Here is a 54,243-nt window from a genome sequence, read left to right as displayed (position 1 = left end):
GGAGTTGCGGCCTGGTTCAGGGGGAGTGTGGGAGCCCGTATCAGGCGCCGATCACGCCTCCGTCGTCTTTGGTAACGATCACGGTGGCATCGCGGGGGCGATCCTCAGCCGCGTTTGGCCAGTTGCCGTCCGGGTGTTGGATGTTGACGAACATGGTTTTCACATCCGGGGTGGAGACAACGCCCGTCACCTCACAACCCTGGGGGCCGACGAAGAAACGCTTGATTTCGCGGGTCTCCGGGTTTGCCGCCAGCATCATGTCATTACCGAACGTCTCCTTCAGATAACCATTGTCAGTCTGGATCCACAAACGACCGTTATAATCGAACCAAAGACCATCGGGACTGCTGAACATGTTGTCTTCGGTCAGTGAAACGATCACCTGCCCGTCAACCACGGTTTCTGTGTTTTCATCTCCGGCGAAAACAAAGATGTCCCAGTCAAAGCTGGTGGCGGAGTGGTCGTTACCCTGTTCGGTCCAGCGAATGATGTGTCCTGTGGCGTTGTTGGCATTCGGGTTGGCCGCATTGACCTGGTCTTCAGTGCGCTGGGTGTTGTTGGTCAGGGTGAAGTATACCTCTCCAGTGTTCGGATCCACCGCGCCCCACTCCGGACGGTCCATCGGAGTTGCCCCGGCGATGTCGGCCGCCAGACGGGTGTTCAACAGCACATCAGCCTGGTTCTCAAAGCCATCGAACTGGATGTCGCCCACCATGGTGCCTTCGGCAGCGGCAACTTTGCTGGCGAAATCCGCGTCGTCCAGATCCAGCGCCAGCCAGTCACCGGAGCCGTCCTCGTTGAAGCGAGCCACGTACAGGGTTCCCTCGTCCAGCAGGTAACCACCAGCCGTCGCGGAGTAATAAGGCTGGGAAGACACAAACTTGTAGATGTATTCGAAGCGGGAATCGTCACCGGAGTAACACACCACCGGCTCGCCTTCCTTCGCCGGCGCAAAGATCACGCCTTCATGGCCGAAACGACCAAGGGCGGTGCGTTTCTGGGGCTTGCTTTCCGGGGTGAACGGATCAATTTCGACCATGTAGCCATAGGTGTTGGCTTCGTTGCGGTAATCATCGGTCGCAGAGGCTCCGGTCGGCGTGACATTGAAACGCACGTATTGGTCCGCGCCGCTGTCCGCCAGTTCCCAGTCATAGCGAGTGGCACTGCCAACACCATGACGTGTTTGCTCACGGGGTTGAGTTGTATCACCGTTGGCAAAGTAACCATGCCAGTTTTCTTCGGCCGCCAGGTAGGTGCCCCAGGGCGTTGGGCCCATCGCGCAGTTGTTCAGGGTGCCACGCGTCTCTGTCGCATCCGGGCTGTACTGGGTGATCAGCTTGCTATAGCTGCGAACCGGGCCCCGAATGTCCATTTCGGTGTTGCCGGTAATGCGACGATTAAAGGGGCTACCGAAAACGATGTCCCAGGTGCCGTTGGTGTCGCGCTTGATGTGAACAACCGATACGCCATGGGCGGCAATCTCCTTGCGAACCTCATCGGCCGGGCGGACGCCACCGTTATCACCGGCATTGGTCGGCCCGCTGGCATGAATTGCGTCCTGGTTGATGTACTCATGGTTCATCACCAGGAGGCCTTCGGTTGAGCTGTTGCCACCGGCCTTCTGGTCAATCGGGAAGAAATGGACACCGTCGTGGTGCATACCCATCTGCTGTTCCTGATCGGCACCCGTGTTAGTGCCGTCGGCTTGGTACTCGGGATAGGAACCGGTAATCGGGGTACCCCAGGCCAGGAACGCCAGGGATGAGTAGCCCTCTGGAACAACGACTTCGTTGGCGGTGGATACGGCAACCGCCTTGAACCCGAGATCCGTATTGGCGGGATCTCCCCCTGTGGAGGCGCCGTTGTCATCGTCGTCATCGCTGCCACAACCGGCCAGGCCCAAGCCCATCACGCTGGCCAGGGCGGCGCCCACGGTGCCTTTCATGACGGTACGGCGCTGCATACGGGCCGACAGAACTTGCTGGAAAGGTCTATTGCCGGAATGGTTAACTACGGGCTCGTAATTGGGATCCAGGTAATTGGGATCCAGATCATGCTTTGCCATGGTCCTGCTCTCTCTCGGGTGGTTTATAGGTTTTCGAGAGCACAGTGTCGATGGCTTAGGTGACAGATTGCAGACAACAAAAAGACAGTTTCTTTAACATTTCTTTACAGGGTACAAAAAAACCTGCCCCTCAGGAGCAGGTTTTCAGACGGTTTGGCACGTCTCCCAGAAGATCAGTTGTTCTGGGTAGCGTCGTCATAACCTTCTTCCATGGCATCGCCTGCTTCCTCGGCAGCCTCGCCCATTTCCTCACCGGCGTTTTCAACCGCTTCGCCGGTTTCCTCTGCGGCGTCACCGGCAGCATCCTTGGTTTCATCCCAGGCGCTGTCGTTCTGGCCAGTGGCGTCTTCGTAGGTTTCTTCGGCAGCATCTCCGGCGTCATCCGCCATTTCCTCTGCGTTGTCACCGGCTTCCTCGAAGTCTGCGCCTTCGTTGTCGTCCTGGCTGCAGGCTGCGAGGCCCAGCGTCATCAGCAGTGCCAGTGCGCTCAGTGTCAGCTTGTTCATAACGGTGTCCTTTCTTTCTTTGGCGTGTGAAAACAACAGCGACAAGTCTACGGCCATGACCAACACGGAACAATTACCTGCCAATTACGTTTTTGTTAGCAGTGACAACAAGTTAGAGAAAACAACAACCTGTCAGCATTCACCCGTAGCCGTCACGATTCTGCCGTCGAGCGTCAGTACGTGGTCCAGCCGGACCATATGCCCACGCCCCAGGAAAACAAACTCCTGGCCGGCACGGCTGAAAAGGTCACGAATGATGTCGTGGGTTGTGCGGATCTGTCCGGCATCGTCTCGGTAGACAATCTCGGCCAGTCTTGAAGAGGTGAGGTATTCCCGTAGCAGGCTATGAATTTCACAGCGTACCGGTCGATAGGCGTTGGAGGCATTTTCTGACTTCATGGTAGGCTCTTCCCTGTAGATACCGACAGGACAGAAAAATGCCCCGGAGCGCCAGACGCAACGTCAGGGCCGAGGCATACCTACAGTCTGGTTCAGAATGGTTCAGTCTGCCAGTTTCAGAACCATTCCGGCTTCATGTTCATGCAGGTATCGTCCTGATTCCTCAACAGCACCAAATCCTGAGCCACCGTTGGCAGTTCCCAGTGGAAGAAGTACTGCGCCGCCTGCAGTTTGCCCTGGTAGAAACTGCGCTCATCGTCACTGTTGGCAGAACCCAGCGCCTTGGCTGCTGCATTGGCCTGACGCAGCCACATCCAGGAAACGATGATATGGCCAAACAGGTGCAGGTAGCAGGAGGCGTTGGCCAGCACCCGGTCCGGGTCTTCGGACATCAGGGATTTACCCAGGCTCTGGGTCACTTTTACCGCCTGCTGCAGGGTTTCACTCAGGGACAGTGCCCACTGCTGGCAACGTTCGGTAGTGGCCGCTTCCAGGTCCACCTGCATTTCCTGCATCAGCAACTGCAAGCCGTGACTCTGGTCCTGCCAGATCTTACGGCCCAGCAGGTCCAGCGCCTGGATGCCGTTGGTGCCTTCGTGGATCGGGTTCAGGCGGTTATCCCGCCAGCACTGCTCTACCGGGTATTCACGGGTGTAACCGGCGCCACCATAAACCTGGATGGCCAGGTCGTTGGCCTTGGGCCCGTACTCGGATGGCCAGGCCTTGATGACCGGGGTCAGCAGATCCAGTAATTTGCCGGCTTCCATCCGCTTTTGCTCGTCCGGATGGGTATGCTGGTCGTCCATCAGGCGTGCGCCATACAGACACAGGGCCAGGCCACCTTCGCTGTAAGCCTTTTGGGCCAGCAGCATACGGCGAACATCTGCGTGTTCGATGATCGGCACCTGGGGGGCTTCCGGGTTCTTCTCGGACGGTTTGCGACCCTGCAGGCGGTCCTTGGCGTACTCCAGGCTGTGCATGTAGCCACGGTAACCGATCACGGCAGCGCCAAAGCCCACGCCCACCCGGGCTTCGTTCATCATCTGGAACATGTACTTCAGGCCCTGGTGGGGCTCGCCGACCAGGTAGCCATGGCAGGGGGCGTCGTCGCCAAAACTCAGGGCGGTGGAGGTGGTGCCACGATAACCCAGCTTGTGAATCAGGCCCGCCAGGTTCACGCCGTTGCGTTCTTTCGCGTTGCCTTCTTCATCGACAATGAACTTCGGCACAATAAACAGGGAGATGCCTTTCACACCCGCCGGTGCGCCTTTGATCTTGGCCAGCACCATGTGAACGATGTTTTCGGTGATGGACTGTTCGCCGCCGGAGATGTAGATCTTGGCGCCCTTGATCAGATAATGGCCTTCATCCGTTGGTGACGCGGATGTGCGGATGTCTGCCAGGGAAGAGCCGGCGTGGGGCTCGGTCAGGGCCATGGTGCCGGTGAAGCGGCCACTGAGCATGTGCGGCAGGAAGGTGTTTTTCTGCCGGTCGTTGCCGAACACACGGATCAGGTTGGCGGCAGCGGTGGTGAGGAACGGGTAGCCGGCGGTGCCCGGGTTGGCGGCGGTGAAGAAGCCGTTGCACGCTGCCATAACCGATTCCGGCAATTGCATGCCACCCAGTTCGTAGTCGTAGCGGCCGGCGATGAAACCGGCATCGGCGTAGGCGTCGAAGGCTTCCTTGACCTGGGGCAGCATTTCCACCTGGCCATCCACGAATTTTGGCTCGTCTTTGTCGGCGGCGCTGTTGTGGGTGGCGAATTTGTCGCGGGCGATTCTGTCGGCGGTTTCGATGACGGCGTCAAAGGTGTCGCGGCTGTGTTCGCTGAAGCGTTCGCGTTGGCTGAGGCTTTCGGTATCCAGTACTTCGTAGAGTTGGAACGCCAGGTCGCGGCGGTCGATCAGGGTGTCGGTCATTGGGGTAGTCTCCTGTTTATTGGGTATAGCCTCTCATACGGTTGTTTTTGTTGAAACCGGCGCTAATGACATAATCATGGCCGATATCGCCATTTTTCGGTTTCAGGCGGCCGGGCAATCACGAGGTGGACCTGCAACCGGATAAGTTGATTACGGTGGATGGACAAGTTGCCTGTGCCGGGGGTGGTATGGCTTGGTGGGATCTGGGCGTTTACCTGGTGGAGCGTTACGGTGCCCTGCAGGCGCGGCGCTACCATTCCGATGCGGCGGTTCTGAAGCTGCAGGACTGGCTGGATGCGAACTATGCCAAGCCGGTAACCCTGCAAACCCCTGCGGCGCTGGCCGGTTTAACGGAGCGGTCTTTGATTCGCCGGTTCAAGGGGGCAACGGGGGATACCCCCACGGGTTACCTCCAGGTTCTGAGAATTGAAGCGGCCAGGCAGCACCTGGAAAATTCTCGCGCGGCCGTGGAGGAGGTGACGCGGCTGGTGGGTTATGAGGATGTCAGTTCGTTCAGCCGTCTATTCAGGAAGCACACTGGCCTGGCCCCGGGCACCTATCGGGCACGCTTTGGCAGGTAACCCCCGCCCAAGCGCTTTTGGCCCGGGTTATGCTTAATTATTACTACAAGGCCAAAAGCCGAACCAAAACGTAAAAATTACTGACACAGGCTACTTCCTGTGGAGGGCAATACCATGAAAGCACCGCACAAGAATCAGCAATCCGCACTGCTCAATCGCCTTTACGATATGAAGCAGAAACAGTTGCTACAGGCCAGCCAGCAGGCCGATAGCCTTCGCTACCGGGTTCTCTCAGCCGAGGCGGACGCCATCAGCGAGGCCCTGAAAGCCATTCGATAAACGGTAGTCCGTCACACTGACAGTAACTGATTGTTATTACTGCAAGACTGATCAGAAAGATCACTTTGTGACCAATTTTGTCAAATCCGTCAGATCCTGGCAGCCACTTCTCGTCCCCTGCCGAATAGCACCTTTCGCATCCAGCTCTTCGGCCACGTCCGCGCCACCGATCAAGTGGGTCTGAATCCCCCAGTTTACCAAATCATCAAACAGAGCACGCGGTTGTTCAGTTCGGTGAAGCCCAGGTCCAGGGGGTTTGAGCAGGTTCGGGTAGCATGCTGTCTCTTTATCTCGTCTCGCGCGGGCGTTCTCATCAGGAGGCGACATGGTAGCATAGCGGCCTACGACTAACGTATGACACGGAACCGACGATATGAGCGCACGCGATTCTGACCGGGTACTGATCGATATTGAGGACGGCATTGCCATTGTGACCCTGAACCGGCCGGAGAAATACAATGGCCTGGACATGCCCATGTTCGAGGCCATTACCCGGGCCGCCAAAACCCTGAAGAAAGACCGCAGTGTGCGCGCCATTATCCTGCGGGGTGCCGGAGAGGCTTTCTGCTCCGGGCTGGATGTGAAAACCGTGTCGAAAAACCCGGTGAATTTCCTCAAGCTGCTGATCAAGCCGGGCCGCAAGATCAGCAACCTGGCCCAGGATGTGGGCTACCTGTGGCGGAACGTGCCGGCACCGGTGATTGCGGTCACCCACGGCTACTGTTTCGGCGGTGGCTTCCAGGTGGCGCTGGGCGCCGATTTCCGGTTTTCCACCGCCGACTGCGAGTTTTCCATCATGGAGTGTAAGTGGGGACTGATCCCGGACATGAGTCTGACCGTAACTCTTCGCGAACTGATTTCCATTGACCTGGCCAAGGAGCTAACCATGACAGCACGGCGTTTCGACGGTACGGAAGCAAAGGCAATGGGCCTGGTCAGCCGAGTGAGCGATGATCCCATGTCCGAGGCAATGGACTTCGCCCGGGAACTGGCCGACCGCTCGCCGGACGCTGTGGCGGCCAGCAAACTACTATTCAACCGTAGCTGGAATGCCAATGACAAGGTGGCACTGGACTGGGAAACCAGACTGCAAAAGAAAGTACTTGGCCGGGCCAACCAGCGTATCGCGGTCGCGCGGAATTCTGGCTCTCCGGACAGACCCTACCAGGATCGGCGGGATTTCTGAGCGAGGATAAATGGCCAGCACACTTGACCTTCGGAGACGGCCACGTATCATCACCCCGGGTAACTGATTATCGGAGCAACCATGACGACCGCAAGGTCCCTGGCCTACATACATCCCGGGTTTTCACCGGTCGCCGCCGATGCACAGAGGCACCGAGGCCGTCTGCCCTACTTCCCGGACCCACCCCGTCATTGCTGATATCCTGGCCACCGTTTAACTGGTTGCCCGTGCAAGCACGGACACCGGGGGCTAAACTCTGGCAACACTTGCTTCTCCATCCATAAAAGAAGAAAGCCAATAACGAGGTTGCGATGTCGCTACCGCTGGTCGTTTTACTGCCATTTCTGGGTGCCCTGGCGGCCCCACTGTTCGCCCAGGGCGGACGGACAGCCATTGCTGTCGTTTCCTGTGTTCCCGCCATCATTGGGCTGGCGGCACTCTACCCACACTGGGCAATTCTGGCCGATGGCGGCATCGTTCAGCACAGCTCTGAGTGGCTGCCAGCTCTCGGTCTGTCATTCAGTTTCCGCCTGGATGGCCTTTCGCTGCTTTTCGCCCTGCTGATTCTCATCATCGGGCTGCTGATCATCCTGTACGCCCGTTACTACCTGAAGCCCCATGAGAACGTGGGCAAGTTCTACGCGCTGCTGCTGTGCTTCAAGGGCTCCATGCTTGGCATCGTAATGTCAAGCAACCTGTTGCTGATGATGATTTTCTGGGAGTTGACCAGCCTGACATCGTTCTTGCTGATCAGCTTCTGGACCCACAAGCAGGACGCACGGCGTGGTGCGAGGATGGCACTGGCGGTAACTGGAGGCGGTGGCCTGGCGCTGCTGGCGGGCATCCTGCTGATTGGCAATATAGTGGGCAGTTACGAACTGGAAGACGTACTTGCGGCCGGTGACCTGATCAAGAACCACAGCATGTATCCGGTCGCGCTCACCCTGGTGCTGCTTGGCGCATTTACAAAGTCCGCGCAGTTCCCGTTCCACTTCTGGCTGCCCCATGCCATGCAGGCCCCCACACCGGTTTCCGCCTACCTGCATTCCGCAACCATGGTGAAGGCCGGTATATTTCTCATGGCCAGACTGTATCCGGCCCTCGCCGGCACTGAACAGTGGTTCTACATGGTCAGCTTCACCGGTATGGCAACGCTGCTGATTGGCGCCTATGTCGCCATGTTCAAGCACGACCTGAAAGGCCTCCTCGCTCATTCAACCGTCAGCCACCTTGGGCTTATCACCCTGTTGTTCGGCATGGGCACCCAACTGGCCGCTGTCGCTGCCGTGTTCCATGTCATAAACCACGCCATTTTCAAGGCCTCCCTGTTTATGGCAGCCGGCATCATCGACCACGAAACCGGTACCCGGGACATGCGCCGGATCAATGGTCTGTGGCGCTACATGCCCCATACCGCAACGCTGGCCATGGTGGCGGCGGCGTCCATGGCAGGGGTTCCCCTGCTCAACGGCTTCCTGAGCAAGGAAATGTTTTTCGCAGAGGCTCTCGAACTGAACCTGCCCGGACTGTGGGCCTATCTGCCTCCGCTGGTTGCGACCCTGGCGGGTATTTTTGCCGTGGCCTACTCGGCTCGATTCATCCACGATGTGTTTTTCAACGGTCGCCCGGTCAACCTGCCGATATTTCCGCCCCACGAGCCACCCCGGTACATGAAGATCCCGGTTGAGATTCTGGTCTTCGCCTGCCTCATGGTAGGCATGTTCCCAGCCTTTTCCGTAGGGCCGCTGTTGTACGCCGCAGCGGCCGCTACACTGGGCGGCGAAGTGCCCGAATATCATTTGACATTCGCCCACGGCTTCAACCTGCCGCTACTGATGAGCGTTGTCGCCTTCGCTGGCGGTCTGCTGATGTACACCCAGCGCCAGCGCTTTTTCGACTTCCATGCCCGCTTCCGGGAAATTGATGAAAAGGCGGTGTTTGAGGCACTTGTAAGCCGGATCGCAGACGTTGCCCATACCGTCACGGCAGCTATTGAGAACGGTTCGTTGCAGCGCTACGCCATGCTTCTGGTGGTGAGTGTAATTGCGGTTGCGGCGGCCCCGCTCTGGAACCTTGGGATTGCGGTTGGTAGCAACGGGCTTAGCCCGATCGACTGGCCCACCCTTGTTGGCATTGCTGTCCTGGTGGTCGCTGCCCTTGGGACCGCGGTCGTACATCGTGACCGTTTCTTTGCCCTGGTTCTGCTAAGTGTGGTGGGGCTCATTGTTTCCCTAGGCTTTGCACGTTTTTCAGCACCAGACCTGGCCATGACGCAGCTATCCGTTGAGGTAGTCACGATTGTTCTGTTGATGCTGGCGCTCTATTACATGCCCTCATGGACGCCGATCGAGACTCCGAAAGGCCGCCGGTTGAGGGATATTCTGATTGCCGGTGCGGCCGGTATCGGCATGACACTCATTACCCTGGCCATGCTGACCCAGCCGTTTACCTCAATCTCGGAGTTCTTCCTTGAAAACAGCAAGCCCGGCGGCGGTGGCACCAATGTGGTCAACGTTATCCTGGTGGATTTCCGTGGATTCGATACCCTGGGTGAGATCACAGTGCTCGGCATTGCCGCGTTGGGCATCTACGCCATGTTACGCAACGTCGCCCTGACACCACCCCCGGGTGACGGCCAGGGCCATCCATGGACGCGGGACGCGCACCCCATGATGCTGCAACAGATTGCAAGGCCGATGCTGCCACTGGCCCTGATGGTCTCCGTCTATATATTCCTGCGTGGCCACAACATGCCCGGCGGTGGCTTTATCGCCGGCCTTATAACTGCAGTTGCGCTGATCCTGCAGTACATCGCCAGCGGGATGCCCTGGACCCAGGCACGTATTTCCATCCGCTATCACAATGTTATCGGCCTTGGGCTATTGTTCGCGGTGATCGCCGGGGCTGGCAGTTTTGCCTTCGGTTATCCGTTCCTTACGTCCACGTATGACTATGTCTACTGGCCTGTCGTTGGCAAATTCGAGGTGGCCTCAGCCCTGGTGTTTGATCTTGGTGTATACCTGACGGTTATCGGCGCAACACTGCTGGCACTAACCAGCATCGGGCGCCTTTCCCCCCATTCGGCAATCAAGAGTACCAACAAGAAGGAGGGCTCATAATGGAGCTTGCATTCGCGGTGGTCATCGGGGTTTTGACAGCCTCCGGGGTTTACCTGATGCTCAGAGCCCGCACCTTTCCCGTTGTTGTGGGTCTTACCATGCTGTCCTACGGTGTTAATCTGTTCCTGTTTTCGTCCGGGCGGCTTGCTACCGGCGGCCAGCCCATCATTGGAAGTGCCGAAACCTATTCCGACCCTCTCCCCCAGGCACTGGTTCTGACCGCGATCGTTATCGGGTTTGCCATGACGGCCTTTGTGGTTGTGCTTTCCTTGCGCAGCCTGGCCGACAGCGACGATGACCATGTCAATGGCCGTATCCCCGAACAGGACAACGCACGCCAAGAGCAGGAGGATGCCAAATAATGAACCACTGGCTGACTGCCCCCATACTGATTCCGCTGATTGGCGGCATATTGCAGGCATTTATGGGGTACGCGCCCATTACACTAAGGCGCACCCTGGCCATTGCCACCACCGTTCTGACGCTGGTTGCCGCCATCGTTCTTCTGGTTCTTGCCGATGACGGCAGCTATCGCGTCTATGCGTTCGGCAACTGGCAACCCCCGTTTGGTATTGTCCTGGTGCTGGACAGGCTTGCCGCCCTGATGCTGGTGATGACGGCCGTGCTCGCCCTGTTCTGTCACATCTACGCTATCGGCGGCACTGATGAGAACAGTCGCCAGTTTCATGGCCTGTTCCTGTTCCAGCTGCTCGGCCTGAACATTGCGTTCCTGACCGGAGATCTTTTCAACCTCTTTGTTGCCTTTGAGGTTCTGCTGATTGCCTCCTACGGCCTGCTTATGCACGGAGAAGGCACCAGCCGCACCGTACCCGGCCTGCATTACGTGGTGCTGAACCTTGCCGGCTCAGCCGTCTTCCTGATCAGTGTCGGGATGATTTACAGCGTCACCGGAACTCTCAACATGGCGGATCTGGCCATCAAGATCCCCCAGGTTGCCGAGGGAAACCTTCCCCTGGTCAAGGCCGGCGGCATGATGCTGTTGGTGGTGTTCGGACTGAAGGCCGCTATCCTGCCACTGTGCTTCTGGCTGCCCAGCGCTTATGCCAACGCCACAGCCCCCGTTGCGGCACTGTTTGCTGTTATGACCAAGGTGGGCATATACGCTATCATTCGCGTGTATACACTGATGTTCGGCAACCAGGCTGGCGAACTGGCCGGCCTCGGTATGGATTGGCTGTTCCCATTGGCATTGATCACCCTGAGCATGGGCGTTATCGGGGCCCTGGGCGCTGAAAGCCTTCGAAAGCTGGTTGCCTGGCAGGTTATCATCTCGGTGGGGACCCTGTTGGCGGCCATCTCGTTTGGTACGGTAGCCGGCACTTCCGCCGCACTTTTCTATCTGCTCAACACCACATGGGTGGTCGGCGGCCTGTTCCTGGTGGCTGATCTTGTCGACGGTCAACGGGGCAGTGCCGGGGACAAGATCGTGACGGCGCCCCGAATTGCCAACCGCACGTTCCTGAGTGTGCTGTTCCTGATGGGCGCCGTGGCGGCTGTGGGTCTGCCTCCCCTCAGTGGGTTCTTTGCCAAGCTGCTGATTCTCAAGTCAGCGGTTACCGAGTCAGATGTCGCCTGGCTTTGGAGCGTTTTGCTGATTGGCAGCTTCTTTACGCTGATTGCCTACAGTCGCGCGGGTAGTATCGTGTTCTGGCGCAACGTGGACGGCCATATTGAAGAGCGCCAGAAACTGACACCATCCTTGTCTGTATCGGCGAGTGCGCTGATTTCGCTGAGCATTGTGATCGTCGTCCTCGCGGGCCCAATCAGTCGCTACGCAGAAGACACCGCAGCACAACTTCATGATACCAGCGCCTATACCCAAATCTTGAGCGTACCAATGGTTGGGGAGGAAAAGTAATGCTTGACCGCCTGAGCTTTCCGCAGCCATACCTCAGCCTGATTCTTTTTGTTGTCTGGCAGTTCCTGAGTGACGGTATGTCTGGTGCCAGCATTGTCATGGGGTTCGTTCTGGCCTGGTTGATACCCCAATTGACCCGGAGTTTCTGGCCAGACCCTCCAGCCTTCGTCCGTCCCTGGAAACTGCCGTTCTATCTGGCGCTTGTCCTTTACGACATTGTCATCGCCAGCATCTCTGTCGCTCGCCTGATACTCAGCGGCCGCCAGCCCAAACCGGTGTTGGTATCCTATCCACTGGAACTGACGCACCCTCTGGCCATATCCATGCTTGCCAGCACGATTTCCCTGACGCCTGGAACCGTCAGTGCCGATGTCAGCGATGACAGAGCGTTACTGCTGATCCACGCCCTTGACGCAGAAAGTGACGAAGAGGTGATCAACGCCATTCGCACCCGCTACGAGGCCCGTCTTAAGGAGATGTTTCCATGATCACCATAGCGCTGTACATCACCATTGCCATGGTCGTTCTGGCGGCGATACTGAATGTCTACCGGTTGATCAAGGGCCCGGACGCACCAGACAGGGTACTGGCACTGGACACCCTGTATATCAATGCCATCGCGCTGATCATTCTGCTCGGTATAACCCTGGGCACACGCCTGTACCTTGAGGCAGCGCTGCTGATTGCCGTGATGGGCTTCGTCGGCACGGTAGCGATGGCCAAGTATCTGAAACGCGGCAGCGTAATCGAATAACAAACGAAGCAAACACTGGCTAACCAGAGGCTTTCATTAATGAACACCATCGCCGAATACACCCTTGTTACCCTGCTTCTGGCGGGTGGTTTCTTCACCCTGGTCGGCGCTATCGGGCTGGCCCGTCTGCCCGATTTCTATACCCGCCTTCACGGCCCCACGAAGGCAACCACCGTTGGTGTTGGTGCCATTGTTCTGAGTTCCGTAATCTATTTCAGCAGCAAGGGCGAGGGTGTAGACATTTCTGAAGTGCTCATCACCGTGTTCCTGTTCCTGACAGCACCGGTAAGCGCCAACATACTGGCGAAAGCCGCCATGCATATCGGTGTGTCCACAACCAAGAACACCCAGGGAAACACCTGGGACCAGTAGCGGGAAATTTGTCATTGGAGTTGAACAAATTTCCCGTATAGTAGGCTCCCCAATTCTTGAGGAGCCTGACACATGCTGAAAGTAAATGAGTATTTTGACGGAAAGGCAAAATCCATTGCATTCCAGACCACTACCCTGCCGGCAACCGTGGGCGTTATCAGTCCTGGAGAATACGAGTTCGGTACCAGCAAGAAAGAGACCATGACCGTCATCAGCGGTGCGCTGACCGTGCTGTTGCCGGGGATGCAGGAGTGGATGACTTTCGGTTCCGGTGAGTTCTTTGAAGTTGCCGGGCAGGCCAGTTTCAAGGCCAAAACGGACATCGACACCGCCTACCTCTGCACCTACGAATAACCACTGCAAGGCCCGGAACAGGGCAGATGGGGCCAATTGGCATCCATCAGGCCTGATCCGGGCTTTTTTAGATTGAAAGGTTTCTGTTAACGCCAATCTGTGTCAGATTTATCCTACTTCTCGTTATAAAATAGACAATTGAGAAAGAGGCACCGAGTTATGGCACAGACCCGCATCCTGGCACCCGCAAACAACGCCCATCAGTATCCACTGCTGATCAAACAATTGCTGCTGTCCGGCCCCCGGTACGCTCCCGACCAGGAAATTGTCTACGCCAACCGCAGCAAGTACACCTACACCGACCTGGTTGAACGTATTCACCGCCTTGCCAATGCCCTCACCGATGCTGGCGTTAAACCGGGCGATACGGTGGCGGTTATGGACTGGGACACCCCTCGTTACCTGGAGTGTTTCTTTGCCATTCCGATGATTGGCGCCGTGCTGCACACGGTGAATGTGCGCCTGTCTCCGGACCAGATCGTCTACACCATGAACCACGCTGAAGATGACGTGGTGATGGTTCACGACGACTTCCTGCCCATCCTGGAAAGCGTCAAAGACGACATCAAAACCGTTAAACACTATATTCAGTTGAGTGATGAGGCGAGCGCGAAGTCCACCTCACTGGACTCTATTGGTGAGTACGAGGAGCTTCTGGGCAAGGCCGGCAAGCAGTTCGACTTCCCGGACTTCGACGAGAACAGTATCGCCACCACTTTCTACACCACCGGCACTACCGGCAACCCAAAAGGGGTTTTCTTCAGCCATCGCCAACTGGTCCTGCACACCATGGCGATGACCGGCTCTCTGTCCGTGTACGATGAGATGCCACTACTGCGCTCCTCATCGGTATACATGCCGGTAACGCCCATGTTCCACGTACACGCCTGGGGGGTGCCTTACGCCGCCACCATGATGGGCATCAAGCAGGTTTACCCTGGCCGCTATGAGCCGGAACTGCTGGTAGACCTGCTCAAGGAACACAAGGTGACCTTCTCCCACTGTGTACCCACGGTGATGCAGATGATGATGGCCACCGAGTCCATCAAGTCTGCCGATCTCAGCAACTGGCACGTACTGATCGGTGGCAGCGCCCTTACCCGGGGCCTGTGCGATGCCGGTGCCAAATTGGGCATTTCCATGTACTCCGGCTACGGCATGTCGGAAACCTGCCCGCTGCTGAGCACAACACACCTGAATCCGGAAGACCTGGAACTGCCGCTGGACCAGCAAACCTCCAAGCGCATAAAGACCGGGATTGCCGTGCCCATGGTGGAACTGGAAATTGTCGACCCCAAGGGCAATCCGGTCCCCCATGACGGCGACGCCAAAGGAGAAGTGGTCACCCGTGCGCCCTGGCTGACACAGAGTTACTTCAAGGAACCGGAAAAAGGCGAGGAACTCTGGCAAGGCGGATGGTTGCACACCGGTGACGTCGCCAGCATGGAGCCGGACAACACCCTGGTGATCAAAGACCGCATCAAGGATGTGATCAAGACCGGTGGCGAATGGCTGTCCTCCCTGGACCTGGAAAACCTGATCAGCCAGCATCCGGCTGTCGCTGGTGCGGCCGTTGTTGGCGTACCGGACGAGAAATGGGGCGAGCGCCCCCACGCACTGGTCACCCTGAAGCCTGGCGACGACGCTACCGTGGAGGATATTCAGAACCACCTGAAACAGTTTGTGGACTCTGGCGAGATCAACAAATGGGCCATCCCCAACCAGATTGATTTCGTTGAGGATATTCCGAAAACCAGCGTTGGCAAGATCAACAAGAAGCTGATCCGGGATCAGTTGAAATAAGCCAGGTAAACCACATCCGGCTTGCGATCAGGCGCAAGCCGGCATGGTGTTTTCAGCCACCCGCCTTTTTCACTGTCCAGCCATTTTCCTGAAGTAATGGCACCAACAGATCCCGCTGATCGCCCTGAATTTCAACCGTCCCCTCCTTAACGGTGCCACCGGTTCCGCATCGGGCTTTCAGTATCTTGGCGAAGGCTTTCAATTCCTTTTCGTCCAGGGGTATACCGGTAATCAGGGTAACCCCCTTGCCCTTACGACCCTTGGTTTCGCGACTGACACGCACGACCCCGTCGCCGACAGGGCGTGCCGGCGCTCCACAAACACAGTCATCAACTGGCTGGCGACAGTCGGGGCACATCCGCCCCTGTTCCGTGGAAAAAACCAGTCCACCAGAACGGTTTTTCATAACGTCCTCATACAGTCATTGAACCCTGTCTCGGCGCTCAGGCCCCGGGAGGGTATTTTTCAAACATATCCGCAACAATCTCGTCGATCAGCTCTCGCCGCGACTCGGTCGTCTGGTTCTCGTTCAGGTAACGGCGACTGGCTGCCCTCCAGACGACACGGTCAGTATCGGTGTCGACCAACTCCACCACCAGTTTTCCTTCCTGAACTTCCCTGACCGGTGGCGCCGAGGCCAGACCCCAGCCAAAGTTGCCAGTACCAAAACCGAAACCAAGCCCAACACCGCTGCGCTCAAGACGTTCCTCTTCGACGATCTGCCAGGTGACCAGCAGGTCAGCCTCTTCCTGGTCCACTTTGCGCATGGACTTGCGGTTGAGCTCCCGCTCAACGGCGCTCTTGATCCGGCCACCGTCAAGAGAAGTAAAACTCTCGCCCTCGCCCTTCGGCGCAAAGGCCCAGGAGCCATAGTTACCAAAGACCGTATTGGAATCGTAATCAGTCACAACGTTGCTGGCACACCCGGTTAATACCATCAAAAACAGGGACGCAAGGATAAGTCTCATAATCGTGATTGCCTCTTTCCGTACCGCATTTACTCAAGTATACGCACAGACGACACGTGGCGTTTCGCCAATCGTTCCCTATATGTCAAAACTGTAATCCATTCCTCGGGCATCGCAAAAGGCAATGAACACCTCATTCCATTCCTCCGGTAAGTTTACCGTTACCGTCACGCCCAATCCGTACTCTACGGCAACAACCGCAGCGCTGTACTGCTCACACCAGTGCCTGAGCGGTTGTTCATTGGCAAAGGTCGTGGTAACAGTTACTTGTGACATCGGCTGCTGAATCTCGCGGCCGACGGCGGACAACACTGCTTCAGTGGCGCCAGCGTAGGCTCTGACAAGGCCACCGGCGCCGAGCTTGATACCGCCGAAGTAACGGATCACCATCACCAACACGTCACCCATGTCCTTATGCTGGATAACACCAAGGATAGGCTTACCGGCGGTTCCTGATGGCTCGCCATCGTCGTTCATGGCTGCTTCCGCTGCGGCGCCTGGGCGGCCAATCTGGTAAGCCCAGCAGATGTGCCGTGCATCTGGATGGTCTCTATGGGCCTGCTCAAGCCAGGCCTTAACCTCATCCCTGGATGAGACCGGCGCAACCCGGGCAATAAACCGGCTTTTCCGGACTTCCGTTTCCCGTTCCAGAAATCCGGCGGGCACGGGATAATCGGTAGCCATGGCCAACTCACCCCCCAGTAGTAAAGAGCGGAAAGCGCACCAGCACCGCCAGGCCGCCCTGTTCTGCATTGAAAGCGTCAATCTGGCCATCATGGATAGACACAATATCCTTGGCAATCGCCAACCCGAGCCCCCAGCCCTTGCCACCCCGGGACTTATCAGCACGATAAAAAGGCTCAAACAGGTGGGGTAAAACATCCTTCGGCACACCTGGCCCATCATCCCGTATTTCCACCACCAATTGTTGCTGCTCCAAGCGCAGTGTTACATGCACTTTCTTGCCTGGAGGGGTGTGATCAAGAGCATTCTGGAGGACATTGTCGAACGCCCTTTGGATAAGGCCCCGATCTCCCAGTACCGAGGCATGGCGGCAGTCAGTACCGGCGTTAAGCTGGCAGTCCACACCCCTGTGCTCGGCATAGTCCGCGGCATCCCGGAGCACATCGTTAATCACCTGCATCGGTTGAACGGCTTCGCGCTCAATATCCCCGCCCTGTTCCGATACCCGGTAGAGTGTCAGAATCTGGGACGTCATGGCCTCGAGACGTTCGTTCTGTCGCAGGATAGAGGCCATCAGATCCTCGTCCACGCCTCCCTCACTGGCCAGCTCGATGGCGATTCTCTGCCGCGTCAACGGTGTTCGCAAGTCGTGGGAAATATCCCGTAGCAAATGGGTCTGGCGATCCAGCAAATTACACAACTGCTCGGTCATGGCATTGAAGGCCGTCGCCAGCGCACCCACCTCATCCCGACGGCTGGCAATGCCGTTACTGACACGAAGGGAATTATCGCCACCGGCAATTGCACGCGCCGTCGACTCCATATGCTTCAATGGGCGTGAGACCAGCCGGGCAACCCAGAAACAAGCCAAGGTAATGATGACAAAGGCGAGTCCCAGTTCCAGCCATTGAAAGAATCGGGGATTCAGCCAGGCGTCGCCCGTCAGGCGCGGCCAGGCCACCAGCCTGTAGCCCTCGGCCACTTCAATCACCGCGGGCCGTTGCTTATACCAGCCGCCGGATTGCATGCGCTCCCGGATGGATTCCGGCAGACTGCCGTCATTGTGATCCGCTTCGATCAGAAACAGATGCAGGTCCAGCTTGCTGCCCTGCTCTTTCAGGAATCGCCAGGCATCGCCACGCCCTTCGTTTTCACGAACCGCCAGGGCACGAACCGCAAGCTCCTGAAGCCCCGCCTGGCGTTCAATAGCCTGCCTTTCACGATCCTTCAGGGTGTAGGTTACAACGCTGCCAGCAATCATGGTGAGTGCCATGGCCAGCCAGATAGATATGAAAACTCGCCAGAACAAGGGGAACCGGAGGCGCCTGCTCATACCGGTACCCGGTAGCTGTAACCCAGTCCCCGGACGGTTTCGATACGGGGTGGGTCGTCATTGCCGAGCTTTTTCCGCAGATTGCTGATGTGCATATCCAGAGTGCGGTCGTAAGCTTCCAGGCGGCGCCCCAGGGCCCATTGCATCAGGTCGGTCTTACGCACCACACTCCCGGCATGGGCCAGCAACACCTGTAACACTTCGTATTCAGTGGCAGTCAGATCCAACACCGCGTCGTTCTGGTAGATACGACGGTGTACCGGTTCAACCCGCAAATCGCCATAGGTCCTGGTCTCATCCAGGCCCACTTCCTGGTCCCAGGCCACCCGCCTTAGCAGCGCCTGAAGCCGGGCGATGAGTTCACGGGGATTGCAGGGCTTGGGAATGTAGTCATCGGCGCCAACCTCGAAGCCGACAATGCGGTCCGTCTCATCACCACGGGCCGTCAGCAGAACAACGGGAAGATGGGTCCTGGCCCGTAACTGTCGCAAGACTTCCAGGCCACTGATATCCGGCAACATTATGTCCAGCACCACGATGTCGCAGTGCTGCCCCAGGGCCAGTGACAATCCGTCCCGGCCGTTCGCGGCCTCCCTTACGGTAAACCCCTGATTGGTCAGATAGCGGGACAAGAGTTCCCGCAGTTCCTCGTCGTCTTCAACCAACAGCACCCGGTTCTGCATGGCAATCCTCCGTTGTGACTGACGGCAGTCTATCACGACCCGGCAAGGCCGCTGATTTACCCGATTTTCCTTTGCATAACCTTTACAAAACCACTGTGGTGGCATGAAGGCTCACAGACAGTGATTACACACCCCGTTCTGACGTATGGTACTGGGTAAACTACGGAGTAGCCCAGACCATGCCAGAACCCGGTATCCCCGAACTGACCATACACACCGCCCGCTCCATGTGCGATATCAATCCGGAAGACTGGAACCGGCTCGCGGCCAGCAACACGCCCTTCCTTCGCCATGATTTCCTGCTCTCTCTGGAAGAGTCTGGCTGCACAACCGCCGCCACGGGCTGGGCACCTTCCCACCTGATGCTCTACCTGAACAATGAATTGGCAGGCGTAGTGCCGGCGTACCTGAAAACCCACTCCATGGGTGAATACGTGTTCGACTGGGCCTGGGCCGATGCCTATCAGCGTTACGGCATGGACTACTACCCCAAACTGTTGATGGCCGTTCCCTTCACCCCGTGCCAGGGGCCCAGATTGCTATTTTCAGAGAAGCTGCGGGAGTGGATGACACCGGAACGGATTCAGCAATCGCTGCACTCAATTACCGAGACACTGGGCGCCCATTCCTGGCACCTGCTGTTTCCGGAGCAACGGGACCAGGAACTGCTGGCCGCCGAGGAGCAGCTTCACCGGATCGGATGCCAGTTCCACTGGTATAACCATGGCTACAACACCTTCGATGACTTCCTGGCCCGGCTGACATCACGCAAACGCAAGTCCATCCGAAGGGAACGGAGACAGGTCGCGGATCAGGGCATTTCATTCCGGCACTTTTCCGGTGAGGATATCCCGGAGCATGTGTTGGCGGCTTTCCATGTGTTTTACCAGGCCACCTATCTGAAAAGAGGCCAAAGGCCGTACCTGAACAAGACATTTTTCCACCTGCTGAAAGAAAGGCAGGCGGAGCAGCTTCACATCATCATGGCCGTAAAAGAGGGCGAAATGATTGCCGGCGCCCTGTTCCTTCAGGGCGAGGATACGCTCTACGGTCGCTACTGGGGCTGCCTGGAGGAATTCGACCACCTGCATTTTGAAACCTGCTACTATCAAGGCATTGAACTGGCAATCCGGCTGGCACTGGCACGCTTCGACGCCGGCGCCCAGGGGGAGCATAAACTGGTTCGGGGGTTTGAGCCGGTTATCACTCACTCCTGGCACGGCGTCATGCATCCGGGCTTTCGCGATGCCATTGAGAGATTTACCACCGAAGAAGCGGAGCAGGTCATGGCCTATGCCGGAGATGCCTTGCGGGCACTGCCTTTCAGGCAAACGGAGCAGGATCGGTAGCAGGCCAGGGGTTCGTGCGGACACTAACCGGAGCGGGCAGCCATGGAAATGGACTATTTTTTCGACTTTCTCGCAACAACACACCTGATTTTTTTCGTTGCCATTGCAGCTCTCATCCTGGCGATCATTGCGGTGTTTTCAGGGGCCGCTGCCAGGCGAAAGGTATTGGAACAAAGCGATACCGTGAAAAAGCGGGTCGACAGCATGTGGCACGACATGGATGAAATACGTGTGTCCCAGTTCAATAGCCCTGGTGCCCCGGACGCCGGCAATTCCATCGCTGGCGAGCAGTTTTCCGCTGAAAAAGCCGCCTACGAGGCCATCTGGCCATTGGTCTGGTTACTGCATGACAAGCTGGGGATGTTCCTGCGCTCAGTGGAATCCGATGAACCCGCCGGCGAATTGCGGCTTGAAGCCCGCAGGGCGGCACTGGAGGCACGTAGCACCCTCAACCGGGTACGCCCGTTCTGCCATGCTGAAATCGATGAGTTAATCACCCAGTTGATTGACAATCACATCAAGGCTCATCTGGCCGCCTGCCATTTCATGGATCTGCGCAAGGACTCCCTGTCCTCGAACACCAGCCACGAACGGGATGTGCAGAGGGAAAAATTCCACACGCTTTACGAAGGTCAGTCACGTGAACTTCTGAACCAACTGGTTGGTGCTATCAGGCGACGAATGCTCCGTTAGCCCCCACCAACTTTTGCCAGAGTATCTTTCTGCAGTGCCCGCAGGAATTCACTGATGACAACCGGATTCTCACCAAGGGGCTCCAGTGACCGGAAACGCTGCGGCAGGGTAGCAATCATCTGCTCCGCCGCCCGGACCTGGTCATCCAGCGTGGGGATAGCGTCCTCGGGCACTTGCCCGTGTTTCATTACCGGTTTCAGCAACGGATCACCATCGAATACTTCATCCCGACCGGCAACGACATCCTGCGTTATACAGCCGTCTGTCCCAAGGCGACGGTAAATCTGCTTCCTGCCAGGGAACGACTGCTTGCCCGGGGAGTTTTTCATCCTCGGAAGGTCGGCGTATTCAGTCATCTTGAACGCAAGCTCAAGTGCCGGTTCGTCATTCGAGACTCCAATGGCGGTGCCAACGCCAAATCCGTCGATAGGTGCAGCAGCCGAGAGAAGTTTCGCAATCTTGTGCTCGTTCAACCCGCCACTCGCCATGATCTTTATGTCGGTGAAGCCGGCTTCATCCAGCATATTCCTACAATCAACTGCTTCTGCCGCGAGGTCGCCAGAATCCAGGCGGATACCGCCAATACGCACTTCCGGTTCCTCCTTTAGCCACTGGATAATCCGCCTGACCGCGGTGCGGGTGTCATAGGTATCGACCAGCAGCGTTGTGCCCGGGTACAGACGTGCATAAGCCCTGAATGCATCCAGCTCATCCGGGCAGGCCTGGACGAAACTGTGAGCCATGGTGCCATAGACCGGCATGTTGAAATCCAGTCCAGCCAGGACATTGCTGGTTCCGGCAAGCCCGGCCAGGCGATAGGCCCGCACACTCCGGTGAGCCGCATCCACGCCATGGGTACGTCTCATGCCGAAGTCAACAACCGGCCGGTCCCCTGCCGCAAACGTCAGGCGCACGGCCTTGGATGCCAAAACAGATTCCAGGTGCACATAGTTCATGACCAGGCTTTCCAACAACTGCACTTCGGCAACAGGCCCCTCCACTTCCAGCAGAGGCTCCTGGGGAAACAGGGGGGTGCCCTCCGCAACCGCATGAACCGAACCGCTGAACCGGAATCCTCGCAGCCAGTCCAGAAAGCCGGACTGGAAACGGTTCAGGGATTCCAGGCGTTTTATGTGCTCATCCGTAAAGGCGAGGGACTCAATGACCCGGACCACATTCTGCTGACCACAGGCGAGGATAAAGTTCCGGTTGTCCGGGAGTTCGCGAAAAAAAAGACTGAACACTGCGGTGTCGTCCATACCCTCAGACCAGTACGCCTGGGCCATGGCCAGTTCGTATAGGTCCACCAGCAGTGACAGATCGCTTTCTCTTACAACCAGAGGTCGTTTCAGCACAGTTCGGCGCCCTCCTCTTCAAGTTGCTCAAAAACGGCGGGAGCCTCATCCGTCTTAACGGCACGGGTTCCGCTGGTAATGAGTTCAACCTCGAAACCGAGCTTCAGCGCATCCCTCACGGTCGCCTTAACGCACACATCCAGCGCCAGGCCGGCCACGAAAAGCCTGTGAATGCCATGGCGGCGGAGATAACTGTCCAACTGCGTACCGTCGAACGCGGAATAGGCATCGGTATCGAACGCGGTTCCCTTGCTGACCCGGATGGCCGAATCAGGAAGTTCCATTTTCCGGTGAAATTCAGCACCAGGAGTATCCTGAACACAGTGAACGGGCCAGGGGCCCCCGCGATCACTGAAGCTTATGTGATCAACGGTATGCCAGTCGCGGCTGGCAAGAATGGGCCAGCCCGCTTCTTGCGCCTTGCCGATCCACTGGTTGATCGCAGGGAAAATCTCATCACTGCCCGGCACAGCCAGACTGCCGCCTTCACAGAAATCGTATTGAACATCCACCAGTAACAGAGCATTTGGTCCAGTCCCCATAAGAACACCTCCTATGGTTTTAACCGAAATTCGTTCTGATTACCGGATGTCAGCTGTTTTCTATCCTGAAGCCCACCTTCAGTACAACCTGATAGTGTCCGACTTTGCCGTCAACCACATGGCCTCGGGTCTCCTGCACTTCAAACCACTCGATGTTACGAAGGTTCTTGCTGCATTCGGCAATCGCATTTTCGATGGCGTCCTCAATGCTTTTCTTCGAAGAGCCAACCACTTCCACCTTCTTGTAGACATGATGGTCGGACATGACACCTCCTGTTCAAAGGCCGTGTACAGTCAGGCATACCTTTTGAATGCCTGTGTTTTCAGCCTATACCAGTAAACTGCAACCATCAAATGAGAGGGATATCTGTAGAGGGGAGCGCCCCATTCGGGAACTTTCCGGGTCAATTGAACTCTGAAGCCATTCCGTCGTAAATTCATTATCACTCCACATTACCGGATTCAGATGAAAGCCATTAAACGCTGCTTTATCGGCCTTGCCCTGACATTGTCGCTGTTGCTGGCAGGACCGTTGCTTCTGGCCGCCTGCGCAGGTTTTCAGGACTCCGGGAGCTGGCGAACGGCGGACCGCTCCAGTGCAGGGATAGCTCCTTTACCGGAACAGGAAAATGCAGCCGTGGTGCAGGTGTACGGTGCACGCGCCTACAACTGGCGTGGGTATTTTTCGCTGCATACCTGGATCAGCACCAAGGAAGTCGGTGCCAGCCGCTACTACGTACATGAAGTGACCGGGTGGCGACACTATGTGGTCCAGTCCCGGCCTGACGACCCGGATCGCGCATGGTACGGTGCGCTACCGGAGTTAATCGCAGACATTCGCGGTGAACAGGCAGAACGGATTATTCAGCAGCTTGGTGATGTTATTGAGCGTTACCCCTACCCTACGGAATACAACGCTTGGCCCGGCCCAAACAGCAATACGTTTGTGGCCTGGGTTATCCGCCAGATTCCGGAAATGGAAGTGGCTCTTCCCAACCATGCTATCGGTAAGGATTACCTGGGCAATGGCATTGTGTCTGAGGTGCCCGGGGGCGCCGGTTATCAGTTATCCCTGGGTGGTTACTTTGGTGTTCTGGCGGGCGTCCGGGAGGGGCTCGAGCTGAATATCCTCGGGCTGTCTCTGGGCATCAATCCCATGGGACTCGGCATCAAATTACCGGGTATTGGCGAACTGGCCCTTCGCAACACCAATCCTATGGCGGAAGCCGCCAAATTGGATTCTGACCCGGATGCCTCTGAGACGACCGGGGCAGGGACGGTCTCCCAAAAAACGCTTTGAATACGTCCATGTACGCTTGGGCTCCGCCATCCCTGGCTCCGCACATTTTTGGGAGACCGTCCCTGCCCCAGCCTGATCCGGTGGTCGGCCTTATAGTGTCGTGAGCCCCAAGTAACGGACCAATCCCGCTGCTGTAATACCTGCCGCAATGGCAGGCAGCGGCTTTTTGGTGGCCAGCATGATAACCGCCGTAACAACCAAAGCTGCTAACGAGCCAGCGTCACCACTGAATGCCATGGGAACGATAATCGCGATCAACACCGAGCTGGCCATCGTGTTGATGAAGCTTTCGATGCGAGGGTTAATCGTCACAAAGGACATGATGAACACGCCGCCAAACCGTGTCACAAGCGTGACGACCGTAATGATGGCAATCAGCGCCAGCACACCTGCGGTAGTGGTTTCGATCATCATGGAGACGTCTCCCCGTCAGCCACAGTGTCATCAGGCTTCTTTTCCAGCCAGAAGAAGCCGATAGCGCCGCCGGCCAGGGCGCCAACCACCACATGGGTGTTGGGCGGTAGCCATTTCCAGGCGGCCAGCGACGAAATCGCGGCAACGGTCCAGGCCACCAGTGTTCGCGGTGATTTGTTGCCGCCCAGGGCCATGGCCAACAGGAAGCAGCCAAGCACCATATCCAGCCCCAGAGACTTGGGATCCTGCAGCAGCCCGCCAAAATACACGCCGAGCCAGGTTCCGAAAATCCAGGCCAGCCAGAGGGCGAGCCCGCCGCCGAGGATGACTTCCAGGTTGCGTTTTCCGCTCTGATATTCCTGGGCAGACACCGCCCAGTTGGCGTCGGTCAGGAACAGCAACAAGCCGTACCGACGGCCGGGAGACATTTCCCTGAGCATGGGGTACAGCGAGGCCCCCATCAGCAAATGCCGGGAATTTATCGCGAAAACTACGGCAATCAAGGGGATCAGGGAAACTTCGCTGCCCCACATGTCCACGGCCGCGAACTGGGAGGCGCCGGCAAATACGGTGAAGCTCATCAGGATGGCCTGTAGCGGTTCAAGTCCTTTCTGGACCGCCGCCAAACCGAAGGCAGCACCGAATGCCACCACGAATAACGAGATGGGAAGCAGCCTGAAAAATTCGGAACGAACTTTCTCTGGCCGGAACTGGTAGGAATATGTACTGGCGTTCATCTAAGCAAGCTAATGAAACCGGCGGCAGATGCGTATAGGTAAATTCCGAAGGGTCAAAGTTGGTTGAGGGCTGTCGCCAGAGTTTCGCTGATGCGGGCGTTGAGCTTCAGGTCCACCATTGAGTCGGCCCGGGTGCGGCCCAGATTCAGTGTGGCCATGGGTTTGCCCCACTCTTTGGCGTAGCGGCAGAAGCGGAACCCGGAATAAACCATCAGAGATGATCCTATCACCAGCAAGCCGTCGCTAGCCTTGAGCGTGTCCAGCGCGGAATAAACCCGGTCTTTGGGCACATAATCCCCGAAGAACACCACATCCGGCTTGAGGATACCGTCGCAGCAGGGACAGTCGGCAATGCGAAAATCAGAGAAGTCCACCTCGAGGTCCGCATCGCCGTCCGGTGCGGCACCGGCGGAGTATTGCTCAAACCCGGGGTTCATGCCCGCACAACGCTCGTGAACCTCATCCCGCTTGCACCGGTAGCCGCAGGTCATGCAGATGACCTCGTCTGCCCTACCGTGCAGATCCGTCACTGAACGGCTGCCAGCCTTCTGATGCAGGCGGTCCACGTTCTGGGTGACAACCAGCCGGCTGTGATTGCGCGACTCAAGCTCAGAAACTTGGTGGTGAGCGATATTGGGCCTGGCATTGCGGATAACCGGCCAGCCAATCAGGCTTCGGCCCCAGTAACGCCGGCGCACTGCCATGCTGGTCATGAAGTCCTGGTGTTGCACCGGCTGTTTGCGTTTCCAGGCACCATCGCCATCCCGATAATCGGGAATGCCGGAATCCGTACTGACGCCGGCACCGGTCAGTATCATCAGCCCCGGGTGTCGGTGAATGAACTCCGCCAGCAAAGTACCGGCCTCATCCGGGGTATGCAGCACCAGTGGCTGCTCATCGACCGGCATGGTCACGTCTTTGGCGGGCTTTCGGATTGCAGACATCACACTCACACTTGTTGGCAGATCCTTATACTTTAGGGAGCAAATCGGGCCCTGCCAATGGCAACGACAGGAAAACCGCAAAAAGTCCGGCATACTTTTCTGAAATTTATATTGTGCACAATATAATTGTGTGCAATTATAATTGCGCAAAGTGGTTGAGCAGTCAGCCACCCAAACCCTATGCGCCGCAATGCGCCAAAAAGGAGAGTCAGAACCATGTCTATTGAACAGGTAGTTTATCGCGCCTCAGCAGAAGCCACCGGCGGACGTGATGGCCGTGCCATTTCCTCGGACGGCATCCTGGATGTCGAGCTGACAACACCAAAAGAGCTCGGTGGCGCCGGCGGTAGGGGCACCAACCCGGAACAGCTGTTCGCAGCAGGCTATTCCGCATGCTTTATCGGTGCCATGAAGTTTGTGGCAGGCCGGGACAAGCTGCCCATGCCGGAAGATGCCTCAATCGAGGGTGAAGTCGGTATTGGCCAGATTCCCGGAGGTTTCGGCATCGAAGTGGAACTGAAGATATCCCTGCCCGGCATGGAAGACGCCAAGGCAAAACAACTGATCGACGAAGCCCACAAGGTGTGCCCCTACTCCAACGCCACCCGTGGCAACATTGATGTGACCCTGACCCGGGTGGAGTGATTCCCGCCCTTTTAGGTCATCAAAAGCCCGCCGACGGGGTGCCCCCCCGCCGGCTGGTAATGGGTCAGGCCAGTTTCGCGGTTTCGACGGACAGCATGGGAATGACCGACAGCGCCAACAGCAACCCCATGGTCCAGTTGAACATCCGCCGATAAAGCGGCTTGTGCAGCAATCGGCGCAAACCTGCCCCGCCGATCATCCAACTGCCAACACAGGGCACGCTGACCAACAGAAACGTGAGCCCGATCCAGAAAGACTGCTGCAATACCTGACCACTACTGACCGTCGTGAAGGTGGCCAGCGCGCCGACCGCCATCACCCAGGCTTTTGGATTTACCCACTGGAAGGCCGCCGCCTGCCAGAAAGAAAGCGGGCGACTCGTGTTCTCGCCATCTATGTCCGTTGCCGTGGTCGCGATCCGCCAGGCGAGATACAGCAAATAACTGATACCCAGAACCTTGATCACCAGATGCAGCTGCGGCAAGGTCTCGAACACCTTCCCCAGCCCCAGGCTTATCGCGACCACCATGGCAGGAAAGCCGATACAGATGCCGAGATAATGGGGGATCGTGCGCCAGACCCCGAAGTTAACACCGGAGGTCATAATCATGATGTTGTTCGGGCCAGGCGTCACGGTAGACACCACCGCGAACAGCAGGACGCTCAACAGGATTTCCATAGTCTTTGCCACGCTCCCTTTTTGCCACGCTTCATGCCCGTCTATCCTACCCGGCAGTGTGAGGGCACAACAGAATCAGATCTGCGGTTTTTGACCATAACAGTTGGCAGCGTCCGGAGCTTTGACCAATGCAAGCCTCCGGCGCATGTTATCTGCCCCCAGGCGATTCATCAGCTCGATATTCTGTTCAGGGATTGCGTCTGTCCCGGGGTACCCTGCGATGGCCCGCTCGAGACTTTCCTCCCGTAGGAGGTGCAGCATCGGATAGGGTGATCGATTAGTGTAGTTCTCGGCGTCATCCGGCTCGGTTCCACCAAACTGATAGTCAGGGTGAAAACTGGCAATCTGGTATATCCCGACCAGTTCCAACTGCTCCAGAAGGCCATCCACGACGGCGAGAAATTCATTGTACGCCATAAAATCCTGCAACACGGCAGGATGTATGAGCAGCGTTGTTTCAACCTCTGGATGCTCGCTCAAATACACCAGCTCATCCCGTAGCGCCATCAAAAGCGCCTCTTCCGAGGCGGCACCCGTGGCCACAAAGCGAATCCCCTCTTTCACCAGCTCCCTGCGGGCAAAAGGGCACAGGTTCAGGCTGATCACCACGTCCGACACCCATCGTCGGGTGGCTTCAATAATCGGATTGTGCGTCACGTGGTTACCCCCACATTTTGAGAAACGGGACGGACACGCCCGGAGCGAGCCGTGATATGTTAAGCAAGCTTACAATAATTCCGTTACCGATACCGGAGATAAGAAATGGACGTGGCAAGAACACCTGAGCAACGATTCGAACGCCTGCTGGACTACCCCTTCGACCCACACTACGTGGAGATCAATGGCTTGCGTATGCATTATGTCGATGAAGGGCCTGCCGACGCCAAACCTGTACTGATGATGCACGGCGAGCCATCCTGGTCCTACCTATACCGCCACATGATTCCAATCTGCGCGGCAGCGGGGCACCGTGTGATCGCACCTGACCTGATCGGCTTTGGCAAGTCCGACAAACCTACGGATATAAACGCCTACAGTTACCAGGGCCATATGGACTGGATGCAGGCGTTCCTGGATCAAACCGGGCTGCAGGATATCACCCTGGTCTGCCAGGACTGGGGCTCGTTGCTGGGCCTACGGCTGGCCGCCGAAAATCCGGACCGCTTCCGTGCCATCGTGGTTGGAAACGGAATGCTACCAACCGGTGACCAGCCGGTGCCAAAAGCTTTTCAGTTGTGGAAGAACTTCGCTCTTTACAGCCCCTGGTTCCCCATTGCCCGCATCATCAATACCGGCAGCTTCCGCACGCTCGGCCCGGATGAACGCCGTGCCTACGACGCCCCCTTTCCCGGCAAAAAATACAAAGCCGGCGCCCGTGCCTTCCCGAAGCTGGTGCCAGTAACACCGGACAATCCCGCAAGCGAATCCAACCGTAAGGCCTGGAAAGTGCTTGAGCAATGGGAAAAACCGTTCCTGACCACATTCAGCAACGGCGACCCCATCACCCGGGGCGGTGATCGCTACATGCAGGAGCGGATTCCCGGCGCCAAGGACCAGCTCCATATTACCCTGACCGGAGGTCACTTCCTGCAGGAAGACTCACCGGTACAGTTTGCAGGCGTTATCAACGACTTGCTGGCACGGTTGGACCAGGAAAATCAAACGTAACCCTGACTCCGCAGATAATCATCATAGCTACCACTGAAGTCGGTGATACCATCGGCCTTCAGCTCAATGATGCGAGTGGCCAGCGACGACACAAACTCCCGGTCATGGCTGACGAACACCAGCGTGCCCGGGTAGTTCTCCAGGGCCAGGTTCAGGGCCTCGATGGATTCCATGTCCAGGTGGTTGGTAGGTTCGTCCATCAGCATGACGTTGGGCTTTTCCAGGATCAGTTTGCCGAACAGCATACGGCCCTGCTCACCACCTGAAATCACTTTCACTGACTTGCCGATATCATCCCCTGAGAACAGCATGCGGCCCAGGGTACCGCGCACCAGTTGCTCGCCCCCGGTAGTCCATTGCGACATCCAGTCGGTCAGGTTCATGTCTTCGTCAAAATCCGCCGTGTGGTCCTGGGCGTAATAACCGACCTGCGCGCTGTCCGTCCACTTCACATCACCGCTGTCGGGCGTCATGGTGCCGGCCATGCACTGCATCAGTGTGGTCTTGCCAATGCCGTTGGGACCGATGATAGCGACTCGTTCGCCGGCTTCAATCTGCAGGTTGAACTTATTGAACAGGCGTTGTCCGTCAAAGCCCTTGGTCAGGTCTTTCAGCGTCACCGCCTGCCGGTGCAGTTTTTTGGTCTGCTCGAAGCGAATAAACGGGCTTACACGACTGGACGGCTTGACCTCTTCAAGCTGGATCTTGTCGATCTGGCGCGCCCGGGAGGTCGCCTGCTTGGCCTTGGAAGCGTTGGCGGAGAATCGGCTGACGAACTGCTGCAACTCGGCAATCTGGGCTTTCTTCTTGGCGTTATCCGACAGCATGCGCTCACGGGCCTGGGTGGCCGCTGTCATGTACTCGTCGTAATTACCCGGGAACAGCCTCAGTTCCCCATAATCCAGGTCCGCCATGTGAGTGCACACACTGTTCAGGAAGTGGCGGTCGTGGGAAATGATGATCATGGTGCTGTTGCGAGCCACCAGGATGTTTTCCAGCCAGCGGATGGTGTTGATATCCAGGTGGTTGGTGGGCTCATCCAGCAAAAGGATGTCGGGGTCGGAGAACAACGCCTGTGCCAGCAACACACGCAGTTTCCAGCCCGGAGCCATCGCACTCATCGGGCCATTGTGCTGTTCCAGGGGAATATCCAGGCCCAGCAGCAGTTCACCGGCACGGGCGTCAGCGGTATAACCGTCCATTTCGGCAAACTGGACTTCCAGGTCCGCCACCGCCATGCCGTCTTCCTCACTCATTTCCGCCAGCGAGTATATGCGATCCCGTTCGGCTTTCACCCGCCAGAGTTCTTCGTGGCCCATAATGACCGTATCGATAACCGTGCAGTCCTCATAGGCAAACTGATCCTGGCGCAGTTTGCCCAGGCGCTGGTTCTGGTCCACCATGACCTGGCCCGCGGATGGCTCCAGGTCGCCGCCGAGGATTTTCATAAAAGTGGACTTGCCGCAGCCGTTGGCGCCAATCAGGCCGTAACGATGACCATTGCCGAATTTGACGGACACGTTTTCAAAAAGGGGCTTGGCCCCGAACTGCATGGTAATGTTCGCGGTGGAAATCAAGAAGAAACCTATCGATAGTGAGTACCGGGCACAGCCGGCCGAGAAAAGCCGGCATTGTACAGGTTTGCGGCTAGAATCGTGAGACAGCAGAAACACGGATAAAAAGCGCTTGCCTCAGCAGCCCCGGCCGGGCAGCATTTCAACCTCGGTAGTACCAACACACCCTCTTTATAACCCCGATTAAGGAAACTGACCTCATGACACAGGCAACTGCGCGCCACATTCTGGTAGATAGCGAAGCAAAATGCGAAGAACTGAAGAAGGCCATCGAAGGCGGCCAGGACTTTGCGGAAGTGGCAAAGCAGCACTCCTCCTGCCCCTCCGGTCGCAACGGCGGAGACCTGGGATCCTTCGGCCCGGGCCAGATGGTCCCGGAATTCGACAAGGTGGTGTTCAGCGGTGAAGTGAACAAGGTTCTCGGCCCGGTGAAGACCCAGTTCGGCTACCACCTGCTGGAGGTCACCAGCCGGAGCTGATGCGCTTTACGCTGCCAGCACACCAAGCCGCTCGCAAGGCCAGGATATGGCAGTATCTGGCCTTCGTGGGCGTTATTCTGGCAGCCCCCTTTTTCTTTGTCGGCGGCCCGGGCTGGACTGACGGGCCGCTGCTGAAATCGGCCTGGAATCTCGGGCACATCCTGTTCTTTGCCCTGCTGACCCTTGCTGTCCAACCCTGGCGAGCCTGGACGGGCTGGACACTCTGGAGTATCTGCAGTCTGGTTGTACTCTTGGTGGGCGCAGGTATTGAGCTGCTCCAGTATGGGACCAGCCGCCAGGTAGACTGGCAGGACATGCTCCGCAACCTGCTGGGACTGTGGGCCGTACTGGCGGCCCGTCCGCTGGCCTCGCAGACCCGTCTTTCACTGCTCACAGCCTGGTCCCTACGGGTCATTATCGGGGCGCTACTGCTGGCCCAAACCGGCACCACGGCAGGGGTTGCCATTCAACAATACAAGGTAAGCCAGTTGTTGCCGGCACTCTATGATTTCAGCCAGCCAGATCCGTCTCCCTACTGGAACGGAGCGATAACGCCCGTACCTAGCGATGCCCCACACAGCTCACAACACGAGCTCAGAATATCCCTCTCCACCACCCGCTACTCCGGCATGTCCCTGCATAACTTCCCGGCTGACTGGCGAGGCTACAACGAACTAGTCATTGACCTGTATAACCCACAGGATCAACTATTTGGGATGGCCCTGCGGATCAATGACATAGAACACGACCTCGGTGACAATGCCTACAACGACCGCTTCAACACACGCTTGACCCTGTCCCCCGGCCCGAACCGCTTTCGTCTGGACCTGAGTCAGGTCCGGAACGCCCCCAGGGGCCGGGCGATGGACATGCAGAAGATAAGGCGCGTGATCCTGTTCGCAACCGGCATACAGGAACCCAAAACCGTTTATCTGCGTGATATCAGGCTTGAATGACGTATCCACGCCCATGGTCTAGTATTTATGACAGTAGCATCCGTAAGGCATCTCCTTGCCTATCGTGCAGCATCCTTGTCTGTAGGCGATTGCATGAAGTTTGTAAAAGCGCACATCGTTGCGCTGGTTGTTTTGTGGTCGCCTCATGCATTAGCGGATGATGGTGAGCGGCAACTGAGTATCAGCGTTGGTGACTGGCCTCCCTTTTTTGTTGAAAGTGAGCCTGGCCAGGGCTCTGTTGCCCGGCTGGTGCGGGATATCTTTGCGGAGGAAGGTTATCAGGTCGAGTTTCATTTCCTGCCCTGGAAGCGCGCCTACCGTGAAGCCGCCATGGGAAAGCACGATGCCACCGCAATATGGATGTATGCGGCCGATCGCCAGAAGGATTTTATCTACAGTGACCCGGTGATGAATGAGCGTTTCGTGCTTTTCTACAGGAAGGACGACCCTGTCAGGTGGAACAGGATGGCGGACCTTTCCGGCCTTCAGCTCGGAGGCAGCATTGGCTACAGTTACGGGCCCGCATTCGACAGGGCTGTTGAGCGCGAGATTCTGAATGTGGAATGGGTGGCCTCCACGGAGCTGAACTTCCGCAGGTTACTGTTCGGCCGTATTGACGCCTTTCCCGAGGAAATAAATGTGGGCTACTACATTCTCCGCCGGGAAACGGACCCCGAGGAAGCCCGCCAGATTACCCACCACCCCGAACCAATACTGGAGAACCAGAGTTTCCTGCTGTTTCCCGCCAATGAGCCGGACACCGAAAAGCTTCGGGAGGTATTCAACAAGCGCCTGCAGGCGTTCCGGGAGAACGGACGCTACGACACCTACTTTGAAACCAGACCCCAGGCATCGCTGAACAGGCTGAAATAACCAGCCGGGTTGATCAGTTCAGCCGCCAGGGGTTAGCCGTCAGCGGCTCAGTGCCCTGCTCGCCTACAAGCACGGTGTCGCTGCAGCCGATGCCCCATTGCCCCGGAATCCGCAGGCAAATGGGCAGGTGAAACACCATGCCGGGCTGGAACACCGCCGACTCACCCCGCGCTATGAAACCCGAACCTTCCACCCAGGACGGCGGAAACTGCGCCCCCACGGTGTAGCCAAATACTCCCGAGAAGAACACCTCGTCGGCCAGTGGTGCCATGGCCTGCTCAGCGGCCCTGGCGGCAGAATCAAAGCTCCTGCCCGGTATCATGGCAGCCTGCAGGGCATCCACCACGCGGCGACAGCCATCGAAAACCGAGCGCATCCTGGCCGAGGGTGTGCCTGCCACGACGGTACGCATCATCGGGGCCGTATAGCGTTGCCAGACAGCGCCAAATTCGAGGAACACCGCATCACCCTCTTCAACCCTGCAGCGCTTGTGGTTGGTATGGATCACACTGCTTCGCTGGCCAACGGTCACGATCGGCTGCATGCTCATGAATTCACTACCACCCGCGAGCAGGGTTTCAGCCCCCACGGCGGCGATATCGTTGTCTGTCATACCGGGGCGTATGGCCGCTGCCGCAGCCTCGATGCCCTGCCCGGTCATGCGGGCACTCTGCCTCAGGCAGTCAATTTCAGCAGGTGATTTTACGATACGTATGCTCTTCAGCATCCCGGAGGCATCCACGAACCGTATATCCGGAAGCCGCTGCTTCAGTCCTTCCAGAACTCCCTGGCGCAGCGAGCCGTGCCAATAGTCAACGCCAACCCGTTCGCCCTGGCCATTCAGCGCCTGCGCCAGGGGATCCAGCACATCGCCAATACCTTCCCAGCGGTAGCCAAGCACGTTATCAACCCGGGTGGTGATCGTGGCGGGGCCGGTTTCAATGGAGGGCACCTGAAGGGTCAGCACTTCCGCTGTTACCACCAGCGCCACGTGAACGGACACCTCAAAGGTGCTGTAACCGGTCAGGTAAAAAAGATCCGACGGGTCTGTCAGTAGTAGCGCCCCAATATCGTCTGCCGCCATTTTTGCCCGGAGACGTTCAAGCCGCTGATCGTACTCGGCCTGAGGAAAGGGGCATTCCCGTCCCCTGAGCTCACTGGCCAGGGTTTTCTGGTAGGCATTAAAGTCCATTGGGCAGTCTCCGGAAGGGGAAAGTTACTACTGGAGACTGGACCCAAACCGGGCGCTTTTCAAACTCCGGCTGGTTCAGCCCGGATTAAGAAACCGCACCAACTGGCTGCCGACTGACTCCACAGGGTCGGTAATCGAGCGCTGGATGCTGTTGGTAACCACCCGGGTAAACGCTGAGCCGGCGTCACTCTCAAGGAACTCAATGTAATCTCTCAACTCCGACGAGGTGAAATCCTGGTAGGTGTAGAGGTAGCCGTCATACACCTGTTGGGCGACCATCCCGCGCAACATGCCGCGCTGGTTTTCAATCTTCTGTTGCAATTGCTCAAAGGTCGGCCCCTTGTTGCCATTGAAGGCCGCCATGGCGGAGGCAAGACCAAGCTGGACGGCTATCGTTGTGTCTACGGCGCTCTCTGTTGCGCGGGACGCCCTGTCAAAACGGGCAAACAACTTCGCCCGCTCGCTGCCCTCGTATTTGTCCTGCAGCGCGGATGCGCCGGCTTCCACCTCTTTCCATGCAGCCGGGCTGGAAGCCGCCACTTCCGCCCGCGAAATCTTCTCCGCCAGTGGCGTTTCATACCAGGCCAGCACTGAGTTCATCTGCTCATCACTCAGGCCCCGATCCAGATCCTCTACAACCTGGGCGCGAATCTCGGCGACGCTGAACGCATTACTGACAACACTGCTGATGGTATTGGCGACGAACGGCTCAACCCGGCCGCTCTGCTTCAGGCCCTCGCGAATACCCTGGCTCATCATCGCCGGGTACTGGGCAGCAACTTCATCAATGGGCGACGCCCTGACAACCGAATCAGCCAGCGGGCTGGCAGTGGCGGAACCACACACCAGCAAAAGAAAAAGTAATGCCGGTTTAACTTGGGATAGTGCACGCATGAACCTAGTATCCTCTGGTAACGATGGCTTGTTATGCCATGGCGCCGACGACACCTGCAAGCAAAGCAGGCCGGTGTTTGATGACCATTTTGTAGTGTGGCATGAGAGGGCCCGATCCTACGCATGAAGAAACGCCGTAACCGACTGAAAAGCAAACGATTGAAAATCTGGAAAACCCGACTTCGGTGGTACGGCCTGCCGACGCTGGGGCTGACGATTGCCGTTGTGGCCACCATGCGTTTCAGCCTGCTGGAACCAGATCCCCCGGCGAATCCTGAAAATGTCTGCGAGATCTTCCGGGAGCACCCGGTATGGTACGACTACGCCAGCGAGTCACAGGACCGCTGGGGTACCCCGATCGCCACCCAACTGGCCTTTGTCTACTACGAATCATCGTTTCGCAGCCACGCCCGGCCGCCCCGAACCCGGCTATTGGGATTCATACCCTGGACACGGCCGACATCCGCCTATGGCTATGCTCAGGCGCTGGACCCGGCGTGGGCAGAATATCTGGAAGCAAACGGGGATGGGCTGTCTGTGGTGAGGACCAACATGAAACACGCGTTGGATTTTGTGGGCTGGTATAACCACCTGACCAACCGGGAAGTGGGTGTTCCCCTCACCAGTCCGGAGAAGCTCTACCTCGCCTACCATGAAGGCCGGACCGGCTACCAGCAACAGAACTACCTGAACAAACCGGCGGTGATGTCACTGGCCAAACGGGTTGAAACCCGGGCCTTTCGCTACCATCGGCAGTTGCAGACCTGTGAGGAAGAGTTCCAGTGCTGGCGCTTCTACCAGTTCTGGCCATTTTGTGGCGACTGGTAGCGCCCTTCAGACATCACCTTCAACCTTCGGCGAAAGCTTCGACAGCCTGGCAGTCAGGAACTCCATCACGATGCGCACCCGTGCCATCTGTTGGGTTTCGTGGTTCACCATCAGCCACAGATCCACGCCCTCGCCTTCAAGGGGAGCAGACAACCGCTTCAACTCCCTGGTGCTGTCCCCCAGATAGCAGGGCAAGGCGGCAAGGCCCGCACCGGCACGCGCCAGGGCATGCATGGCCTGGAGACTGTTGCAGCGGATGATGGACGATGCGTTCTTCAGGTGCTTGCGGTACCAGCGGCCCGTTGCCAGGTGGCTGAAGCTCTCGTCAGGCAATATCCAGAGGACCTGTTCCGGCGAATTGTCCAGATCCAGCTCAGGATGGCGTTTGCAGTAGCCTGCCGAGCCATAGACTGCGGACTCGATGGTACCAATGCGCTCACCCTCCAGGGTGGCCTGGGGTTTATTCACCGGCCGCAGGGTAAGGTCGGCCTCGCGGTGGCTGAGGTTCAGCACATCGTTGTCGGTGAGCACTTCCAGCTCAATATCCGGGTATTCCCGCACCAGATCGGCAATCATCGGGCTGATCAGGGCGTTGATCATGGTGTCGGTGGCGGCAAGCCGGACCTTACCAACAGGGGCTGAATCCTGGCCAATCAACTGTCGCTCAAGATTTTCCATATCCGCGGAGAGCCTTTCGGCTTCCCGGAAGGCGGTTTCACCCACCGGTGTTAACTGCAAACCATCCCGGTTGCGTTCAAAAAACTGAACGCCCATCTGCTCTTCCATCTGGTCGAGACGGCGAAGCACCGTTGTTTGGTGAACACCCAGTATTTCACCGGCTTTGGCAAGGGTTCCACCTATTGCCAGGGCGTGTATATATCGAAGATAATCCCAATCCATAGCTACTGCATATTTGCAACGTGAGTACGGATTTTAACGTATTTAAACTGCAAATACGAAGCCGTACACTTATTTATATAGTCAGCTAACCAATACGTTTCAATCCACCAGATAAGGAGGAAGGCGCTATGACTCAAGACCATATCGCAACCGTACACCCGCTGCCATCCAGTATCCTCCACAACAGTACTGAGGTCAGGCGCCAATACACCCGTGCAGCCGCTAAACAGGCCGTGCAGGTCATCAGTCGGAAAATGAATTCCTGGAGAAGGAAGGCAGCAACCGCTACGCCGGAAATGCCTCAGATGATGCAGGGCGAGCACTAAGCCCGCCCCTGTAAGGGAAGACAGATTTTATCAGCACCGGTGGCCCTGGATACCCAGGCCCACCGGTGTTTTCGTTTCGGGCTCAGAACTCCCAGATGACTTTTTTCTTCTTGCCGAACCACTCATCCATCTTGCGATTGTAGAAGTCCTCAATAACATTGCGCTTGATTTTCATGGTGGGCGTCAGCATGCCGTTTTCCATGGTCCAGGGCTCTTTCACCACTACCACGAACGCCAGCTTTTCGTGGGCTTCGCATTCACTGTTCACAGCATCCAGTTCCGCGGCAAGCTCCTGCTCCAGTTCATTCCGGCTTCCGCCTGCTTCCAGTTCTTCCCGCGCTTCTTCCGATAGCAGCACCATCAGGCATGGCTGGGACTGGTTGGCACCGGCCACACACACTACTTCCGCCTTGGGGTGATTGAAGCGGCTCTCGATGGGTACCGGCACCACGTACTTACCCTTGGAGGTCTTGAACAGATCCTTCACACGGCCGGTGATACGCAGGTAGCCCTCGCTGTCGATCTCGCCCATATCGCCGGTTTTCAGGAAGCCATCCTCGGTGACGTCTTCGCGGGTTTTCTCCTCGTTCTTGTAGTACCCAAGCATCTGCCCGGGGCTCTTGACCTCCACTTCACCACCCTCGGCGAGACGGTGCTCCGCACCCGGATTGGTGACACCCACCGTACCGACCTTGGCCCGCCCCGGGCGGTTAGCGTGGGAATAACCGAAATTTTCCGACATGCCGTAAACCTCCAGCAACTCCAGCCCAAGGTTTCGGTACCAGGCAATGATCTCACCGGAGAGCGGCGCAGCCCCGGTCAGTGCCGCACGACAATGATCCAGCCCCAACTGCTTCAACACCTTCTTTTTGACCAGTTTGTTCAGTATCGGGATATTGAACAGCACCTTCTGCTTCTTCGGTGGCAGCTTGCTGTTGATGGCCAGATAAAACTTCATCCACAACCTGGGTACCGAGAAGAACAGCGTTGGGCGAGCCCGTTGCAGGTCTTCCTGGAAGGTATCCAGGGAATTGGCGAAATACAGATGGAAGCCGTAGTACAGCGACTGGGTTTCCACCGCCGCACGCTCGGCCACGTGGGCAAGCGGAAGATAGGACAACATGCGCTCATCCTGCCCCACCGGGAAAATCTGTTGCAGGCCGTCGGCCACGGAAATCATGGTGCGGAAACTGTGCATCACACCTTTCGGGCGACCGGTACTGCCGGAGGTGTACACAATCGTTGCCAGATCATCAGGATCGGGAAGCCTGGGCTCCGCCGGCTCTTGACTGGCAATGATATCGAGCCATTTGGGGGTATCGTCACGGGGCGACATTGGCAGCGAGATAATCGGCAGATCATCCGGGATATGACCCTTGATATCATTCCAACCATCGGCCTTACCATCCAGTTTACCCAGGAACAGCAGTTTCGCTTCACTGTGGTCCAGCACGTAGGCCGCAGTATCGCCGTTCAACGTGGGGTACAACGGAACCGAGACATGGCCGGCGGACCAGATCGCCAGGTCCGACAGAATCCAATGTGCGCTGTTTTTGCCAAGGATAGCGATATTGCTGCGCTCCGGCAGGTCCAGAGTCTTCAGATGGGCCGTCATGCGGGACACCTGGTCGGCAGCCTGTTTCCAGGTGATATCTTCGGTGGTGCCGTCCTGAAAGGGCTGTGTCAGGTATGTCTTGTCGGGGGTTTGCTTCGCCCAATAATATAGGCAGTGGAGAGACGTTTGCTTGTTGCTGTCTGCAGCCATTGAGGGCTCCTTATTGTTTTAGTTTTTGTGTGCGTTATTTTTATTAGACTAAAGCATAGTACCCGTATTTCGGGTTTCCTCAAGTCCGGACTATTTACCGCCTGACCGCCTTGGCCCACCCGGACAACCATCGGGGCTTCCGCACAGGCCGCTTGCGGGGTACTCTCCACCATCCGCCAGACAACACGGCCACTCAGGAAGGGTATCGCCCATGCAAGAGTTCATTCTGTACCACTACGCCATGTCGCCTTTTTCCGAAAAGGTCCGGCTGATGCTGGGCTATGCTGGCCTGCCCTGGCAGTCCGTTACTGTCAGGGAGATGCCGCCGCGGCCCATGCTTTCCGCCCTGGCCGGCGGCTATCGCAAAGTCCCCGTCGCCCAGAACGGGGCAGATGTATTCTGTGACAGCCGTGCCATCGCCGACGAAATTGCACGCCTGAGTGGCAAAAACGAACTGAGCCTGGCCGGTCAGCCCCAGGCGGTAATCGACTTCGTGCGAACAACTGACCTTGAGGTCTTCCTGGCCTGCGTGATTGCCGCCAGCGACGGCAGGATGCTACGAAAACTGATTCGCGAGACGTCCCTGCTGAACACCCTGCGCTTCCTCAAGGATCGCATCACCATGGGCAACGATTCCCGCGTAAAAGCGGTGCGCGGCCGGCAGGCCAAGGCGAAGGTGATAGAACACATCGAAACCATGGAATCCATGCTGGCAGAAGACTTCCTGTTTGGAGACACCCCCTGCATAGCGGATTTCTCGGCCTACCACGGCCTCTGGTTTGCGTGTGACCTGGCCGGTAAGCCCTGGCTGCGGGGCTACCCCAAGGTGGAGGCCTGGATGAGCCGAATGAAAGCGTTTGGCCACGGTGAATTCCGCGAAATCACGGCCGACCAGGCATTAGACGTTGCCCGCAATGCGACACCACAGGCCATCGAGGCTACCAGTGATGATGTCCTGGTGGGAAAGGATGTTGAGATCGCTCCCGATGACTATGGACGAGAGCCGGTTGCAGGAAAGCTGGTATTTGCTGTCGACCACGCTCTGACACTGGAGCGGTCACATGCTCGCGTAGGGCAGGTCAATGTTCACTTCCCAAGGCAGGGCTTTGCGGTTAAACCGGCCTGATCCCTCAGGCCGGCCTGCTCTTCGTGGAGTACCTGGAGATCATCCAGTCGTTTCTGCATCGTTCCGCGGATAACGGGATTCGAGATCGACAAGCCCGTCCTGAATGCGACCGAAACTGTCACTAATATCACTGTCCAGTTTCCTGGTCATCAGACCCAATGCTTCAATCTGTTCACGTGCTTCGGAAAACCCCTGTTCGAAACCTCGACGTGCATCCGCAAGAAGGCCCGCCAGGCGCTCTGAGTCAGCACCGGCTGCAGCCTCCTTTTGCAGGCGCTGCTGTACAAATCCCAGCACCCGGGAGGCAACGTCGGCTGCCGTCGGCGGTTCGAAACGGTCTCTGGCGGCAGCAGAGGTGTCGGGCCCGGATCTCCCGAGGCGCTGCTCCATCTGCTGTTCCAGCCTCTTTCGCAGCACATTGATGGCATCTTCAGGCGTGCGGATCGACGCCCTGCCCCGCTCCCTGACGGTGGCGGGCACAGGATTGTCGTTTGCCGGCCGGTTTCCCGACGGTTCGGAACCGGTGCGGCCAGGAATTCCGGAACCCGGGATGTTAATCGGAGACACCATACCTTCAACCCTCGTCAACACGGTTTTTCGGGCCAGACATGGATAGGTTCCACGGCCAGCCAATGGTTATCGGCCGGCCCGGGGAGGACATTAAGAACGTTTTGGTATTAACACCAGGTGATTAGGCAATTCGTTTTTTTCGCGGGTAGCTGGCAGTTGTTCCCCGAGAAGCTGGCCGCAGCTGTCGATGCACCCCAGGAAACCCGCCAGGGTCTCCCCGCTGCGTACCCGGTCGGTAAAGGTTTTGACAATATCACCCCACACGTCATCGCTGACCTTCTCTGCAATCCCCTGATCCACCAGGATCTCCACGTAGTGCTCGGCCTCCGAAACAAAAATCAGCATGCCAACTCCACCCTCTGTGTGGTGAAGGTTGTGCTCCAGGAACTGTCGCCGGGCCATATTGGAAGCGCGCCAGAACCGGACAGGCGCTGGAATCAAATGGTGGCCTATAACTGGGAACCGGAACAGCAGACAAAGCACAATGAATGTTGCCCATTGCACCACCAATAACCAGTCTGCCCCCAGGGAACCCGTGAAATAGTTGATTGCTCCCGGGATCAGTAGCGCGATAATCCCAGCCCACAGCAATGGTATGTAGGAATAGTTGTCAGAAGCCGCCGCCAACACGGTAACCAGTTCAGCGTCAGTTGCCTTCTCAACCTCTGTGATGGCATCGGCAACCTGTTTTTGTTCCTTCTCTGTCAATAGCGTCATGTTTATTCCGGTGTTGCTGAATCAATAGGTTCGCTGTCTTTATCCTTGTAGCTACCAGCCGCCGGAGGCACCACCGCCGCCGAAGCCGCCGCCTCCACCACCGAAGCCGCCGCCACCAAAGCCACCTCCTCGGCCACCGCCAAGCCCGCCAATCAAAGCGCCAGCCAGCAGGGCACTGCGACCACCAACACCACCGCCGAAGAACGACAACAGTACAATCACGAAAAACAGAATGCCCAGCGCTGGATGGGGCCTGTTGTCCTCGGCCCCGGAGCGGCTGGACTCAGGCACCGCAAGGGGTTCGCCGCCCAGTACCTGAACCATGGCCGCTGCGCCATTGGCAATACCGGTGGAAAAATCACCCTGCCTGAACGCGGGAGTGATGATCTGGTTGATTATGGTCGCAGACGTGGCGTCAGTAAGACGCCCTTCGAGCCCGTAGCCAACCTCAATACGGATTCGCCGCTCCTCCTCGGCGACAATGAGCAACGCTCCGTTGTCCTCGCCTTCCTGGCCAATACCCCAGTGACGACCCAACTGGTAGCCAAAATCCTCGATGGCATAGCCCTGAAGGTTGGGAAGCGTCACCACAACCACCTGCTCGGTGGTGGATTGCTCATGGGCCTCAAGCATCTGGCTGAGGCTACGCTCAACCTTGGGAGAGAGCATGCCCGCGTTATCCACCACGCGGCCGGTCAGTTCGGGAAACTCAGGAGCGGACTGGGCCTGGGCACTGGCCTGCCACAGCAGGAGCAGTCCCAGGCAAACGATCATCTGGTGCAAGCGGACAGGCATCAGAATTCCACCTGCGGTGCATCCTGGGCATCGGGGGTGGTGGCCTCGAAATTGGCCCGCAGTTCAAGGTCGCTGTAGAGCATGCTGTGCCATAGACGGCCCGGGAAGGTCCGGATTTCGGTGTTATAGCGTTCAACCGCCTGAATAAAGTCCCGTCTTGCCACTGCAATGCGGTTTTCAGTCCCTTCCAACTGGGACTGCAACGCCAGGAAATTCTGGTTCGACTTCAGGTCCGGGTAGCGCTCGGATACCGCCATCAGGCGGCTGAGTGCACTGCTGAGTTCACCCTGTACCTGTTGGAACTGTTTCAGCTTCTCGGGGTTGTTAAGAATGCTCTCGTCGACCTGGATCGAAGTGGCCTTTGAGCGGGCTTCGGTCACCGCCGTCAGGGTCTCTTGCTCCTGATCCGCGAAACCTTTCACCGTCTCCACCAGGTTGGGCACAAGATCCGCCCGCCGCTGATACTGGTTCTCCACCTGTGACCAGGCAGCTTTCACCTGCTCGTCATACGTGGGTATGTTGTTGATGCCGCAGCCAGTGAGCATAAGAGCCAAAAGGGCCATGCCTGCAAGCTGGATAATCGTTCGTTCCGGGGAGGCCATGGGACGGTCTTGCATAGCGAATCGGTTCCTTGATGAAGAGTGAGGCCAGTCTGTTTAGGCATAAGACACTAACACACTTTTCAGCCTGACATCTGCCAGGGGCTCACCACAAACACTGTATACATATACAGACCTTTTCAGTATACTCCCGGCAGATTCAATGAACCCCACCAGACACGACAACGTGCGGGAACACACCGGAGAAAGTCATGGCCGTACAAGCGCTGTATTACTCGGAGAGGGACGGACTGGAGATGGCACTGAAACACCCTGACACAATGCTTTTCTCGTCCAAGGCCGAGGCGGATGCCCGGGACAAGGTTCTGGAACTGGCAGAAGAGATCACCCAGTTCCTGCAGGCGCGGGTGGAAGGCCTGGATGAGGCCCTGGCGGAGAAGGCGGCACTGGCCATCGCCGAGGAGAAGGACCTGTTTGCCAAAGCCCTGAAAAAGCCCTCGTTACTGAACGAAGTCACCGACGCTTGATCAGCGCCGGAAGCGTGTCTCCAGAACCACCGCAGAGTTGGTTCGCTCCACACCTTCAAGGTTCCCGATCTCATCCAGTACCGCACTCAACTCTTCCAGGGACTGAGCCTGGACAATGGCAATCAGGTCGTACTCGCCGCTGACGGAATACAACTGAGAGACCTGGCTGATCTGTTCCAGCGCGGTATTGGTTCGGGCCGTCAGCTTCTGGAAGACCTTGATTGACACATGGGCCTCAACCTGGCCGGCGGAGTATTCGCTCCCAAGTTCAACGGAGTAGCCGCGAATAACGCCGCTTGCCTCAAGCTTTGCAATACGATTCTGAACCGTCGACCGGGACAGGTTAAGCGCCCTGGCCAGGTCCGAGACACTACAGCGGGCATTCTGGCGAAGGTGTAAAAGCAGTTTCTGATCTTGCTTGCTGATCATATTGGCGATCACAGAGGTCAAATTGTTGGTTTAAAGTACCAATTATATCTTTTTGACGCTACAAACTGACACCTCACCTCATCATACTGACACTGCCACCCACCGCCATCAGGCGGCCAGCAGATGAGGACGCTCGTATGATTATCCGCCCGGTTGCCCTGTCGGACCTCGCCGCCCTGCAGCAGATTGCCGTGGAATCCGGCCCCGGTTTTACCTCACTGGTCGATGATCGTGATTTCCTGACACAGAAAATCCGTCGTTCGGTGGAAAGCTTCGGTCGTACCGTAAGTTCACCCGACGAAGAGAGTTACCTTTTTGTACTGGAGGATCCGGAAACCGGAGAGATCATGGGAACCACCGGCATTGAAGCCTCTGTCGGTATACGGCGTCCGCTGTACCACTATCACCGTAGCCAGGTCGTGCATCACTCACCGGAACTGAATATTCTGCGGCGACTGGAAGTGCTGAACATGTGCAACCATTACACCGGTTGCAGCGAAATCTGCACACTCTTCCTCCGGCCGAAATTCCGCCGGGCCCACGCCGGAAAACTGCTCTCCCGGGTACGGTTTCTGTTTATGGCTCAGCACCCTCAACGCTTTGCAGAGACGGTCATTGCGGAAATGCGGGGCGTGTCGGATGAACGCGGCCAGTCACCGTTCTGGAACTGGTTACGGGCCCATTTCGTGGACCTGGATTTCGGCACGGTGACGCGCATGGTCGGTACCGGCGACAACGGCTTCATTGCCGACCTGATGCCCAGGCACCCGCTGTACACTCACCTGATGGACGACAGCGCCCGTGCTGTCATCGGACAGGTACACGACAACACCCGCCCGGCCCTGGCCATGCTTGAAGCTGAAGGCTTCCGGCAGAATGGCTACATTGACCTGTTCGATGCCGGCCCTACGGTTGAGGCCAGGCTGGCTGATATCCGGTCTGTGTCGGCATCCATTGGCTGCCGTATCCAGGTTGTTGACGACATTCGACCGGCACTTGAAGAATGGAACCGTGGTGGCCAGGGCAGGATGCTGGCGATCACCAACACCGGGACGGCGGATTTCCGTGCGACCGTTACCAGTGCGGCAAGATACCTGCCCGCGCATAACCTTTTGCAGGTGCCGGCCACACTGGCAAACTCGCTCCATCTGCGTAACGATGGGGAAGTCCGGTTTATGGAACTTGCCACCACCCTGAGTGGCAGCCAGCCGACGGCCATTCCACTCCGCCAACAACAGGAGGCGCTTCATGCACAGCGATAGAGAGACACTGTTCCGTCACCTTTGGAACAATTACTGCGAGGTGACGCCCTCGGCACAGGATATCCACCGGTTGCTGGACGACACCCAGGGTGGCGAGATTGTGAATGACCACATTGCCCTGCGCACCTTCAACCTTGAGAAAGTAAACCTGGACAAGCTGGCGGAGCATTTCCTGGCGCTGGGGTATCAGGAAGGCGGCGACTACCACTTCGAAGCGAAGAAGCTCTACGCGAGACACTACGAGCACCCGGACCCTTCCGCGCCCAAGGTATTCATCTCCGAGCTGCTGGTAGAGCAGTGCTCAAGGCAGTTGCAGATGATCGTTGAAAGCCTGATAAGGCAGATGGACCCGGCGGTGGTCACGGCGGATAACTTCCTGTACTCCGGCCGGCACTGGAACATCGATCATGGCACCTATCAAACCCTGCTGGAAGAGAGCGAATACGCCGCCTGGGTGGCCGCCTGGGGGTTCCGTGCCAACCATTTTACGGTGAGTATCAATGACCTCAGCCGGTTCGGGACCGTGGCGGACATCAATCAGACCCTCAAGGACAACGGTTACCGGGTGAACAGCTCCGGTGGTGAAATCAAGGGCTCACCGGAAGAACTGCTGGAACAGTCCTCCACCATGGCAGACCGGGCCGATGTGCGGTTTTCAGACCGGACCGTGGCCATACCAAGCTGCTTTTATGAGTTTGCCCGCCGCTACCCAAAGCCGGACGGAGAGCTATACAGCGGTTTTGTCGCTGCCTCAGCTGACAAGATCTTTGAGAGTACCGATAGCCGGGCCTGATCGCGGTGCTCAGCAGGTGGTCACCAGCTCTTCACAGATCACCTTCAGGCAGGCGGGCCGGCAACGGGCACGAAGCGGTGTATGGCCGGCAATGTCGCCGTCCATGGTCACGGTTCTGGGTGAGCGGGTGGTGATCGCCACCACAGGGCTTTTAAGATGAACCACCGTACTGGTTCGCTTCGGAGAGTTCCGGCTCAGCCGCACGGTCAGAAAGGCCAGGAATAGCCGGAACAATGAACGGGGGCGCACAGCCACGACATCCAGTTGACCGTCCCCTGCCGACGCCTGGGGAATCTCATTACCCCCGCCAAAAAACGCCCCGGAGGACACTGCGATGGTTAGCCAGCGCCCGGCCACCGTCCCCTTTTCCGTTTCGATAAGGCCATGGAAGCCCCGATAAACAGCCAGTTTCTGCATCAGCGCAACGCCATAGCTGAAACGGCCAAGGATCCGTTTTGCCTCTGCTGATGACTCTTGAACCGGCAAGGTGCCGAGGCCTACATGGGCGACATTCAGGAACAGGCCATCCTCCGTGGTGGCAACATCAACCATACGGGTACGGCCCGCTGACACCAGATTGCAGACATGCCGGGGATCATCAGGCAACCCCAGGTTACGGGCAAAATCATTGGCGGTGCCTGAGGGCAGAACCGCAAGGGTAGCGCCGGTGTCAAGGCAGAAGCCGGCAGCTGCGTTTACTGAGCCGTCGCCTCCGGCAGCCAGTATAAAGTCCCTTGCCCCCACGCTTTTGGTCCAGGCCTGGTCATCAAGGCTACAATCCCTAATATCGACAATACCGGCACTCTCCAGGTGATGTCGCCAGAAGTCCGCTCCGCGACTGCCGTTATCCCCGGCCTTGGGGTTTGCCATCAACCAATAAACCATTGCGTACCTGTTCGTCCTGAGACGGTTTTAAGTTTCGCGCGTAGTAAGGTATAAGCCATGGTAGTGGAACTTGCCATCAACATGGTCAAGGTTTAATAGCGCAGTAACGCTGCCACGGACGAGTTAAGGGAGACCGATGCTGGAAGATGTCAATGTTGTCTGGCTGGGGTCAATCGCCAGCCTTCTGGCCGGCCTTGGAACCGGCATCGGCGCACTGGGCGTATTTCTGGTCAGGAAACTGACACCACAGCTACAGGACGGCATGCTCAGTGCCGCTGCAGGCGTCATGCTGGCGGCGTCGTTCTTTTCGCTTCTGCTACCCGGTATTGAATACGGCGAGGAACTGACAGGCGCCACCTGGAGCGCGTCGCTGATGGTGATTGCCGGCCTTTTGATGGGGGCGGGCCTGCTTTTCAGTATTCACCAGCGACTGCCCCACGAACACTTCACCCTGGGCCGGGAAGGGCCCGACAGCGCCCGTATTCGCAGGATATGGCTGTTTATCATCGCCATTGCCCTGCACAACTTTCCGGAAGGCATGGCGGTCGGTGTGGGTTTTGCCGGTGGCGACATTGGCAATGGCGTTGCCCTGGCGGTGGGCATCGGGCTACAGAATATCCCGGAAGGCCTGGCCGTGGCCGTATCGCTGCTGGCCATCGAGCATTCACGCCTGAAATCCTTCGTAATCGCGGTGCTGACCGGGCTATTGGAACCTGTGGGCGGGCTCTTTGGCAGCACCATGGTCTGGCTCGCCGAGCCCATCATGCCCTGGACCCTGGGCTTTGCAGCCGGTGCAATGCTGTTCATCATCAGCGATGAGATTATCCCGGAGACCCATCGCGGCCGCTTCAAGACCCTGGCGACTTTCTCACTGCTGGGTGGCTTCGTTGTCATGATGTTCCTCGACGCCACCTTGGGTTAACCGGAAAACAGTACTCTAGCCATCCCGATACTGCTGACAACCAGCAACACCACGCCCAGCACACGGAAAAAGACCGGGGTCTCCGCCGTCAACATGCGGTCATGAACATAAAGACCGATAACGTGGCCTATGGCCGCACAGGGCAGTAGCCACAAGTGGTGAATCAACTGCAGGTCGACACCCACCCAGATAAACGCCGCCATCTTGATCACCACCAGGATGAACCAGAGTGCGAACAGGGTGTCACGCAATCGCTCTTTTGGCAGATGCTGTGCCACAACCGCAATGATCAACGGCGCACCGATCAGGGAGGTGCCGCTGACATAACCACCCACCATCAGAAATACCGTATCCACAGTTCGACTGCCGCTGCGAAAGGGCCGGTCGAGAATGTAGGAGACTGAATACAGTGCAACAATCACAAAAATGATGGTGCTCATGATATCGGACGGCAGCGTAATCAGCCCGAACACCCCGATCAGCTTGGGTACGATCATGATTGCCAGGATGCGCCACAGATACTGCCAGTCCACGGTACCCGCAACTGCCTGGCCCTGGTCATCTTTCCCCGCAGACTTTCGATTGTTCATCCAGATTGTCAGGGATGAAAACACCAACAGGTGCACGGCAATGATGGGCAGGAACACCAGCGGATCGTCCAGCACCAGTAGCAGGAAGGGCAGCGACAACACAGCACCGCCGAATCCCAACCCGGAACGAACAAATCCACTCCAGATAAAGATCAGGCCAATCAGGACATACTGGTACAACGCCAAATCAGACATGGTAATTTTGAGGGCCCGTCAGCTAAGTTCTCGAATACAAAGGTGTATGAGCATACCTGCCGGACAGCCCTTACTTCCAGTAACAAAGAGGCTACTTTTTTACAACGGAAGATATTGCAAATAGCACCTAATTTTAATCAATGCTTCCGGCGTTGCCGCCGGACCAGCTTTCCGACAAAAACAACAGCCAGGCAGAGGGAGCATGAGCCTCCCTCTTTCTGGTGAAGGGAGAATAACCATGTCAGCAGCAGTTGACCATCTGGACGAACGGCTCCGGGACAATGGGGAGTTACTTGAAGCCATCATGCCTTCGGCCATTACTTTGGCCATGATGCTACGCCAGCGAACCATGGCAGCATGGATGCGAATAGAGTTCGATGGCTATAGTGATGCCTCCGAACTCCCTCCCTACCGACGCGATGTTCCCGGCCACATCGTTGCCCGTTCGCCCCAGTATGGCTGGATTCCGGCTCCGGTTGACGACAAGCAGAAACAGGACTTCGGCCACCGGGATATGGAGGAAGGCATCAAGTCACTGGAGAAAACCTGCCTGAGCTGCAAGAAAGGCACTGGCCACCGCATCGTGTTCGACAAAGAGGAAATGGCCAAACTCCAGACCCAGATCAACCTGAGTGCCGAACTGGCCATTACGATCAGCAGGGAAAGCTACTGCAAACTGCTGCGTGTTATTCGCTGCGCCCTTTATCTCTGGGCCCAGGAGCTCATGGAGCTCGGGATCGGCGGGGACCACAACTCTTTCAGTGCCGAGGAACGGGAAAAGGCCGCTCACCTGGATGATCCGGAGCGATTCTGGCGCAAGGCGCTTGAGGAAAATGCCGACCTGCCGGTGCCAGACGTACGGGAAACAGGCTTCTTCGAACGTTTCTTCGGGCGGACAGGCTGAACACGGGTCTACCGGTCCGTCAGTTTGATCTCGATACGGCGGTTCTGCTGCAGCGCCTCGGCGGAACTGCCTGACGCGACCGGGAAGAACTCACCAAAGCCAGCGGCCACCATGCGGTTCTGGGGAACCCCCTCAGACGCCAGGTAGCGCACTACCGCCACTGCCCGGGCGGTAGAAAGCTCCCAGTTTGAAGGGAACTCCTCCGTATTGATCGGAATCCGGTCGGTATGCCCATCAATGCGAAGAATCCAGTCGATATCCTCAGGAATGGCGGATACAACATCCAGCAGAACGTCTGCCAGCTTATCCAGCTCTCGCCGCCCCTCTTCCCCGAGGCTGGCGGAACCAGACGCAAACAGTAATTCCGAAGGTAACAGGAAGCGGTCGCCGACAATGCGGATGTTCTCGTTGTCCTGCAGAATATCCCGCAGCCTGCCAAAGAATTCCGACTGATAGCGTTCCAGTTCATTGACCCGTTCAGCCAGCAGAGTATTCAGTCGTTTACCCACCTCTTCCAGCTCTGCTTCTTTCTCGGCAGTCAGGTCCTCCTGCAGTCGCAGTGCGGCGGTAATGCGGCTGAGTTGGTCCTGCAGCGCCGTGATCTGGTTCGATAGCTGCTGGATAATGGCGCGCTGGGAAGCCGTCAGTTGCTCTTCTTCATCCAGTTCCGCTTCGGCGTTGGACACCGCCCGTTGCAGATCCTCAACCCTCAGGGCCTGGGCCTCGGCATTGTATTGCTGCTCCAGGCGTTGCGCCCTCTCCTCTTCCAGTTCCGCGCGAAGTTCATCATTCAGCGCCAGGCTGTCACTGTACTGGTTCTGGACGACGGCCATTTCGTTTTCCAGGGCGGCGGTCTGCTCCTTTTCAAGCCCGAGCAGCCTTGAAATCTCCTGCAACCGGTTGTTCAGCCTGGCCAGTTCCGAATCCCGGTCGGACAGGGTTTGCGACAGGTATAATTGGCTGACGACATAGATCAGCAACATGAAGATGATCAGCATCAACAAGGCCGACAAGGCATCAACGTATCCGGGCCAAACGTTGATGCTACTGCGGGAGCGACGCCGGGAGCCGATCATGGGGCAGGCCTGCTATCGAGGAGCATCGTCGACCCGGTCCACAAGATTGGTCACACCGGTAAGCCATTCTTCCAGGCCGTCGTAAAACCGGTTCTGGGCGTGGCCGGCCTGGATGTCCAGAAAGCCCAGCACGAGCGAACCACCGAGCCCCAGCAACGATGAGCTGAACGCCGTGCCCATGCCTTCCAGCGGCTTCAGAAGCCCGGATTGAAGGCCGGCAAAGACCTTGCCGAAATCTTCCTGGCTCATATCCAGGTTCACAATGACGGCACCTACCGAATTAATGGTACCAAGCAGGCCCCAGAAAGTACCCAACAGGCCCAGAAAGATCAGCAGACTGATGAAATAGCGGGTTATCTCCCTCTGCTCGTCCATGCGGCTGTGAATGCCGTCCAGAACCGTGCGTAAAGACATGGTGGACAATGAGAAACGGTCACGCTTGGCGTCGTCATCAAGCTGCCGTGCCAATGGCTTCAGCAGGCGTGGTTCCTGCAGCACGGAAAGCCCGGCATTGCCGGTACGGAACTGGGCAATCCAACGCAATTCAGGAAACAGTATGAATACCTGGCGATAGGTGATGACAATGCCAATCAGGAGCACGCATACGATCAGCAGGTTGAACACCCAGTTCGCCATGAATGCTTCCTGCAATGGTTTGTGAATCAACGCACAAACCACGACAACAACCAGCAGGAACAGCGTCATCCAGAAAAGGGTATGCTTGGGATTGCTCATTAACGCCACCGCATTCGTCGGGAAACACGTTAAAAGCTAGCACAAGCCCCGGCGTACTGCCGAATACTCGTCACTTCTGGCCGTTAAGTATTTGTTACCACCGCCTCATGGTTCATAACGGCTGGTGATGCTATCGAGGGCGCCACTCTCACGGGCCTCGTCAAGCGCTTGTTGCAGGTCTTCCACAATGGCGGGATCAGTTTCATTGCTCACCGCCAGGTACATTGGCGTTTCACGAAACACCAGAACCGGCTTCAGCCCGGTGATATCGTGTTCGTCCTTCGCAACCAGTGGCCCGACAAGACCATCGGTTACCCAGAGATCCACCTGGCCCAGCACCAGCCGGCGTGGATTCTGTTCACCTGATACGCTCATGATCACATCGAAACCCTCGCTGACCAGGTAATCCGACATCACATCGCCTTTATATCCGGCTATCTTGTACTGTTTGGCATCATTGAGGGAGCCAAGTTGGATGTCGGAATCGGGTGCGGCGAACAGGGTCCACTTGATAGGTGCAAGCGGCCCGACCCACTGAAACTCGTCTTCCCGTTCATCGGTCCGTGCTGTGCAGAACAGGGCGTGGTTCTCCCGCCCCTGGACCCATTCATAAGCCCGGCTCCAGTCACGCATTTTCATGACATATTCGTAGTCAACCCCTTCCAGCATGGTCTTAACCATATCGGTGCAGATACCGGTGATGTCGTCTTCATTGTGAGCAAACCCCTGCCCCGTGGTTGACGCATTATAAGGAGGGTAGTTCTCGGTGAAAATATACAGCTTTTCGTCGGCAACAGCTGCCGGCACCAGGGCCAGCAACAAGAGGTTTTGCAGTACAAATCTGACGAACATCAACGGGCCGGGGGTATCAAAGCCTGGCTTGGCTGGCATGCTTCTATCCTCATAGCGATGGTAGTTTAGGCTAATTACCTTGAGCAATAATGCCAATATACCCATCATTACGGTTAATGCCCGAAATTTCTGTGACAAATCGTATCCGGTTTGTACTTTCCGACCTGGATCAACCGCATTAATCGGTTACTGGAGTTAAACCATGTCAAACAATGTCTACATCACCTACTGCACAGGCTGCAAGTGGATGCTGCGATCCGCCTGGATGGCCCAGGAACTGCTCAGCACTTTTGAAGAGGAACTGGACGAACTTACCCTCAAACCGGGCAGTGGCGGCATCTTCGAAATTCATGTCAACGGCAAGCGAATCTGGTCCCGCAAGGAGAAGGGAGGGTTTCCGGACATCCGGGAATTGAAGCAACTGGTTCGCAACGAGGTTTCCCCCGATCGCTCGCTCGGCCATACCGACCAGGTGTCTTCCAGCTGACGTACTTCAATTACCCGGCTTTATTCCGTCATTTCACCCGAACGTGGCCCTGATACCCTTTATTTGCCTCCGGGCCTTAGACATTGGTTTCGTAGTGTCTTGCTGCAGAGGCCATTTCAGGCCACTATCATGGGTTCTCTATTTGCGAAAACGAAAAGGCAACGCATGTTTCTCGAACGCTACCACTCCATCCAGGACGGACACGTGCTGATCAGTGCAACCCAGGCCAGCCGATTTGCGAAGGAGGTGGCCGGTGATTTCAACCCCATCCACAACCCCGATGCCCGGCGCTTCTGTGTTCCCGGAGACCTGCTGTTTGCCCTGTTGGTAGCGCACTTCGGGCTGTCCCGGAACATGACCTTCCATTTCCGCAGCCTGCTGGGGGAAAATGTTCCGCTGGAATTTCGTGAGGACGATGACGGCCTGATCCGCGTTTACGACAGCAAAGGCAAGGTGTACATCGAGGTTGAGCGCAGTGGCGAGCGTACCCACGATGAAACCGTCATCGCAAATTTCACTCGCTGCTATGTCGCTGCGTCCGGCAAGAACTTTCCCCACACCCTGAAACCGTTGATGGAAAGTGAAGGTGTGATGTTCAATCCGGACCGACCCATGATCATGTACCAAAGCATGAGCCTGGCGCTGGATACCCTTGACGCGCCCCGCCCGGATCTTGAGCTACACAACGCGGAACTGAAGCCCGACGGGAAGCGAGGCAACGTGTCGCTGGATTACCGTTTGATCTCCGATGGTCAGACGGCGGGCGAGGTTTCCAAGAAGCTTGTTGTCAGTGGTCTGCGTGAGTACGACGCAGAGGCAATGGACGCGGTTGTCGAGGAGTTCTACAGGCTCAAGAACAAATCCTGGGATTAACGGAAACGCTGTCATGGCAACACCGATAAGCCGGGAAGATAAGCAGGCGGCCCTGGCTCGCCTTGAACGGTTCAGCCGGATGGCCGATAACGCCATCGGTATCCCGTTTACGCGCTTTCGCATCGGCTTTGAACCTATCATTGGCCTTGTTCCGGTGCTTGGAGACCTGGCCGGCCTGCTCATGTCCCTGTACGTACTTCTGGAAGCACAACGGGCCGGCGCCAGCACCCGCGTTAAACTGCAGATGGTCAGGAACATGCTGATCGATTTTTTTGGTGGCCTTATCCCCGTCATTGGCGATGCCTTCGATTTTGCCTGGAAGGCCAATGCCCGCAATGTGCAACTGCTCCGTGAGCACCTTGAAACTGAGCTGAACGTTCAGAAAAAACCTGCATTTCCCTGGAAGCAGTTCCTTTTGATCATTGCCATTCTTTCGGTAGTGACGGCACTGATTGGTGTGTTTGCCCTCTGAATCCGGATCATCACGGATTTGTGCCTTACAGCCGTCAAGGCTTAACCTTGAAATCAGGCACACTCGACAACCGACGGGATAACCACCATGGCGACAAACGTTTGCTCCAACTGTGGAAAGAGCCTCCCCCCGGGAAGCAAAAAATGCCCGGAGTGCGGTAACCTTCAAACGTCAAAGCTCAAAACGATTATTGGCGCGGCAACCGTCCTGATTGCAGCCCTGGCTATTGTTATAGGCGCGATCTTTCTTATTGCGGAGGACGATCCCGCCAACCCGGCAGGGAGTACCACTGAAATTACCCCGTGATCCTTTGCGAGGCTGGTCAGGGCCTGGCCTGTGCCGACATATCCCGCCAGTTCCGTTGAACATTGTGTGAGCCGCTTCCCTGAGTTGCGATTGAGGGGTTCATTTTCGGGGCATCGACCTTGCGCGCGCACCAAATTGAATCACACCAGGTTCGCCCCACGAATCCCGGT

Annotated in this window: 63 protein-coding genes; 31 read left to right on the top strand and 32 right to left on the bottom strand. The window is 57.2% G+C overall.

Features of this window, described 5'->3' with window-relative positions; all coding sequences use genetic code 11:
• Window positions 1–40 precede the first annotated feature (40 nt).
• The 4 genes from NLU14_RS00885 to NLU14_RS00870 form a co-directional block, all read right to left on the bottom strand.
• Window positions 41–2,065, bottom strand: coding sequence for a PhoX family protein (locus tag NLU14_RS00885; protein ID WP_275704268.1), 2,025 nt, complete (start codon window positions 2,063–2,065; stop codon window positions 41–43).
• A 173-nt stretch (window positions 2,066–2,238) separates the two neighbouring features.
• Window positions 2,239–2,571 carry a hypothetical protein gene (locus tag NLU14_RS00880; protein WP_275704267.1) on the bottom strand — a complete coding sequence of 111 codons (333 nt, stop codon included), beginning with the start codon at window positions 2,569–2,571 and terminating at the stop codon, window positions 2,239–2,241.
• A 132-nt stretch (window positions 2,572–2,703) separates the two neighbouring features.
• A complete protein-coding gene (locus tag NLU14_RS00875) occupies window positions 2,704–2,970 on the bottom strand; it encodes a hypothetical protein (protein ID WP_275704266.1) in 267 nt (88 codons plus the stop codon).
• 116 nt (window positions 2,971–3,086) lie between these two features.
• Entirely contained in the window at window positions 3,087–4,889 is a 1,803-nt protein-coding gene (locus tag NLU14_RS00870; RefSeq protein WP_275704265.1) for an acyl-CoA dehydrogenase, read from the bottom strand.
• Window positions 4,890–5,077: 188 nt separating this feature from the next.
• On the opposite strand from NLU14_RS00870, the gene NLU14_RS00865 reads away from it, so the two are divergent.
• The 11 genes from NLU14_RS00865 to NLU14_RS00815 all read left to right on the top strand — a co-directional run bounded on the left by NLU14_RS00865 (window position 5,078) and on the right by NLU14_RS00815 (window position 15,216).
• Complete coding sequence (locus NLU14_RS00865; protein WP_275704264.1) at window positions 5,078–5,470, top strand: helix-turn-helix domain-containing protein; 393 nt, start codon at window positions 5,078–5,080, stop codon at window positions 5,468–5,470.
• 114 nt (window positions 5,471–5,584) lie between these two features.
• Entirely contained in the window at window positions 5,585–5,749 is a 165-nt protein-coding gene (locus tag NLU14_RS00860; RefSeq protein WP_197061345.1) for a hypothetical protein, read from the top strand.
• Window positions 5,750–6,122: 373 nt separating this feature from the next.
• On the top strand, window positions 6,123–6,935 hold the full coding sequence (locus NLU14_RS00855; protein WP_275704263.1) for a crotonase/enoyl-CoA hydratase family protein: 813 nt from the start codon (window positions 6,123–6,125) through the stop codon (window positions 6,933–6,935).
• A 311-nt stretch (window positions 6,936–7,246) separates the two neighbouring features.
• A complete protein-coding gene (locus NLU14_RS00850) occupies window positions 7,247–10,054 on the top strand; it encodes a monovalent cation/H+ antiporter subunit A (RefSeq protein ID WP_275704262.1) in 2,808 nt (935 codons plus the stop codon).
• Window positions 10,054–10,416: a Na+/H+ antiporter subunit C gene (locus NLU14_RS00845; protein WP_275704261.1), complete on the top strand. Its 363-nt coding sequence runs from the start codon at window positions 10,054–10,056 to the stop codon at window positions 10,414–10,416. Before NLU14_RS00850 ends, NLU14_RS00845 begins: the two co-directional genes overlap by 1 nt.
• Window positions 10,416–11,933: a monovalent cation/H+ antiporter subunit D gene (locus NLU14_RS00840; RefSeq protein WP_275704260.1), complete on the top strand. Its 1,518-nt coding sequence runs from the start codon at window positions 10,416–10,418 to the stop codon at window positions 11,931–11,933. The genes NLU14_RS00845 and NLU14_RS00840 overlap by 1 nt, the downstream gene beginning before the upstream one ends.
• Window positions 11,933–12,421, top strand: coding sequence for a Na+/H+ antiporter subunit E (locus NLU14_RS00835; RefSeq protein ID WP_275704259.1), 489 nt, complete (start codon window positions 11,933–11,935; stop codon window positions 12,419–12,421). Before NLU14_RS00840 ends, NLU14_RS00835 begins: the two co-directional genes overlap by 1 nt.
• On the top strand, window positions 12,418–12,687 hold the full coding sequence (locus NLU14_RS00830; protein WP_275704258.1) for a K+/H+ antiporter subunit F: 270 nt from the start codon (window positions 12,418–12,420) through the stop codon (window positions 12,685–12,687). Before NLU14_RS00835 ends, NLU14_RS00830 begins: the two co-directional genes overlap by 4 nt.
• 39 nt (window positions 12,688–12,726) lie before the next feature.
• Window positions 12,727–13,059 (top strand): Na+/H+ antiporter subunit G, encoded by a 333-nt coding sequence (locus tag NLU14_RS00825; RefSeq protein WP_275704257.1) that lies wholly within the window; start codon window positions 12,727–12,729, stop codon window positions 13,057–13,059.
• Window positions 13,060–13,131: 72 nt separating this feature from the next.
• Window positions 13,132–13,413 (top strand): pyrimidine/purine nucleoside phosphorylase, encoded by a 282-nt coding sequence (ppnP, locus tag NLU14_RS00820; protein ID WP_275704256.1) that lies wholly within the window; start codon window positions 13,132–13,134, stop codon window positions 13,411–13,413.
• Between the two features lie 159 nt (window positions 13,414–13,572).
• A complete protein-coding gene (locus NLU14_RS00815; RefSeq protein ID WP_275704255.1) occupies window positions 13,573–15,216 on the top strand; it encodes a fatty acid--CoA ligase in 1,644 nt (547 codons plus the stop codon).
• Between the two features lie 52 nt (window positions 15,217–15,268).
• On the opposite strand, the gene NLU14_RS00810 is transcribed toward NLU14_RS00815, so the two are convergent.
• The 5 genes from NLU14_RS00810 to NLU14_RS00790 form a co-directional block, all read right to left on the bottom strand.
• Complete coding sequence (locus NLU14_RS00810) at window positions 15,269–15,622, bottom strand: translation initiation factor Sui1 (protein WP_275704254.1); 354 nt, start codon at window positions 15,620–15,622, stop codon at window positions 15,269–15,271.
• A 37-nt stretch (window positions 15,623–15,659) separates the two neighbouring features.
• The gene (locus NLU14_RS00805; RefSeq protein ID WP_275704253.1) at window positions 15,660–16,184 is read right to left on the bottom strand and encodes a DUF4136 domain-containing protein; all 525 of its coding nucleotides are present in this window, start codon (window positions 16,182–16,184) and stop codon (window positions 15,660–15,662) included.
• A 78-nt stretch (window positions 16,185–16,262) separates the two neighbouring features.
• Window positions 16,263–16,868, bottom strand: coding sequence for a YigZ family protein (locus NLU14_RS00800; protein WP_275704252.1), 606 nt, complete (start codon window positions 16,866–16,868; stop codon window positions 16,263–16,265).
• Window positions 16,869–16,875: 7 nt separating this feature from the next.
• Entirely contained in the window at window positions 16,876–18,201 is a 1,326-nt protein-coding gene (locus NLU14_RS00795; protein ID WP_275704251.1) for a sensor histidine kinase, read from the bottom strand.
• Window positions 18,198–18,884, bottom strand: coding sequence for a response regulator transcription factor (locus NLU14_RS00790; RefSeq protein ID WP_275704250.1), 687 nt, complete (start codon window positions 18,882–18,884; stop codon window positions 18,198–18,200). The genes NLU14_RS00795 and NLU14_RS00790 overlap by 4 nt, the downstream gene beginning before the upstream one ends.
• A 179-nt stretch (window positions 18,885–19,063) precedes the next feature.
• On the opposite strand from NLU14_RS00790, the gene NLU14_RS00785 reads away from it, so the two are divergent.
• Window positions 19,064–20,233 (top strand): GNAT family N-acetyltransferase, encoded by a 1,170-nt coding sequence (locus tag NLU14_RS00785; RefSeq protein WP_275704249.1) that lies wholly within the window; start codon window positions 19,064–19,066, stop codon window positions 20,231–20,233.
• Between the two features lie 42 nt (window positions 20,234–20,275).
• Window positions 20,276–20,926, top strand: a complete 651-nt coding sequence (locus NLU14_RS00780) for a hypothetical protein (protein WP_275704248.1) — start codon at window positions 20,276–20,278, stop codon at window positions 20,924–20,926.
• Here NLU14_RS00780 and NLU14_RS00775 read toward each other — a convergent pair.
• From NLU14_RS00775 to NLU14_RS00765, 3 genes are read right to left on the bottom strand one after another with little or no spacing between them, the layout of a single operon-like run.
• Window positions 20,923–22,281 carry a nicotinate phosphoribosyltransferase gene (locus NLU14_RS00775; protein WP_275704247.1) on the bottom strand — a complete coding sequence of 453 codons (1,359 nt, stop codon included), beginning with the start codon at window positions 22,279–22,281 and terminating at the stop codon, window positions 20,923–20,925. The two genes, NLU14_RS00780 and NLU14_RS00775, sit on opposite strands and share 4 nt — an antisense overlap.
• Window positions 22,275–22,823: an isochorismatase family protein gene (locus NLU14_RS00770; protein WP_275704246.1), complete on the bottom strand. Its 549-nt coding sequence runs from the start codon at window positions 22,821–22,823 to the stop codon at window positions 22,275–22,277. Before NLU14_RS00770 ends, NLU14_RS00775 begins: the two co-directional genes overlap by 7 nt.
• 49 nt (window positions 22,824–22,872) lie before the next feature.
• On the bottom strand, window positions 22,873–23,088 hold the full coding sequence (locus tag NLU14_RS00765; protein WP_275704245.1) for a dodecin: 216 nt from the start codon (window positions 23,086–23,088) through the stop codon (window positions 22,873–22,875).
• 201 nt (window positions 23,089–23,289) lie between these two features.
• Between NLU14_RS00765 and NLU14_RS00760 the strand changes: the two genes are divergently transcribed.
• On the top strand, window positions 23,290–24,123 hold the full coding sequence (locus NLU14_RS00760) for a DUF3750 domain-containing protein (RefSeq protein ID WP_275704244.1): 834 nt from the start codon (window positions 23,290–23,292) through the stop codon (window positions 24,121–24,123).
• Between the two features lie 90 nt (window positions 24,124–24,213).
• On the opposite strand, the gene NLU14_RS00755 is transcribed toward NLU14_RS00760, so the two are convergent.
• Genes NLU14_RS00755 through NLU14_RS00745 form a run of 3 tightly spaced genes read right to left on the bottom strand, consistent with a single transcriptional unit; the run spans window position 24,214 to window position 26,218 of the window.
• Entirely contained in the window at window positions 24,214–24,537 is a 324-nt protein-coding gene (locus NLU14_RS00755) for an AzlD family protein (protein WP_275704243.1), read from the bottom strand.
• Window positions 24,534–25,274: an AzlC family ABC transporter permease gene (locus NLU14_RS00750; protein WP_275704242.1), complete on the bottom strand. Its 741-nt coding sequence runs from the start codon at window positions 25,272–25,274 to the stop codon at window positions 24,534–24,536. Before NLU14_RS00750 ends, NLU14_RS00755 begins: the two co-directional genes overlap by 4 nt.
• 53 nt (window positions 25,275–25,327) lie before the next feature.
• Entirely contained in the window at window positions 25,328–26,218 is an 891-nt protein-coding gene (locus tag NLU14_RS00745) for an NAD-dependent protein deacetylase (protein WP_420845013.1), read from the bottom strand.
• A gap of 216 nt (window positions 26,219–26,434) precedes the next feature.
• Between NLU14_RS00745 and NLU14_RS00740 the strand changes: the two genes are divergently transcribed.
• Complete coding sequence (locus NLU14_RS00740) at window positions 26,435–26,863, top strand: organic hydroperoxide resistance protein (RefSeq protein WP_275704241.1); 429 nt, start codon at window positions 26,435–26,437, stop codon at window positions 26,861–26,863.
• Between the two features lie 64 nt (window positions 26,864–26,927).
• Here the strand turns inward: NLU14_RS00740 and NLU14_RS00735 are convergent, their stop codons facing one another.
• Window positions 26,928–27,542 (bottom strand): LysE family translocator, encoded by a 615-nt coding sequence (locus NLU14_RS00735; RefSeq protein WP_275704240.1) that lies wholly within the window; start codon window positions 27,540–27,542, stop codon window positions 26,928–26,930.
• Between the two features lie 75 nt (window positions 27,543–27,617).
• On the bottom strand, window positions 27,618–28,199 hold the full coding sequence (locus NLU14_RS00730; RefSeq protein ID WP_275704239.1) for a DUF1415 domain-containing protein: 582 nt from the start codon (window positions 28,197–28,199) through the stop codon (window positions 27,618–27,620).
• Between the two features lie 105 nt (window positions 28,200–28,304).
• Between NLU14_RS00730 and NLU14_RS00725 the strand changes: the two genes are divergently transcribed.
• Entirely contained in the window at window positions 28,305–29,210 is a 906-nt protein-coding gene (locus tag NLU14_RS00725; RefSeq protein WP_275704238.1) for a haloalkane dehalogenase, read from the top strand.
• Here NLU14_RS00725 and NLU14_RS00720 read toward each other — a convergent pair.
• Complete coding sequence (locus NLU14_RS00720; RefSeq protein WP_275704237.1) at window positions 29,201–30,787, bottom strand: ABC-F family ATPase; 1,587 nt, start codon at window positions 30,785–30,787, stop codon at window positions 29,201–29,203. The two genes, NLU14_RS00725 and NLU14_RS00720, sit on opposite strands and share 10 nt — an antisense overlap.
• A gap of 197 nt (window positions 30,788–30,984) precedes the next feature.
• Between NLU14_RS00720 and NLU14_RS00715 the strand changes: the two genes are divergently transcribed.
• The 3 genes from NLU14_RS00715 (at window position 30,985) to NLU14_RS00705 (ending at window position 33,092) form a co-directional block, all read left to right on the top strand.
• Window positions 30,985–31,263 (top strand): peptidylprolyl isomerase, encoded by a 279-nt coding sequence (locus NLU14_RS00715; RefSeq protein WP_275704236.1) that lies wholly within the window; start codon window positions 30,985–30,987, stop codon window positions 31,261–31,263.
• Window positions 31,263–32,219: a succinyl-CoA synthetase subunit beta gene (locus NLU14_RS00710; protein WP_275704235.1), complete on the top strand. Its 957-nt coding sequence runs from the start codon at window positions 31,263–31,265 to the stop codon at window positions 32,217–32,219. Before NLU14_RS00715 ends, NLU14_RS00710 begins: the two co-directional genes overlap by 1 nt.
• A gap of 93 nt (window positions 32,220–32,312) precedes the next feature.
• Window positions 32,313–33,092: a substrate-binding periplasmic protein gene (locus NLU14_RS00705; protein ID WP_275704234.1), complete on the top strand. Its 780-nt coding sequence runs from the start codon at window positions 32,313–32,315 to the stop codon at window positions 33,090–33,092.
• A 13-nt stretch (window positions 33,093–33,105) separates the two neighbouring features.
• Here NLU14_RS00705 and NLU14_RS00700 read toward each other — a convergent pair whose 3' ends face one another.
• Together NLU14_RS00700 and NLU14_RS00695 are read right to left on the bottom strand one after the other, a co-directional pair.
• Complete coding sequence (locus NLU14_RS00700; protein WP_275704233.1) at window positions 33,106–34,284, bottom strand: M24 family metallopeptidase; 1,179 nt, start codon at window positions 34,282–34,284, stop codon at window positions 33,106–33,108.
• Between the two features lie 75 nt (window positions 34,285–34,359).
• Window positions 34,360–35,178: a DUF2059 domain-containing protein gene (locus NLU14_RS00695; protein WP_275704232.1), complete on the bottom strand. Its 819-nt coding sequence runs from the start codon at window positions 35,176–35,178 to the stop codon at window positions 34,360–34,362.
• 123 nt (window positions 35,179–35,301) lie between these two features.
• Here NLU14_RS00695 and NLU14_RS00690 point away from each other — a divergent pair, with 123 nt between their 5' ends.
• Window positions 35,302–36,006 carry a transglycosylase SLT domain-containing protein gene (locus NLU14_RS00690; RefSeq protein WP_275704231.1) on the top strand — a complete coding sequence of 235 codons (705 nt, stop codon included), beginning with the start codon at window positions 35,302–35,304 and terminating at the stop codon, window positions 36,004–36,006.
• A 6-nt stretch (window positions 36,007–36,012) separates the two neighbouring features.
• Here the strand turns inward: NLU14_RS00690 and NLU14_RS00685 are convergent, their stop codons facing one another.
• Window positions 36,013–36,906 (bottom strand): LysR family transcriptional regulator, encoded by an 894-nt coding sequence (locus tag NLU14_RS00685; protein ID WP_275704230.1) that lies wholly within the window; start codon window positions 36,904–36,906, stop codon window positions 36,013–36,015.
• A gap of 128 nt (window positions 36,907–37,034) precedes the next feature.
• Between NLU14_RS00685 and NLU14_RS00680 the strand changes: the two genes are divergently transcribed.
• Window positions 37,035–37,232, top strand: a complete 198-nt coding sequence (locus tag NLU14_RS00680) for a hypothetical protein (RefSeq protein ID WP_275704229.1) — start codon at window positions 37,035–37,037, stop codon at window positions 37,230–37,232.
• An 82-nt stretch (window positions 37,233–37,314) separates the two neighbouring features.
• Here NLU14_RS00680 and NLU14_RS00675 read toward each other — a convergent pair whose 3' ends face one another.
• Window positions 37,315–38,997 carry an AMP-binding protein gene (locus NLU14_RS00675; RefSeq protein WP_275704228.1) on the bottom strand — a complete coding sequence of 561 codons (1,683 nt, stop codon included), beginning with the start codon at window positions 38,995–38,997 and terminating at the stop codon, window positions 37,315–37,317.
• A gap of 211 nt (window positions 38,998–39,208) precedes the next feature.
• Between NLU14_RS00675 and NLU14_RS00670 the strand changes: the two genes are divergently transcribed.
• Window positions 39,209–40,123 carry a glutathione S-transferase family protein gene (locus NLU14_RS00670; protein ID WP_275704227.1) on the top strand — a complete coding sequence of 305 codons (915 nt, stop codon included), beginning with the start codon at window positions 39,209–39,211 and terminating at the stop codon, window positions 40,121–40,123.
• A gap of 39 nt (window positions 40,124–40,162) precedes the next feature.
• Here NLU14_RS00670 and NLU14_RS00665 read toward each other — a convergent pair whose 3' ends face one another.
• The 4 genes from NLU14_RS00665 to NLU14_RS00650 all read right to left on the bottom strand — a co-directional run bounded on the left by NLU14_RS00665 (window position 40,163) and on the right by NLU14_RS00650 (window position 42,807).
• Entirely contained in the window at window positions 40,163–40,693 is a 531-nt protein-coding gene (locus NLU14_RS00665; protein ID WP_275704226.1) for a DUF5610 domain-containing protein, read from the bottom strand.
• Window positions 40,694–40,783: 90 nt separating this feature from the next.
• Window positions 40,784–41,410 (bottom strand): TPM domain-containing protein, encoded by a 627-nt coding sequence (locus tag NLU14_RS00660; RefSeq protein ID WP_275704225.1) that lies wholly within the window; start codon window positions 41,408–41,410, stop codon window positions 40,784–40,786.
• A gap of 51 nt (window positions 41,411–41,461) precedes the next feature.
• Entirely contained in the window at window positions 41,462–42,205 is a 744-nt protein-coding gene (locus NLU14_RS00655; RefSeq protein ID WP_275704224.1) for a TPM domain-containing protein, read from the bottom strand.
• Window positions 42,205–42,807 (bottom strand): LemA family protein, encoded by a 603-nt coding sequence (locus NLU14_RS00650; protein WP_420845021.1) that lies wholly within the window; start codon window positions 42,805–42,807, stop codon window positions 42,205–42,207. The genes NLU14_RS00655 and NLU14_RS00650 overlap by 1 nt, the downstream gene beginning before the upstream one ends.
• A 209-nt stretch (window positions 42,808–43,016) precedes the next feature.
• Between NLU14_RS00650 and NLU14_RS00645 the strand changes: the two genes are divergently transcribed.
• Window positions 43,017–43,292 carry a YebG family protein gene (locus NLU14_RS00645; RefSeq protein ID WP_275704222.1) on the top strand — a complete coding sequence of 92 codons (276 nt, stop codon included), beginning with the start codon at window positions 43,017–43,019 and terminating at the stop codon, window positions 43,290–43,292.
• Here the strand turns inward: NLU14_RS00645 and NLU14_RS00640 are convergent, their stop codons facing one another.
• Window positions 43,293–43,721: an Lrp/AsnC family transcriptional regulator gene (locus tag NLU14_RS00640; RefSeq protein WP_275704221.1), complete on the bottom strand. Its 429-nt coding sequence runs from the start codon at window positions 43,719–43,721 to the stop codon at window positions 43,293–43,295. It lies immediately after the preceding gene.
• A 137-nt stretch (window positions 43,722–43,858) separates the two neighbouring features.
• Between NLU14_RS00640 and NLU14_RS00635 the strand changes: the two genes are divergently transcribed.
• Both NLU14_RS00635 and NLU14_RS00630 read left to right on the top strand, forming a co-directional pair.
• Window positions 43,859–44,983, top strand: coding sequence for an arginine N-succinyltransferase (locus NLU14_RS00635; protein ID WP_275704220.1), 1,125 nt, complete (start codon window positions 43,859–43,861; stop codon window positions 44,981–44,983).
• Window positions 44,970–45,776: a DUF1338 domain-containing protein gene (locus NLU14_RS00630; protein ID WP_275704219.1), complete on the top strand. Its 807-nt coding sequence runs from the start codon at window positions 44,970–44,972 to the stop codon at window positions 45,774–45,776. The genes NLU14_RS00635 and NLU14_RS00630 overlap by 14 nt, the downstream gene beginning before the upstream one ends.
• Before the next feature lie 9 nt (window positions 45,777–45,785).
• Here the strand turns inward: NLU14_RS00630 and NLU14_RS00625 are convergent, their stop codons facing one another.
• On the bottom strand, window positions 45,786–46,646 hold the full coding sequence (locus tag NLU14_RS00625) for a diacylglycerol/lipid kinase family protein (RefSeq protein WP_338040774.1): 861 nt from the start codon (window positions 46,644–46,646) through the stop codon (window positions 45,786–45,788).
• Between the two features lie 151 nt (window positions 46,647–46,797).
• On the opposite strand from NLU14_RS00625, the gene NLU14_RS00620 reads away from it, so the two are divergent.
• Window positions 46,798–47,583, top strand: coding sequence for a ZIP family metal transporter (locus NLU14_RS00620; protein ID WP_275704217.1), 786 nt, complete (start codon window positions 46,798–46,800; stop codon window positions 47,581–47,583).
• On the opposite strand, the gene NLU14_RS00615 is transcribed toward NLU14_RS00620, so the two are convergent.
• Window positions 47,580–48,368, bottom strand: a complete 789-nt coding sequence (locus NLU14_RS00615; RefSeq protein ID WP_275704216.1) for a TSUP family transporter — start codon at window positions 48,366–48,368, stop codon at window positions 47,580–47,582. The genes NLU14_RS00620 and NLU14_RS00615 overlap by 4 nt on opposite strands.
• A 238-nt stretch (window positions 48,369–48,606) precedes the next feature.
• Between NLU14_RS00615 and NLU14_RS00610 the strand changes: the two genes are divergently transcribed.
• On the top strand, window positions 48,607–49,272 hold the full coding sequence (locus NLU14_RS00610) for an AbiTii domain-containing protein (RefSeq protein ID WP_275704215.1): 666 nt from the start codon (window positions 48,607–48,609) through the stop codon (window positions 49,270–49,272).
• An 8-nt stretch (window positions 49,273–49,280) separates the two neighbouring features.
• Here NLU14_RS00610 and NLU14_RS00605 read toward each other — a convergent pair whose 3' ends face one another.
• The 3 genes from NLU14_RS00605 to NLU14_RS00595 form a co-directional block, all read right to left on the bottom strand.
• Window positions 49,281–50,348: a peptidoglycan -binding protein gene (locus NLU14_RS00605; protein ID WP_275704214.1), complete on the bottom strand. Its 1,068-nt coding sequence runs from the start codon at window positions 50,346–50,348 to the stop codon at window positions 49,281–49,283.
• Between the two features lie 12 nt (window positions 50,349–50,360).
• On the bottom strand, window positions 50,361–51,083 hold the full coding sequence (locus tag NLU14_RS00600) for a flagellar motor protein MotA (RefSeq protein WP_275704213.1): 723 nt from the start codon (window positions 51,081–51,083) through the stop codon (window positions 50,361–50,363).
• A 105-nt stretch (window positions 51,084–51,188) separates the two neighbouring features.
• Window positions 51,189–51,974, bottom strand: a complete 786-nt coding sequence (locus tag NLU14_RS00595; RefSeq protein WP_275704212.1) for a substrate-binding periplasmic protein — start codon at window positions 51,972–51,974, stop codon at window positions 51,189–51,191.
• A gap of 163 nt (window positions 51,975–52,137) precedes the next feature.
• On the opposite strand from NLU14_RS00595, the gene NLU14_RS00590 reads away from it, so the two are divergent.
• From NLU14_RS00590 to NLU14_RS23080, 4 genes are all read left to right on the top strand, one after another.
• The gene (locus tag NLU14_RS00590) at window positions 52,138–52,422 is read left to right on the top strand and encodes an Rdx family protein (RefSeq protein WP_275704211.1); all 285 of its coding nucleotides are present in this window, start codon (window positions 52,138–52,140) and stop codon (window positions 52,420–52,422) included.
• A gap of 165 nt (window positions 52,423–52,587) precedes the next feature.
• Entirely contained in the window at window positions 52,588–53,295 is a 708-nt protein-coding gene (locus tag NLU14_RS00585; protein WP_275704210.1) for a DUF3581 family protein, read from the top strand.
• 13 nt (window positions 53,296–53,308) lie between these two features.
• Window positions 53,309–53,767 carry a DUF4112 domain-containing protein gene (locus NLU14_RS00580; RefSeq protein WP_275704209.1) on the top strand — a complete coding sequence of 153 codons (459 nt, stop codon included), beginning with the start codon at window positions 53,309–53,311 and terminating at the stop codon, window positions 53,765–53,767.
• A gap of 87 nt (window positions 53,768–53,854) precedes the next feature.
• On the top strand, window positions 53,855–54,073 hold the full coding sequence (locus NLU14_RS23080; RefSeq protein WP_420845012.1) for a zinc-ribbon domain-containing protein: 219 nt from the start codon (window positions 53,855–53,857) through the stop codon (window positions 54,071–54,073).
• Window positions 54,074–54,243 lie beyond the last annotated feature (170 nt).

Source organism: Marinobacter iranensis, from assembly GCF_029207565.1.
Taxonomy (GTDB): domain Bacteria; phylum Pseudomonadota; class Gammaproteobacteria; order Pseudomonadales; family Oleiphilaceae; genus Marinobacter; species Marinobacter iranensis.
The sequence above is the reverse complement of the archived record's forward strand: the minus strand, read 5'-3'. Positions and strand labels throughout refer to the sequence as shown.

Bases quoted from the DNA above. Each gene is read 5' to 3' on its own strand.
- NLU14_RS00885 (WP_275704268.1), bottom strand. From the start codon at position 2,065: ATGGCAAAGCATGATCTGGATCCCAATTACCTGGATCCCAATTACGAG.
- NLU14_RS00880 (WP_275704267.1), bottom strand. From the start codon at position 2,571: ATGAACAAGCTGACACTGAGCGCACTGGCACTGCTGATGACGCTGGGC.
- NLU14_RS00875 (WP_275704266.1), bottom strand. From the start codon at position 2,970: ATGAAGTCAGAAAATGCCTCCAACGCCTATCGACCGGTACGCTGTGAA.
- NLU14_RS00870 (WP_275704265.1), bottom strand. From the start codon at position 4,889: ATGACCGACACCCTGATCGACCGCCGCGACCTGGCGTTCCAACTCTAC.
- NLU14_RS00865 (WP_275704264.1), top strand. From the start codon at position 5,078: ATGGCTTGGTGGGATCTGGGCGTTTACCTGGTGGAGCGTTACGGTGCC.
- NLU14_RS00860 (WP_197061345.1), top strand. From the start codon at position 5,585: ATGAAAGCACCGCACAAGAATCAGCAATCCGCACTGCTCAATCGCCTT.
- NLU14_RS00855 (WP_275704263.1), top strand. From the start codon at position 6,123: ATGAGCGCACGCGATTCTGACCGGGTACTGATCGATATTGAGGACGGC.
- NLU14_RS00850 (WP_275704262.1), top strand. From the start codon at position 7,247: ATGTCGCTACCGCTGGTCGTTTTACTGCCATTTCTGGGTGCCCTGGCG.
- NLU14_RS00845 (WP_275704261.1), top strand. From the start codon at position 10,054: ATGGAGCTTGCATTCGCGGTGGTCATCGGGGTTTTGACAGCCTCCGGG.
- NLU14_RS00840 (WP_275704260.1), top strand. From the start codon at position 10,416: ATGAACCACTGGCTGACTGCCCCCATACTGATTCCGCTGATTGGCGGC.
- NLU14_RS00835 (WP_275704259.1), top strand. From the start codon at position 11,933: ATGCTTGACCGCCTGAGCTTTCCGCAGCCATACCTCAGCCTGATTCTT.
- NLU14_RS00830 (WP_275704258.1), top strand. From the start codon at position 12,418: ATGATCACCATAGCGCTGTACATCACCATTGCCATGGTCGTTCTGGCG.
- NLU14_RS00825 (WP_275704257.1), top strand. From the start codon at position 12,727: ATGAACACCATCGCCGAATACACCCTTGTTACCCTGCTTCTGGCGGGT.
- ppnP (WP_275704256.1), top strand. From the start codon at position 13,132: ATGCTGAAAGTAAATGAGTATTTTGACGGAAAGGCAAAATCCATTGCA.
- NLU14_RS00815 (WP_275704255.1), top strand. From the start codon at position 13,573: ATGGCACAGACCCGCATCCTGGCACCCGCAAACAACGCCCATCAGTAT.
- NLU14_RS00810 (WP_275704254.1), bottom strand. From the start codon at position 15,622: ATGAAAAACCGTTCTGGTGGACTGGTTTTTTCCACGGAACAGGGGCGG.
- NLU14_RS00805 (WP_275704253.1), bottom strand. From the start codon at position 16,184: ATGAGACTTATCCTTGCGTCCCTGTTTTTGATGGTATTAACCGGGTGT.
- NLU14_RS00800 (WP_275704252.1), bottom strand. From the start codon at position 16,868: ATGGCTACCGATTATCCCGTGCCCGCCGGATTTCTGGAACGGGAAACG.
- NLU14_RS00795 (WP_275704251.1), bottom strand. From the start codon at position 18,201: ATGAGCAGGCGCCTCCGGTTCCCCTTGTTCTGGCGAGTTTTCATATCT.
- NLU14_RS00790 (WP_275704250.1), bottom strand. From the start codon at position 18,884: ATGCAGAACCGGGTGCTGTTGGTTGAAGACGACGAGGAACTGCGGGAA.
- NLU14_RS00785 (WP_275704249.1), top strand. From the start codon at position 19,064: ATGCCAGAACCCGGTATCCCCGAACTGACCATACACACCGCCCGCTCC.
- NLU14_RS00780 (WP_275704248.1), top strand. From the start codon at position 20,276: ATGGAAATGGACTATTTTTTCGACTTTCTCGCAACAACACACCTGATT.
- NLU14_RS00770 (WP_275704246.1), bottom strand. From the start codon at position 22,823: ATGGGGACTGGACCAAATGCTCTGTTACTGGTGGATGTTCAATACGAT.
- NLU14_RS00765 (WP_275704245.1), bottom strand. From the start codon at position 23,088: ATGTCCGACCATCATGTCTACAAGAAGGTGGAAGTGGTTGGCTCTTCG.
- NLU14_RS00760 (WP_275704244.1), top strand. From the start codon at position 23,290: ATGAAAGCCATTAAACGCTGCTTTATCGGCCTTGCCCTGACATTGTCG.
- NLU14_RS00755 (WP_275704243.1), bottom strand. From the start codon at position 24,537: ATGATGATCGAAACCACTACCGCAGGTGTGCTGGCGCTGATTGCCATC.
- NLU14_RS00750 (WP_275704242.1), bottom strand. From the start codon at position 25,274: ATGAACGCCAGTACATATTCCTACCAGTTCCGGCCAGAGAAAGTTCGT.
- NLU14_RS00745 (WP_420845013.1), bottom strand. From the start codon at position 26,218: ATGTCTGCAATCCGAAAGCCCGCCAAAGACGTGACCATGCCGGTCGAT.
- NLU14_RS00740 (WP_275704241.1), top strand. From the start codon at position 26,435: ATGTCTATTGAACAGGTAGTTTATCGCGCCTCAGCAGAAGCCACCGGC.
- NLU14_RS00735 (WP_275704240.1), bottom strand. From the start codon at position 27,542: ATGGAAATCCTGTTGAGCGTCCTGCTGTTCGCGGTGGTGTCTACCGTG.
- NLU14_RS00725 (WP_275704238.1), top strand. From the start codon at position 28,305: ATGGACGTGGCAAGAACACCTGAGCAACGATTCGAACGCCTGCTGGAC.
- NLU14_RS00715 (WP_275704236.1), top strand. From the start codon at position 30,985: ATGACACAGGCAACTGCGCGCCACATTCTGGTAGATAGCGAAGCAAAA.
- NLU14_RS00710 (WP_275704235.1), top strand. From the start codon at position 31,263: ATGCGCTTTACGCTGCCAGCACACCAAGCCGCTCGCAAGGCCAGGATA.
- NLU14_RS00705 (WP_275704234.1), top strand. From the start codon at position 32,313: ATGAAGTTTGTAAAAGCGCACATCGTTGCGCTGGTTGTTTTGTGGTCG.
- NLU14_RS00700 (WP_275704233.1), bottom strand. From the start codon at position 34,284: ATGGACTTTAATGCCTACCAGAAAACCCTGGCCAGTGAGCTCAGGGGA.
- NLU14_RS00695 (WP_275704232.1), bottom strand. From the start codon at position 35,178: ATGCGTGCACTATCCCAAGTTAAACCGGCATTACTTTTTCTTTTGCTG.
- NLU14_RS00690 (WP_275704231.1), top strand. From the start codon at position 35,302: ATGAAGAAACGCCGTAACCGACTGAAAAGCAAACGATTGAAAATCTGG.
- NLU14_RS00685 (WP_275704230.1), bottom strand. From the start codon at position 36,906: ATGGATTGGGATTATCTTCGATATATACACGCCCTGGCAATAGGTGGA.
- NLU14_RS00680 (WP_275704229.1), top strand. From the start codon at position 37,035: ATGACTCAAGACCATATCGCAACCGTACACCCGCTGCCATCCAGTATC.
- NLU14_RS00675 (WP_275704228.1), bottom strand. From the start codon at position 38,997: ATGGCTGCAGACAGCAACAAGCAAACGTCTCTCCACTGCCTATATTAT.
- NLU14_RS00670 (WP_275704227.1), top strand. From the start codon at position 39,209: ATGCAAGAGTTCATTCTGTACCACTACGCCATGTCGCCTTTTTCCGAA.
- NLU14_RS00665 (WP_275704226.1), bottom strand. From the start codon at position 40,693: ATGGTGTCTCCGATTAACATCCCGGGTTCCGGAATTCCTGGCCGCACC.
- NLU14_RS00660 (WP_275704225.1), bottom strand. From the start codon at position 41,410: ATGACGCTATTGACAGAGAAGGAACAAAAACAGGTTGCCGATGCCATC.
- NLU14_RS00655 (WP_275704224.1), bottom strand. From the start codon at position 42,205: ATGCCTGTCCGCTTGCACCAGATGATCGTTTGCCTGGGACTGCTCCTG.
- NLU14_RS00650 (WP_420845021.1), bottom strand. From the start codon at position 42,807: ATGGCCTCCCCGGAACGAACGATTATCCAGCTTGCAGGCATGGCCCTT.
- NLU14_RS00645 (WP_275704222.1), top strand. From the start codon at position 43,017: ATGGCCGTACAAGCGCTGTATTACTCGGAGAGGGACGGACTGGAGATG.
- NLU14_RS00640 (WP_275704221.1), bottom strand. From the start codon at position 43,721: ATGATCAGCAAGCAAGATCAGAAACTGCTTTTACACCTTCGCCAGAAT.
- NLU14_RS00635 (WP_275704220.1), top strand. From the start codon at position 43,859: ATGATTATCCGCCCGGTTGCCCTGTCGGACCTCGCCGCCCTGCAGCAG.
- NLU14_RS00630 (WP_275704219.1), top strand. From the start codon at position 44,970: ATGCACAGCGATAGAGAGACACTGTTCCGTCACCTTTGGAACAATTAC.
- NLU14_RS00625 (WP_338040774.1), bottom strand. From the start codon at position 46,646: ATGGCAAACCCCAAGGCCGGGGATAACGGCAGTCGCGGAGCGGACTTC.
- NLU14_RS00620 (WP_275704217.1), top strand. From the start codon at position 46,798: ATGCTGGAAGATGTCAATGTTGTCTGGCTGGGGTCAATCGCCAGCCTT.
- NLU14_RS00615 (WP_275704216.1), bottom strand. From the start codon at position 48,368: ATGTCTGATTTGGCGTTGTACCAGTATGTCCTGATTGGCCTGATCTTT.
- NLU14_RS00610 (WP_275704215.1), top strand. From the start codon at position 48,607: ATGTCAGCAGCAGTTGACCATCTGGACGAACGGCTCCGGGACAATGGG.
- NLU14_RS00605 (WP_275704214.1), bottom strand. From the start codon at position 50,348: ATGATCGGCTCCCGGCGTCGCTCCCGCAGTAGCATCAACGTTTGGCCC.
- NLU14_RS00600 (WP_275704213.1), bottom strand. From the start codon at position 51,083: ATGAGCAATCCCAAGCATACCCTTTTCTGGATGACGCTGTTCCTGCTG.
- NLU14_RS00595 (WP_275704212.1), bottom strand. From the start codon at position 51,974: ATGCCAGCCAAGCCAGGCTTTGATACCCCCGGCCCGTTGATGTTCGTC.
- NLU14_RS00590 (WP_275704211.1), top strand. From the start codon at position 52,138: ATGTCAAACAATGTCTACATCACCTACTGCACAGGCTGCAAGTGGATG.
- NLU14_RS00585 (WP_275704210.1), top strand. From the start codon at position 52,588: ATGTTTCTCGAACGCTACCACTCCATCCAGGACGGACACGTGCTGATC.
- NLU14_RS00580 (WP_275704209.1), top strand. From the start codon at position 53,309: ATGGCAACACCGATAAGCCGGGAAGATAAGCAGGCGGCCCTGGCTCGC.
- NLU14_RS23080 (WP_420845012.1), top strand. From the start codon at position 53,855: ATGGCGACAAACGTTTGCTCCAACTGTGGAAAGAGCCTCCCCCCGGGA.